48 protein-coding genes and 1 pseudogene (2 of these 49 running past the window's edge) are annotated in these 57,671 nt (G+C 53.3%); 17 read left to right on the top strand and 32 right to left on the bottom strand.

Annotated elements, in window-relative coordinates:
* The 3 genes from ACWKWM_RS20240 to ACWKWM_RS20230 form a co-directional block, all read right to left on the bottom strand.
* Positions 1 to 2,864: the 5' portion of a hypothetical protein gene (locus ACWKWM_RS20240; RefSeq protein ID WP_483847839.1), read on the bottom strand. It extends 1,549 nt beyond the left edge of the window; 2,864 of the gene's 4,413 nt are visible here — the first part of the coding sequence; its start codon is at positions 2,862 to 2,864; its stop codon lies off the left edge, out of view.
* 1,531 nt (positions 2,865 to 4,395) lie between these two features.
* Positions 4,396 to 6,114, bottom strand: a complete 1,719-nt coding sequence (locus ACWKWM_RS20235) for a UvrD-helicase domain-containing protein (protein WP_483847838.1) — start codon at positions 6,112 to 6,114, stop codon at positions 4,396 to 4,398.
* Complete coding sequence (locus ACWKWM_RS20230) at positions 6,111 to 8,006, bottom strand: ATP-dependent nuclease (RefSeq protein WP_483847837.1); 1,896 nt, start codon at positions 8,004 to 8,006, stop codon at positions 6,111 to 6,113. The genes ACWKWM_RS20235 and ACWKWM_RS20230 overlap by 4 nt, the downstream gene beginning before the upstream one ends.
* Positions 8,007 to 8,456: 450 nt before the next feature.
* Between ACWKWM_RS20230 and ACWKWM_RS20225 the strand changes: the two genes are divergently transcribed.
* The gene (locus ACWKWM_RS20225) at positions 8,457 to 9,131 is read left to right on the top strand and encodes a hypothetical protein (protein ID WP_483847836.1); all 675 of its coding nucleotides are present in this window, start codon (positions 8,457 to 8,459) and stop codon (positions 9,129 to 9,131) included.
* 496 nt (positions 9,132 to 9,627) lie between these two features.
* Here ACWKWM_RS20225 and ACWKWM_RS20220 read toward each other — a convergent pair whose 3' ends face one another.
* Both ACWKWM_RS20220 and ACWKWM_RS20215 read right to left on the bottom strand, forming a co-directional pair.
* Positions 9,628 to 10,893, bottom strand: coding sequence for an abortive infection family protein (locus ACWKWM_RS20220; RefSeq protein ID WP_483847835.1), 1,266 nt, complete (start codon positions 10,891 to 10,893; stop codon positions 9,628 to 9,630).
* A gap of 467 nt (positions 10,894 to 11,360) precedes the next feature.
* The gene (locus ACWKWM_RS20215; protein WP_483847834.1) at positions 11,361 to 12,353 is read right to left on the bottom strand and encodes a hypothetical protein; all 993 of its coding nucleotides are present in this window, start codon (positions 12,351 to 12,353) and stop codon (positions 11,361 to 11,363) included.
* 128 nt (positions 12,354 to 12,481) lie between these two features.
* On the opposite strand from ACWKWM_RS20215, the gene ACWKWM_RS20210 reads away from it, so the two are divergent.
* Positions 12,482 to 13,105, top strand: coding sequence for a hypothetical protein (locus ACWKWM_RS20210; RefSeq protein ID WP_483847833.1), 624 nt, complete (start codon positions 12,482 to 12,484; stop codon positions 13,103 to 13,105).
* Positions 13,106 to 13,208: 103 nt separating this feature from the next.
* Here ACWKWM_RS20210 and ACWKWM_RS20205 read toward each other — a convergent pair whose 3' ends face one another.
* The 3 genes from ACWKWM_RS20205 to ACWKWM_RS20195 are packed head-to-tail and all read right to left on the bottom strand — an operon-like array spanning position 13,209 to position 17,523.
* On the bottom strand, positions 13,209 to 14,558 hold the full coding sequence (locus ACWKWM_RS20205; RefSeq protein ID WP_483847832.1) for an AAA family ATPase: 1,350 nt from the start codon (positions 14,556 to 14,558) through the stop codon (positions 13,209 to 13,211).
* Positions 14,555 to 16,564 carry a transposase gene (locus ACWKWM_RS20200; RefSeq protein ID WP_483847831.1) on the bottom strand — a complete coding sequence of 670 codons (2,010 nt, stop codon included), beginning with the start codon at positions 16,562 to 16,564 and terminating at the stop codon, positions 14,555 to 14,557. Before ACWKWM_RS20200 ends, ACWKWM_RS20205 begins: the two co-directional genes overlap by 4 nt.
* Positions 16,561 to 17,523, bottom strand: a complete 963-nt coding sequence (locus tag ACWKWM_RS20195) for a PDDEXK family nuclease (protein WP_483847830.1) — start codon at positions 17,521 to 17,523, stop codon at positions 16,561 to 16,563. Before ACWKWM_RS20195 ends, ACWKWM_RS20200 begins: the two co-directional genes overlap by 4 nt.
* Positions 17,524 to 18,168: 645 nt before the next feature.
* On the opposite strand from ACWKWM_RS20195, the gene ACWKWM_RS20190 reads away from it, so the two are divergent.
* The 4 genes from ACWKWM_RS20190 (at position 18,169) to ACWKWM_RS20175 (ending at position 22,002) form a co-directional block, all read left to right on the top strand.
* A complete protein-coding gene (locus ACWKWM_RS20190; protein WP_483847865.1) occupies positions 18,169 to 19,779 on the top strand; it encodes a TnsD family Tn7-like transposition protein in 1,611 nt (536 codons plus the stop codon).
* 206 nt (positions 19,780 to 19,985) lie between these two features.
* Positions 19,986 to 20,498 (top strand): HAD domain-containing protein, encoded by a 513-nt coding sequence (locus ACWKWM_RS20185; RefSeq protein ID WP_483847829.1) that lies wholly within the window; start codon positions 19,986 to 19,988, stop codon positions 20,496 to 20,498.
* An 81-nt stretch (positions 20,499 to 20,579) separates the two neighbouring features.
* Positions 20,580 to 20,936 (top strand): helix-turn-helix domain-containing protein, encoded by a 357-nt coding sequence (locus tag ACWKWM_RS20180; RefSeq protein WP_483847828.1) that lies wholly within the window; start codon positions 20,580 to 20,582, stop codon positions 20,934 to 20,936.
* A 235-nt stretch (positions 20,937 to 21,171) separates the two neighbouring features.
* Positions 21,172 to 22,002, top strand: coding sequence for a hypothetical protein (locus tag ACWKWM_RS20175; protein ID WP_483847827.1), 831 nt, complete (start codon positions 21,172 to 21,174; stop codon positions 22,000 to 22,002).
* 268 nt (positions 22,003 to 22,270) lie between these two features.
* On the opposite strand, the gene ACWKWM_RS20170 is transcribed toward ACWKWM_RS20175, so the two are convergent.
* Complete coding sequence (locus tag ACWKWM_RS20170; protein ID WP_483847826.1) at positions 22,271 to 23,155, bottom strand: competence protein CoiA family protein; 885 nt, start codon at positions 23,153 to 23,155, stop codon at positions 22,271 to 22,273.
* A 138-nt stretch (positions 23,156 to 23,293) separates the two neighbouring features.
* Between ACWKWM_RS20170 and ACWKWM_RS20165 the strand changes: the two genes are divergently transcribed.
* From ACWKWM_RS20165 to ACWKWM_RS20145, 5 genes are all read left to right on the top strand, one after another.
* Positions 23,294 to 24,271, top strand: coding sequence for a hypothetical protein (locus ACWKWM_RS20165; RefSeq protein ID WP_483847825.1), 978 nt, complete (start codon positions 23,294 to 23,296; stop codon positions 24,269 to 24,271).
* 849 nt (positions 24,272 to 25,120) lie between these two features.
* A complete protein-coding gene (locus tag ACWKWM_RS20160) occupies positions 25,121 to 25,543 on the top strand; it encodes a TIR domain-containing protein (protein WP_483847824.1) in 423 nt (140 codons plus the stop codon).
* Positions 25,540 to 26,511: a caspase family protein gene (locus ACWKWM_RS20155; protein ID WP_483847823.1), complete on the top strand. Its 972-nt coding sequence runs from the start codon at positions 25,540 to 25,542 to the stop codon at positions 26,509 to 26,511. Before ACWKWM_RS20160 ends, ACWKWM_RS20155 begins: the two co-directional genes overlap by 4 nt.
* A 16-nt stretch (positions 26,512 to 26,527) precedes the next feature.
* Positions 26,528 to 27,052, top strand: coding sequence for a hypothetical protein (locus tag ACWKWM_RS20150; RefSeq protein WP_483847822.1), 525 nt, complete (start codon positions 26,528 to 26,530; stop codon positions 27,050 to 27,052).
* Positions 27,053 to 27,419: 367 nt separating this feature from the next.
* The gene (locus tag ACWKWM_RS20145) at positions 27,420 to 27,731 is read left to right on the top strand and encodes a hypothetical protein (RefSeq protein ID WP_483847821.1); all 312 of its coding nucleotides are present in this window, start codon (positions 27,420 to 27,422) and stop codon (positions 27,729 to 27,731) included.
* A gap of 84 nt (positions 27,732 to 27,815) precedes the next feature.
* On the opposite strand, the pseudogene ACWKWM_RS20140 reads toward ACWKWM_RS20145, so the two are convergent.
* Positions 27,816 to 28,777: pseudogene (locus ACWKWM_RS20140) on the bottom strand (tyrosine-type recombinase/integrase).
* A gap of 395 nt (positions 28,778 to 29,172) precedes the next feature.
* Here ACWKWM_RS20140 and ACWKWM_RS20135 point away from each other — a divergent pair.
* Both ACWKWM_RS20135 and ACWKWM_RS20130 read left to right on the top strand, forming a co-directional pair.
* Positions 29,173 to 30,795 (top strand): SIR2 family protein, encoded by a 1,623-nt coding sequence (locus ACWKWM_RS20135; protein ID WP_407693760.1) that lies wholly within the window; start codon positions 29,173 to 29,175, stop codon positions 30,793 to 30,795.
* Positions 30,788 to 31,246: a nucleoside 2-deoxyribosyltransferase gene (locus tag ACWKWM_RS20130; protein ID WP_483847820.1), complete on the top strand. Its 459-nt coding sequence runs from the start codon at positions 30,788 to 30,790 to the stop codon at positions 31,244 to 31,246. The genes ACWKWM_RS20135 and ACWKWM_RS20130 overlap by 8 nt, the downstream gene beginning before the upstream one ends.
* Before the next feature lie 389 nt (positions 31,247 to 31,635).
* On the opposite strand, the gene ACWKWM_RS20125 is transcribed toward ACWKWM_RS20130, so the two are convergent.
* The 22 genes from ACWKWM_RS20125 to rpmH all read right to left on the bottom strand — a co-directional run bounded on the left by ACWKWM_RS20125 (position 31,636) and on the right by rpmH (position 53,023).
* Positions 31,636 to 32,655: a TniQ family protein gene (locus ACWKWM_RS20125; RefSeq protein WP_483847819.1), complete on the bottom strand. Its 1,020-nt coding sequence runs from the start codon at positions 32,653 to 32,655 to the stop codon at positions 31,636 to 31,638.
* 145 nt (positions 32,656 to 32,800) lie between these two features.
* The gene (gene glmS / locus ACWKWM_RS20120) at positions 32,801 to 34,636 is read right to left on the bottom strand and encodes a glutamine--fructose-6-phosphate transaminase (isomerizing) (RefSeq protein ID WP_483847818.1); all 1,836 of its coding nucleotides are present in this window, start codon (positions 34,634 to 34,636) and stop codon (positions 32,801 to 32,803) included.
* A gap of 9 nt (positions 34,637 to 34,645) precedes the next feature.
* Positions 34,646 to 35,413 (bottom strand): DeoR/GlpR family DNA-binding transcription regulator, encoded by a 768-nt coding sequence (locus tag ACWKWM_RS20115; RefSeq protein WP_483847817.1) that lies wholly within the window; start codon positions 35,411 to 35,413, stop codon positions 34,646 to 34,648.
* Positions 35,414 to 35,597: 184 nt separating this feature from the next.
* Positions 35,598 to 36,965: a bifunctional UDP-N-acetylglucosamine diphosphorylase/glucosamine-1-phosphate N-acetyltransferase GlmU gene (glmU, locus tag ACWKWM_RS20110; RefSeq protein WP_483847816.1), complete on the bottom strand. Its 1,368-nt coding sequence runs from the start codon at positions 36,963 to 36,965 to the stop codon at positions 35,598 to 35,600.
* 123 nt (positions 36,966 to 37,088) lie between these two features.
* On the bottom strand, positions 37,089 to 37,514 hold the full coding sequence (locus tag ACWKWM_RS20105) for a F0F1 ATP synthase subunit epsilon (protein WP_043192055.1): 426 nt from the start codon (positions 37,512 to 37,514) through the stop codon (positions 37,089 to 37,091).
* A 45-nt stretch (positions 37,515 to 37,559) separates the two neighbouring features.
* Positions 37,560 to 38,936 carry a F0F1 ATP synthase subunit beta gene (gene atpD / locus ACWKWM_RS20100; protein WP_349801039.1) on the bottom strand — a complete coding sequence of 459 codons (1,377 nt, stop codon included), beginning with the start codon at positions 38,934 to 38,936 and terminating at the stop codon, positions 37,560 to 37,562.
* A gap of 27 nt (positions 38,937 to 38,963) precedes the next feature.
* Positions 38,964 to 39,824: a F0F1 ATP synthase subunit gamma gene (gene atpG / locus ACWKWM_RS20095; protein ID WP_483847815.1), complete on the bottom strand. Its 861-nt coding sequence runs from the start codon at positions 39,822 to 39,824 to the stop codon at positions 38,964 to 38,966.
* Between the two features lie 50 nt (positions 39,825 to 39,874).
* Complete coding sequence (gene atpA / locus ACWKWM_RS20090) at positions 39,875 to 41,419, bottom strand: F0F1 ATP synthase subunit alpha (RefSeq protein WP_483835264.1); 1,545 nt, start codon at positions 41,417 to 41,419, stop codon at positions 39,875 to 39,877.
* 21 nt (positions 41,420 to 41,440) lie between these two features.
* Positions 41,441 to 41,977: a F0F1 ATP synthase subunit delta gene (locus tag ACWKWM_RS20085; protein ID WP_483847814.1), complete on the bottom strand. Its 537-nt coding sequence runs from the start codon at positions 41,975 to 41,977 to the stop codon at positions 41,441 to 41,443.
* A gap of 12 nt (positions 41,978 to 41,989) precedes the next feature.
* Complete coding sequence (locus ACWKWM_RS20080) at positions 41,990 to 42,460, bottom strand: F0F1 ATP synthase subunit B (RefSeq protein ID WP_268798716.1); 471 nt, start codon at positions 42,458 to 42,460, stop codon at positions 41,990 to 41,992.
* A gap of 57 nt (positions 42,461 to 42,517) precedes the next feature.
* Positions 42,518 to 42,775 (bottom strand): F0F1 ATP synthase subunit C, encoded by a 258-nt coding sequence (atpE, locus tag ACWKWM_RS20075; protein WP_002555987.1) that lies wholly within the window; start codon positions 42,773 to 42,775, stop codon positions 42,518 to 42,520.
* 136 nt (positions 42,776 to 42,911) lie between these two features.
* On the bottom strand, positions 42,912 to 43,781 hold the full coding sequence (gene atpB / locus ACWKWM_RS20070) for a F0F1 ATP synthase subunit A (RefSeq protein WP_483847813.1): 870 nt from the start codon (positions 43,779 to 43,781) through the stop codon (positions 42,912 to 42,914).
* A gap of 16 nt (positions 43,782 to 43,797) precedes the next feature.
* A complete protein-coding gene (locus ACWKWM_RS20065; protein ID WP_483847812.1) occupies positions 43,798 to 44,205 on the bottom strand; it encodes a F0F1 ATP synthase subunit I in 408 nt (135 codons plus the stop codon).
* 146 nt (positions 44,206 to 44,351) lie between these two features.
* A complete protein-coding gene (locus ACWKWM_RS20060) occupies positions 44,352 to 45,224 on the bottom strand; it encodes a ParB/RepB/Spo0J family partition protein (RefSeq protein ID WP_483847811.1) in 873 nt (290 codons plus the stop codon).
* A 9-nt stretch (positions 45,225 to 45,233) separates the two neighbouring features.
* A complete protein-coding gene (locus tag ACWKWM_RS20055) occupies positions 45,234 to 46,025 on the bottom strand; it encodes a ParA family protein (RefSeq protein WP_483847810.1) in 792 nt (263 codons plus the stop codon).
* An 18-nt stretch (positions 46,026 to 46,043) separates the two neighbouring features.
* Positions 46,044 to 46,688, bottom strand: coding sequence for a 16S rRNA (guanine(527)-N(7))-methyltransferase RsmG (gene rsmG, locus ACWKWM_RS20050; RefSeq protein ID WP_483847809.1), 645 nt, complete (start codon positions 46,686 to 46,688; stop codon positions 46,044 to 46,046).
* On the bottom strand, positions 46,685 to 48,577 hold the full coding sequence (gene mnmG, locus ACWKWM_RS20045) for a tRNA uridine-5-carboxymethylaminomethyl(34) synthesis enzyme MnmG (protein ID WP_483847808.1): 1,893 nt from the start codon (positions 48,575 to 48,577) through the stop codon (positions 46,685 to 46,687). The genes rsmG and mnmG overlap by 4 nt, the downstream gene beginning before the upstream one ends.
* A 521-nt stretch (positions 48,578 to 49,098) precedes the next feature.
* Positions 49,099 to 50,469, bottom strand: coding sequence for a tRNA uridine-5-carboxymethylaminomethyl(34) synthesis GTPase MnmE (gene mnmE / locus ACWKWM_RS20040; RefSeq protein ID WP_483847807.1), 1,371 nt, complete (start codon positions 50,467 to 50,469; stop codon positions 49,099 to 49,101).
* Between the two features lie 78 nt (positions 50,470 to 50,547).
* Positions 50,548 to 52,230, bottom strand: a complete 1,683-nt coding sequence (yidC, locus tag ACWKWM_RS20035; RefSeq protein WP_483847806.1) for a membrane protein insertase YidC — start codon at positions 52,228 to 52,230, stop codon at positions 50,548 to 50,550.
* A gap of 2 nt (positions 52,231 to 52,232) precedes the next feature.
* Positions 52,233 to 52,478, bottom strand: coding sequence for a membrane protein insertion efficiency factor YidD (gene yidD, locus ACWKWM_RS20030; protein ID WP_483835272.1), 246 nt, complete (start codon positions 52,476 to 52,478; stop codon positions 52,233 to 52,235).
* Positions 52,471 to 52,872 carry a ribonuclease P protein component gene (rnpA, locus tag ACWKWM_RS20025; protein ID WP_483847805.1) on the bottom strand — a complete coding sequence of 134 codons (402 nt, stop codon included), beginning with the start codon at positions 52,870 to 52,872 and terminating at the stop codon, positions 52,471 to 52,473. Before rnpA ends, yidD begins: the two co-directional genes overlap by 8 nt.
* A 16-nt stretch (positions 52,873 to 52,888) precedes the next feature.
* Entirely contained in the window at positions 52,889 to 53,023 is a 135-nt protein-coding gene (rpmH, locus tag ACWKWM_RS20020) for a 50S ribosomal protein L34 (protein ID WP_002551315.1), read from the bottom strand.
* 585 nt (positions 53,024 to 53,608) lie between these two features.
* Here rpmH and dnaA point away from each other — a divergent pair.
* The 4 genes in view from dnaA to gyrB are tightly spaced (at most 38 nt apart) and all read left to right on the top strand, a layout consistent with a single transcriptional unit that may run on beyond the window.
* Positions 53,609 to 55,129, top strand: a complete 1,521-nt coding sequence (gene dnaA / locus ACWKWM_RS20015; protein ID WP_483847804.1) for a chromosomal replication initiator protein DnaA — start codon at positions 53,609 to 53,611, stop codon at positions 55,127 to 55,129.
* Positions 55,130 to 55,167: 38 nt separating this feature from the next.
* Complete coding sequence (dnaN, locus tag ACWKWM_RS20010; protein ID WP_483847803.1) at positions 55,168 to 56,271, top strand: DNA polymerase III subunit beta; 1,104 nt, start codon at positions 55,168 to 55,170, stop codon at positions 56,269 to 56,271.
* A 12-nt stretch (positions 56,272 to 56,283) separates the two neighbouring features.
* Positions 56,284 to 57,387, top strand: coding sequence for a DNA replication/repair protein RecF (recF, locus tag ACWKWM_RS20005; protein ID WP_483847802.1), 1,104 nt, complete (start codon positions 56,284 to 56,286; stop codon positions 57,385 to 57,387).
* Positions 57,388 to 57,391: 4 nt separating this feature from the next.
* On the top strand, positions 57,392 to 57,671 hold the 5' portion of the coding sequence (gyrB, locus tag ACWKWM_RS20000; RefSeq protein WP_483847801.1) for a DNA topoisomerase (ATP-hydrolyzing) subunit B. Its footprint extends 2,138 nt past the window's final position; only the first 280 of its 2,418 coding nucleotides appear in the window; the start codon lies at positions 57,392 to 57,394; the stop codon falls past the right edge of the window.

The raw sequence follows: 57,671 nt of genomic DNA, 5'->3' as shown, positions 1-57,671 counted from the left end.
CCGAAGCGGCGCGAAGAGAGCAGCCGTAATTCTGTATTAGGTGGTCGTGTACTTACTACCTTGCCTTGTTTATCTTCGCGAGTGACAGGCGAGCGTGAGAATGTACCGAATAGATCAACCGGCCGTCCCACCGTCACATCCAGCAGCTCTAGCTCAGTCAATGACCATTGGCTAAGCCAGCCAGAGTTCTTGCCAATTGATTGTGGGAGCGGCACTGCCACGTCGTTTAGTTGCACAGGCACGCCTGGCGCAAGCGCAACGCGCAGGCTTTTCGAGCACTCCAGCACGAGAACGCTATGTGGGTGCACAGTGCCGAGTGTAATTGTCGCGGAACCCTGGTCTGAAACATTTCCAAAAATTCCATCGTCGACCGGATGATCGTCGGTGTTGGGCCGCGGCATCCAATTGCGGGGTACTGCATTGAGTCCCTGAACGACAGGCTCAAGCTGGGGTGGAATATCTTCGCGCCAAGTGAACGTATATTCGAGGCAGAGCCGGATTGTGTCGAAAACTAGGTCAATCTCGATGCAGGCCTGCAGGGGTATTTCAATGTACTTGGGGTTGGCGATAGTGAGCTGCGCGCCTGCTGACACTGATAGGCACAATGAAAGTCCTCCGCCAACCAGTCGCGCACGCCCCCTGAGCTTGAACATTCCTTCAAGTTGTTCTGGTTTCCAAGAGAGCAAAGCTCTTGAATCGGCAGAGACGACGAGCTCGGCATAGACGCTGTCGCTGCCAGCTTTTAACTCAATCTTTGAGCGCATGCCTATATTCGCGGCGCGCGCCGCGTCGAGCCCAAACCAGTACTCCGCGCTCATAAGCCAATTCCCGTCGAGTTTAATCGCGCGTACTGCTACTGGTTTGCCAAGTTCTGGCGCCTTACCGAGCCATACAGAGAAGTCCAGGGGGCGATTGACATGAAACTCTCCGCCTCCATTGGCATCGACCTCAAACAAATCGCCGTTGTGCCACTCGGCTTCGAAATCAAGCCGAAGAAGCCCGGTGGTTGGGTATACCGCGAGCACGGCAGCTAACTTACCCTGGTTGGTCGCGTTCATTGGCGAACGCTCCTTGAGCATTTCACCAGTGGCCGTCACCACCAATGTCAGGTCCTCTATCGATAGCAAAAGTGCCCCGCGCGCGGAGAAAAGCCAGCCGTCGTCAGCAGTGCCAATGACGACCCCAAGTCCGATCGAATGGGCATTACGCTCAGGATGCCATTTGGACAGCGCGGAAAACCCCTGTGGAGTTTGCTGGAAGGCGTCGAAATAACGCCTCTGGCCCGTGTCTGGCAGTGTCAGCGCCATATTATGAGCCAGCAGACCCGACACGCCGTAGAGCGAAAGCCCGGTTGCGGCGATCGGTATGCCACCAGGGACAAGTTGCGCCTCGGCAGCAAGGAAAAGCGTAGTGACGTCGTCTCCGTTGACCCGCTCCGACGATGAAGCAAACACGACGTCTAATCTCATATCGAGCGACTCGACGTCTAGGTATCCGGTACCGCTGAGCGCGTTGCGCGTGTCATCCCAGGCGACGGTCGCGGCAAACGCATAGGCCCCGGGTGAGCAGGATTTGAGCCCGATTCCGTTGAAGCGGACTGCGATACGTCCCCCGCTATAGCGACGCACAACGAGACCTTCGACTGAGGCACCAGCCGGCAGCCCCTGTAGAACCTCAACCGCCGCTGAAATGTGTAGCTCAAGATCGTCTGGCGCACCTTCAGGCCGCTCGAGGCTGAAGGCCGTTACGGTTAGCTTGAGGAAAGTCCATTTGAGAACAAAAGGCTGCGTGGTCGCGATGCGTGCGCCTTCGGCGAGTCGCAGCCCCCCTGATGGTCCGATGCCTATTTCGTCGAACGCAAACGACGGCCAGCCGCCTTCAACACCGTCAATGTCTGGGGTGAGCTCACCCGACAACCAAAGCGTTCCGGCACCGCCCGCCCCATCTGCCTCAAGCCGGATGCTGTCAACGTCGAGCGAGAACATGCCGTCGAGCGGCATGTTGATAAAAGCCTCGCTGCTGCTGAGCGCGGCAATCATGCCCGCGGGGCCTACCGAGAAGTCGACTGCCACCCAGCCATCTTCGCCTCCTTTGGATAAAAATGAGCTGAGATCAAGGCGGCCTCCAAGATCGACTGAAACTAGCTGGCTTTGTTCGAGCGTCAATTCGGCACGCTCGAGCTCACACGTGAACTCATAGAGCGTCACTGGTAACGCGGGGCCGGCTAGTTTGGCAAAATTGCCGCTCAATCCATCTCGGCCGAACACGATATTCGTGCCGTCGAGCTGGAGCGGTGCGCCCGCCGAATCGGTAAACATGGGTAAGACCAGAGTGCCTGCGCGTACCGTCAGAAACGCTTCCGCGCTGTCGCCCACGCATATATCTTCAAGCGTGACTTCGATGTCGGTGCCACCAATGCGTGCTTGAGATAACGAAGCTTTACTGAAGGTGAGGAAATGGAAGCCGTCGCGATCGAATACCAATGTGCAACTAGTACTGATCGTCGCGCCGCTACCGTCGCTCGCACTCAGGATCGCGGGGTCGATCCGCAGAGTGATTTCAAGGTCCTCTAGTACAAGCGATGGTTCTGGTCCGCAGGTCATCTCACCCTTTGCAAAGGCGTCCTGGTTGAATGACAAGGAAAACTGATCTAAACCCGGGAGGTGAAGATCGATGATACTTGGAAAATTAAATTCGGCCCCAAGTACAAATCCGTTCGGGCCAAAATTGGTCCAAGCGTTGGCCACCATGATGTCGTCGAGAATGGGCGCAGCGCCAATCTCAAGAAAGTCGATGAGGGGGATATCGATGCGGTCAACGAAATCCACAAGGGGGCGAACTGCACGTACTGTGTCGATGGGCATGCTCACCTCAACTCGTTCGAGGTAGGAGACTGAGACTTGGCGAATTTAACTATAGTTGAAAATTATCTGATGTCATGGCCCCCAAACTCAGACATGACTTTTATTTTTTTCAGGTGTTCTGACGTCTGCCCTCCCCCAAACATGGGGGCTACTGTATCCATGCCACTGAATTTTAATCTTTATGGAAAGGCTGTTGTGTCGATGCTAATCACTAGCTGACCCACCCTGCCGATTGCAGTTGATCTGGGCGCTTTACTGATTTTCGACTAGGTGCTCCGTATCCTGCAGCAACTACGGTTGAACACAAGGTCCGTCTTCAGCCGGTGTGACAGCCGCCACTCGATGAACTATCGATCCTAGGGAACAATACTAATTATATTAAACTCTTGATTAGCCAGAATGGCTTGAGTTGAAGCGGGAGTTTTTGCTTAAAACTGAATGTGTCAGACGGTACAGATAAATACCTGAAAATTGCCGCTAGCGAAACTCGAAAGGGAACGCTATCAATTGACGCCGAGTCCTCCCCGGACTCGGGCACCGGGGTACACCTGACGTAATTAATTAAAGCGACGTACAAGAATACGCACGGCCAATGGCCTGGCTGTAATGCTCAATGCCTGTTACTCGAGCGTGGCGGACTTCGGCGCGTCACAGGATTGGGTGGCCGACCTTAAAGGAGCGCTCCGATTCGAAAAGATTACCGTTGTGTGTGACTGGCCGGCTGCGGAAGGTTGCTGGTTGCTTCAGCAACAGACTGGTCGCGCTGCTACGCAATGGAATCTCCTCGGTGCCCTCGGAACACCTGCACTGCCTCCACCTGCGCCCTGAAGAACACAGCCCGAACCAGATGCCTCAGCGCCCTTCGAACAACACAGACAAGACCGTGTGTTTTGACGCTCACGCCGAATTGACCCACTTGCTGACGCAAGACGGGCCCATCTCCAAATCCGCACAAATCCAGCAAAAGTTAACAATTCGCGAGGTATCAGACTGGGTCACTGATATCTCGGCAACTGGGGCAATTCTGCGCCGGCGCCAACAGACCTGCACGGCCGCTAGCGATTCGCCGCCGAGAATTTGTATCCCAATTGAAAAATAATGTTCCTCTGGTCGTGCAGGGGATGTACGGAGCTTCTGTCATCACTAAGCCGGGTTGCTCGGCATCGAACATTCCTGCTGAATTTGCTAGCGGATATCGCGATCCGAGATTTCAGTCACGCAGGCATCTATCTCTTCTGCTAGCTCTAGAAGGTGGTTCCTCAGTAACGGCAACGCTAGGAGCACCGTTACCGGACGCCGTCCCGCCATCGCTAGGTAAGCGTTCATCATTTGATCTGAATGGCTGATCAGGGCCGCGAGATGCTCCCCTCTCGGACCGGTTTTGCCGGCCATCCAATTCTTTGCGGTCTTCTCACTGACGTGTGTCCACCTCATTAAAACCTTAACCGCTTGGGCGGGGCCGTAGATCTTCCCCAGCGAGCAGTTCTTATCTAGATATCTGTCTATCTGAAAAATGTCACTTGACCCTGGGCTACTTGCGGGCAGGAATCTCTTCAAAACCAGCGGCAATCAGATTCGGGCGAAGTGCTTTCAAGCAAGTATGTGGCACGGCCAGCCAGAACAGGTTCCGCGCTCTGGTCACAGCGACATAGCCGATGCGACCTTCCTCGGTAAGGGTGCCGGCAAGCAAGGCGTCGACGTTCGGCTTTTTGGTTACGTACAGAACCGCACCGATAGACTCGCCCTTCACCTGGTGGATGGTTTCCACTCTAATCCCGGGGCCCCGATCTTTCTCCTCTACCGCACCAGTTAGGGGAAGATCCAATAACCCGGTTTTAGCCAGCTTGTTGCCCAGCCTGTCTGCGGCCTTCAACCCAAATTGCCCTTCGGTGGTCGAGAGAAGCTTTTTGAGATTGGTCACTAATTGGGGATGCCACTCGGTTTTAGCCAAAAGCGTAGATGAAGGTAGCCCGGCATCAGCGTCGCGGATGAACCCCCACAGCAGTCGTCTAAGCCCAAGCATCCATGCATCCTGCGGGGCACCCTGAAGGTGGGTGCTGAGGCCATGCGGTGGCTTATCCATCAAACCCACCACCGCTCGGCACACAAGCTTGAAGCAGTCTTGATAGCGGCCTTGCTGGTCTCGGACCAATGCTGCTTCGGTGAAAAGAGCGACCGTACCTTGACCTGGGGGAGCAGCTTTGCCAGATAGCACTGCCGCCCGGTCAGTCCCCCGGCTGAGTATCACCGCATCTTGATATTGCATGCCCAAGTCATCAATTTGTGCTTTGAACGATTCAAAAAGCTTAGGAAGCTCGGAGTCCTTGTACCCGACGAAATATGCCCCTCCGTTTTCAGGCTCCCGATCGGCTTCATCCTCGCGGCCACAGAGCGAATTGGCGATGGTGATGATTGGAGGCAGTGAGCGGTAATTGCGCGTGAGCTTGAAATCCTTCACCCCAGCACGGTTGTAATAAGTGCGCAGAAACGAACCGTCAGCTCCTGCGAAGCCGTAAATGCCCTGGTTCACGTCACCAATGAGCGAGACATGGACTCCAGCCTTGATGAGCAATTCCACGATAGCCTGATGCAAGGTGCCCAGGTCCTGGGACTCATCGACCAAAAGCTGCGGATAGCGGGCGGCAAGTGCGCGCAAGACTGCAGGTTGACCCACCAACGTTCGGTACACCCAGTACCGACCAAGCTCGTGCGTGTAGGCTCCAATGCGACCCAGGCGTTTGATCGTATCTGATGCTCTGACAGTATCGAGTTTCACCAAATCATCGTGGGTACCGGTGAAGAAGTAGAAGTTCCCATGCTCCAGGCCCACTTTGACGTCTTTGATGATGGTCGGACGTCCTTCCTCAGGCCAGTACCTAAAGTTGGCCAGGAACGGCTCTGTACCTGACACAAGGTACGCGGCTTGGTCTGAGGACATTGTCCGGTGAGCGTGGGGACGCAGCACATGCTGGGTGAAGAAACCGTCGAGCGTGTCCACCTCTACGCGCTTGCGGTTAGCGTCGTCTGGAAGGTCTGAAGCGAGCTGGGCATAGCCTTTGTTGAAGGTATTTACCGCAACATTCGAAAAAGACAAAAGGACAACCCGACCCCGACTATTTTCCATTTTTTGCCGGACGGCAATCAGCCGCCTGATCGCTGTGGCCGTCTTGCCGCTACCGGCGCAGGCCGTGACAGCGATAGGTCCAAGAGGCGCATTGATTATTTCCTTCTGCTCATCGGATAGCTTCATGGCTTGATCGATCCCTGACAGACATGCTCAATCGCCTTGCGAAGATAGTCAGGTACTTCACACATTGGCGTGCTGGAAATCTGTTCAGCCAAAGCCTGGGCAAACCGGCCCTTCTGCAGGTTACCGCTACTCGCTTTACGCTCGAACATACCGCAAAACAGCGCTTTCGCCTTCGCAGTGTTGTCTGGCTGAGCATCCACGATCTTGCGTAACGCTGCCGAAATGATCGGATGAGGGTCTGCCAAAGCCTTGAGCATCGGGTCGCGGTTCGCCTCAAGCAATGCAAGGTCGTATTCCAGCGTTTTCAAACCGTGGAACACTTTGACGAAAGCGTCTTCCGATTCCTTCATCTTGACGGTGTTGCTCGACAGCCTCACTTCGTCTCCCAGCGACGGGTAGACTTCTTTCCGCTTTAGCTTCTTCTTTTTCTTCGCAGGCTCAGCCAACGGATCATCCGCGTCAGGACCGTCGGCGACAGGGGCATCCGTTTCTTCGAGATAGGCTGCCTCGGCGAGAATGTCTTCGATGTCACCTGCATCCAGCGCACCTTCCGCAAGCTCGTTGACCTCTTCCTCCTCGAAAGGATCGGCGTCGGTTACGACGGCAACCGGGATCCGAAGTCCGTTTTCACCGAACATGGGTAGGAAAGAGTCGAAATTTAGCCCTTCGACACTGATCAGGCTGACCCCGAACTCTCGCAGGTCCAGCCCCATGAGCGTGGCCAGAGCATCCACGAGCATGAGCTCGGCGGCGCCTTCCACGAATATTACCCGGCGAGCAAAAAAAAGCTCGGCTCGCGTCACGTCCAGATAGCGCTCCAGCTTTTCGCGTTTGCCCTTACCGAACTTGATGTCGCGCGGGAAGAAGGTCTCTACGCCAGCATCGTTCTCAACCAAACACACCAGGGATTCGAGCTTGGAGTTGCTGGCAAAATTGGGGGAGTGGCTGGTGACGAACAGCTGAACCGCCTTTTCACCTTCACTCGTTGGCACGCCTGCAAGGTAGCGCAACAACACGCGCTGCAGGTGAGGATGCAAATGGGCTTCCGGCTCTTCAACAATCAAGCTGCGATACGCGGCGTCCGGATTCTTGGCCAGCTCGCTTAGCACTACCGCCATGAAAATCAGGTTGTTGAAACCCAGGCCATTCTGCTCAATCTCCATTGCTTGAGCCGTGAGGGAAAGCCGAGCAGATAACCGCTGAAAGTCCGTCGCGCTAAGCCCAACAGCGAGTGTCTGTGCCAATTGATCGCCCATCATCAGGCCGTGTCGGGACGAAATCGCGGTATGGGTGTTCTGGATCGCTTCGGTCTGTTGGAGCTTTTCGTCCAGTTCCTTCAGTGCTTGGTTAATCGCGTCACGGCCAGGTTCATCCGTGAGCATATGAAGCAGGTGTGCCAGCTGGCTGTTGCGGCTGGGTCGAAGTCCCTGAGCGGCATCCCGCAGGGGTTGGAGATAAACGCCCCTGAGGTTTTCCATCATGTCTGAGGTGAGGGTCACGTCCAGATGATCGCCACACCAACGCTTCACTCTGAAGCGTCCTGTCTGATCTGCGTCGGTATAGCGGACATGGATATGGGCTTCCATGGTCTTATCAGCAGCAGGCTTGAGAGCAGCGATAAAGTCCGCTTCATCATCGTGGCTTAAATCACGAAAGACAAAATGGAAGGAAATGTCGCCAGCCGGCTCGCCTTCAAGCGGACGATGCCGATCGGCGATATCAAGGCGGGGATACGGTTCGTCATGACCGGCGAGAAGCGTTCGAAGCGCATCCACTACAGCGCTTTTGCCAACATTGTTTGGACCTACCAGCACATTCAACCCAGGCTGAAATTTCAGCTTGGCGTCACGTAGCTTGCGGAAATTCTTAATAGTCAGCTCAGCGAGGTACATGAAAGTCTCCATCCTTGTTGTGCGGATGAAAGCCTATATGAGCTGAAGTGCGCAATAGGCTTCCTCTCTCCGACTTCCAAGGTCCGCTATTCATGAAGGCGATCGTGCCTTCAGGTGCGAAAAATGGATGCTACCCCACCTCGCCATGCCCCTCTTCCCACACCCTACACCCTACAGCACGGCGAGCACACTGAGTACGCCGAGTACATTCAGCACAACGGAGCACCGAAAAACAAAAGTAAAAATATAAAATTCAGCAAGTTATAAATATTTTCTGCGCGATATCACGCAATTCGATTACCTGAACTAGTCTCACATCAGGAATTTGAGTGGTCTGTATCGTTCATTCACGTGCATAGAAATGCGCGATATGAGCGTGTAATGACGGTTTGCCATCGTCAACAGATGCCCGGAAACTGGACCCAACAGAAAACGGATAAGGGCTGCACGATGGCCAACTCAAAACAGTCAGCAAAACGCCGCTTAACGATGGCGGAACGTGCTCAGCAACTGATGCTGGTCCACTTTCCCACCATTCCCGATGCGTTGAAATGGACACGAAAAACCCACGACGGCTTTAGCACGATTCCTCGAACCCTGCCCATTGCCATGCAGATTATTGACGCCGATTCGAAGGGGCAGCCTGCCGGGCACGTGCTGTTTTGTCTATGGGCGCGTATGCCCGATCATTCGGTCATAACGATCGAGAACCCAAGCACGTTTGCGGCTGAAGCCGGATTTCTCGGGGGGCGGGCCGTGGACACCTGGCGTCGCCGGATGAAGAAGCTCCGGGAGCTGAACTTCATCATGACCAAGCCAGGCGCATCCGGCGAATTTCACTACGTGATGCTCACCAATCCTAATGCTGCGGTCGAGTGGATGCGCAATCACGGCAAGGTTCAGGATGGCCTGTATAGCCGCTTCATGGAGCGACTTCCGGAGATCGGTGCCTATGGCGACATAGAAGCGCTCCACGCCTATTGGGCCGCGCTCAAAGAAGCAGAGAAGGCGGCTGTGGCTGCTGAAGTTGCTAAGCAGGCATCGAGCCCCTCCGTATTGGACGAGCCGGCCGCAGCTCCACCCACCAAACCCAAGCGGATCAGGAGGACGAATGCTAATGCTTAGGAGAGTACGGGGCGCCGAGTGCCAATCCACCCACCTCGGCGCCCTCAAAAATAAAGCCCTGGACAGCTGAGGGTCGAGTCTTGACTGGTCAGGGCTGTGGTGGTGCAACGCTTAGCTGATCGATACAACCTAGAGGAGGCCAAAAATGCAATTACTGAGGAGAAGAGTCGCGGGCGTCGAGTGCCAATCCACCCACCTCGGCGCCCTCAAAAATAAAGCCCTGAACCAGCTGAGGGTCGAGTCTTGACTGGTCAGGGCTGTGGTGGCGCAAGGTTAGGGGTGCTAGACCTCGCAAGGAGTCTAGCACCCCTTTATCTCTTTACGGCAGGGGTGCAGTGGTCAACTAATCTCAGACACTGCTTTAAGTTTTTCATCGGCCACAGCGGGCGTCAGCCCGCTGTTTGTTGATGGGGGTATCTGGAAGCGTCTGGCTGGAAGCGAGCCGGTCGGGGCTAATGCCCATCGGGTCCATCAAACGACTGCTCTGCCAAGCTCTTCACCTCTGCGGCTCGGAAGCTTCTCGGTATCGATGCGTTTCCGACACGAAATCGATAAATGACACTGCTGCGGCAACCGCAAGCCGAGCATGCCTGGGCTGCAGCCCGCGATGTTGGCCGTCCTTGCCATGTCCGGTACCGTACAAACCTCTCAACTGCGTGAGATTGCTGGTCAACTGAGTGAGGTTGCGGAGGATATTCTTGATGTTTTCAGCGCCCTTAGCTGATTCACTGACTCCGTCGGGAACCAACTGCAATGCTTTGGTAACCTTCTTTGTCAGATTGCCTAGGTCATCGGCCTTGGAGAACGGAATTTCTCGTTTCGTGAGAATGGACTTGCAGCAGCTTTCCACCAGTTCTTTGGCTGTCCCGATCGCCAATTCGGGGTCCGAATCGACTGCATATTCCAGACGTTCAATTTGCTTCGCCATCCATCCGGCGCTCAGCGCCTCTACAACAACTCTCGCTCGCATGACCGACCTGTTTGCGTTCGCTTCTGTCGAAGCGCTGCTTATCAACCGGTAGGAAAAGCGCGGGCGGCCGGCGATTTGCTGTTCCTGGTACAACTCCCAGCCCGCGTTCTGGAGTTGATCGTTGAAATGCTCAACGAGCTTAATCGCTTCTTCTCGCTGGGGGCGAACTACAGGGTGCACCGTTTCGCAGAGAAACCGAAGAAATGCCTCAGCGCTCCCATCGAAGAGGTTGAATCGGGAGTCGCTGAAGACCCAGTCATCCTCCCAGTCATCGTTGTTGTAGCGGTGTTGCCAAATGTCGCCGACGGCGTCTTTGTAGCGATTGTCCGTGGAAGGAAGGGTTTCGAGCTCATACAGGCGACTCAGAAACTCAACATCATTGAGCTCCCCATACCACTTTACGTTCTCTAGACGTAGCCCATCCGTGATGTTTTGTCGCACCGATTTCGGTAGGTTGGAAGACTTCCCGGAACGCCAATCCACCTGATACTCACGTGCAGGCACGATCAGCGCCGAGTACGCGTCGCTTTGCTCGTGCTCAGTTACCGTCCTTAGCGCGGTTGTGATCCTTTCCTGGAGCTGGACCCGTTTGACCCCGAGCTTGGCGTACTCCAAAGCAGGAATGATGAAGTGGATTTCCCAATAGTTGGTGCCGCCATTCCAGTTATCGTTGACTGTCAGTTCCGCATTCGCAGGATGACCGCGGACTACCTCCGCCGCCTCATCAGCACCCTCTGCGCGGAGAACCGCGTATACCGTCGCCAAAAGCGGCTCAATTTCGGTTTGCTCCATACGGCCCCCCAATCCAGATAACTGAGAGTCATCGTAGCTAGCAGGAAGGGCCATCTGCTATCAAAAAATAGATAGGTCGGTGAAAAGCTAAACCCGAGGCATGCCCGGCAACCAGGGGCATTCGCATACCTTTCATTTTTCAGCCCTTTCCCTACTGGTGGTCCTTATTCGCTGAACCTGCAAGCGTGCCTTTCGCTTCAGCTAACCCCGCTTACGAGATGTAGACCCTGAGGAACCGACTTTTTCATCATAATTGGTCAAAAGCTGCCCGTGCTTCTTGGTTATCCAAGCCGCAACATGTTGGATGATTTTGTCGGATGACAAACTCTCACAGTGGCAGGTACGCTCGGCGCTCTTCCCTAGGACAACTGGTATCGCCCATGCGAAACGCGCGGACTATCCAGTCAAAGCAGGAGCGCTTAGCCGTATCGACGGCTGTTGTCTCAGGGGCCGGGGGCCCCGGAGGATTACTGTGCGATCCGTATGGCTCCTGCGGAATACTTCAGTTTGAGCAGACTGTCGATTTTAGAAACGTATTTTTCGGGGGCCATGCCACAAGGCTCATCTCGAAGGCGGTGCACAGCGAGCACTGTTTCAGCGCGGATTTTTTCGCTGCTAGTTAGCTGAATGGTCATCTCAAGATTGGCGGGATCGAGAAATTCATTTATCAACCTGTCCTGGGACTGCAGTTCCCTCTCGATTACCTTCAGTTCCGCTAGCTGGTTGAATACTGCCTCAGCCTGGTCAACCTCAGCATTATTCAAACGAGCTTTAGAAGGGATTGCCTCAAGATCCCGCCGAAAATCGAGCAGGCGCTCCTGATACCGCAGCTGCTCCAACTGCAGCCAAACCCCTAAGCCCTTGAGTTTTCCAAAAGAATGAGGGTACCAGCGTCGCTCGTCATACAAATTTCCCTTCTCATCTTTCCCTTTCTTGGTGATCTGGTAATCCCAAAGAACTTCGAGCGCGCCGCTTTTCCATCGATCGTGCAGGATTTCTCCTAGACGGTTGGGAAAAGTTTGCATGACTCGGTTTATTCGATCTTGCAGCGCCCGATGGTTAATGTTCGCAGACCTAACCCGTTGGATGAACGCATCCCGCTGAGTAAGCAATTGCTCCACTTTATGGCGCCGGATACTTCGCTGCTCGGTGGCATTCAGCTGCTTAAATGCGCCCTTTACCTCCGCATCATCTAGCCCCAAATGGTTGAAAGCACAACAGTTTCCGATGAGTACCTTCGAGCTATCTCTTAGCTCAACGACATAACCGTGTTGATGTAGCTGAGAACAGCGCTTCCCTTTTTTTTGATATTGGCAGCTGGCTTCGAGCTGAATCAATCGATAGCGGCGCAGTGGATGGCTGTACTGCTCCTTGCATAGCGTGACGCTAGCGGAAATATCGAAGAGGGACAGGAGATCGGCAAGCGATCTAATTTCGACGATGCCATGGGAAAGAGCCATTCAGTCCTCATTAGTGCACACTTGGTAGAAGACTGTATATTACCTCAGTGATTGCAGATTGGCATCACTAAAGGCGAGTCATCGATGGACTATGGAGCTATGCAAGCAACCTTAGGTAAAGGAGCTATATGAGCCGCTTAACAGATGGGATGGAAGATGCGCGCATAGTGGTCAAACTGGCTAAGACGTTTACGATCAAGGCTTCAAAGCGCGCCCTTACCAGAGTACTGCTCATGACCACTGTGGGCATCGTGATATTAGGTAGCTACCTCGGCTACCTAACATATTTGCTAGGCGAATACCGGCACAGTTCAGACGAACATAACGCAACGTACGGTTATCTAGTCGCCGAGAATCAAGACAAGCGCACGATTGACTACATCGAACTCTGTATCGAGGCTACAAGAGATACTGACGCCAACCGCGATTACTACTGCAGTACGGCGTTGGATCTCTATAAGACTACCTTCAAGGACATGCCCGAAGGCACAGACGAAAATATCCAAAAGGCAGCGTTCGGTGCAATGAAGGCAGACGTCGCGGCTAGAATTCGCTCCATGGCTTTAGAACGTACCGTAGGCCAAACACCAGCTATGGATAGCGTGCTCAAATTCCTGCTGAGCATTGCAGGGATTGTGATCGCCGTTCTGGTAGCCGCAATCGGCATGACCGTGACTATAGTTTGGACGTGGCGTATTTCAAAAGCGCTGCTTGCCCCAGCCCAAGATACCCACCCGCCCGCATCACCTTAGAAAGGCCACCCAGGAATCACCATCGGCTTTTGAGCACGAGCTTACAGCTGGGCTAAAAGATCGGCGTGGCACAGGCTCGATGAGTGTCAGCAGGAAATTGTTCTCACTTCGGTTTTTTGGGCTTGGTAGGTGCCACGGTATCCATGTACTCAAAGAACGCGTTCCCTTGCTCCTCCGCATTCAGTTTGGTGACCGGAGCCCGAGGCCGTGGTTTGGCTCCCTGATGCGCGTCCACGCTGACTGCTTCTATCTCCTTCATCGCTGACCGCTCGCTTTCGGTCAGCGATGATTTAAAGACTTTGGCAATGACTTGATCGTGACGATTGTCACCAGTGAATTTCACTACGTTCGATTTGATCTCAATAGGTAAATCGAACGGGCACTGCAGATCCAGGTGTTTTTTCGTTTTACGACTGCTTAGCTCCAGGGACTGGAGTGTTTCGACCTCAATGGCGCTCACTGTGTAAGCCGCAGAACGGTATGCTCGTTTGAGGTCGAGAAGGTTTGCAGATTGTCGCCCAGCGTTGCGGCACTCAACGTATGCAAGTGCCAACAGCTGCACCGCTAGCCGCTTGATACCAAACGTACAACGGTACAACTCGGCGGCCAACTCACCTACATCGGCTTCTACGTATCCGTTGCTCACCCTGAGGCATTCAGCAACATAATTGTGCCAATCCGCACTCTCGGGCTCATCCGGCAACATGATCCGGGGGTTCGCAAGCAGGCGATGCTTATCCTCACTGTTCCTACGAAACAGCTTGTGACCCAAACTATAATTGGACACATAGATCATCGGGACGCCAATCCCGGCCATGGTCAACAGAATCTCAGTCACCATCGACGCCCCCGGGCCAGTGTTGATGTGTTGAGTTTCATCGAGCATTAGTAACGCAACGCCGTCTCTATTCGCCCTGCGACGGCTTGCCTCAAGCAACTGTGCGACAGTGAACCGTCCTGGCGGCGTATCGATACCAAAGAGGAAATCGACGAGTAAACCCTTTCCATTTGCCTTGCCTCGCCCGCTTGCATACCAGTGCGACACTAATGTTACGGAGCCTTCGAAAAAGTGCCATGAAAACTCTGCTGGCTGGGGCATAACTTTCTGAAGTGCAACAATGGTCTGGCTTTTTCCAACCCCTGCAAGCCCTGTGAGGCAAATCGGAGAGACCTCTACCTTGGGAGGGTTCATGATTCTCGAATTGTACTCAGGCTGGGTCGTGAATAGGTGCCGGCTGTGCACTGATGCTCTGCCAACCATTTCTCTGATAAAGGTCAGCGAAAACTCATTCGGGATGAAAATTTGTTTGAGGGTTGTTGTTAGCTGTTCAGAAGCAATCGCTGCATCCAAAGAATCCAGTGACGCTGCAGGCTCAGGCCTAACGGTAATCTTGGCGCGGAGATGCTCGACGTCCATAGATTCACTGAACCGGTTATAGATCACGTTGTTCATTTGCCTTTACCCATGACCTTGGCGTAGGCAGCTTTATCTCGCCGCGTAGCTTCGTTTTTCGGAGGTCGACCCTTTTTTCGCTTGCCACCGGACCAATCCCCTCCCGTTTCCTGTTTGTTCCTATCCCTGAAATGCTGTAGGGCTGCGGGGCTTTCGTCTTTATGTGCGGCATTGGCTTCGCGTCTCAATCGATCAATTTCCTGGAGATCTTTAAGAGATATGTCGATAGAGCCATCCAGAGTTCGTTGGGAAACTACAAAATCCAGCTCATAGAGCTCGCCGTGTACCTCAATCCATATGTGCCTGACGCACATAACGAGGGTATGGACGGTTGTGGATATCACGCCATTTTTCGCTACGCGATCAAATACGCCAGTGGCTACAAGTGCAGGCGATCTGTATTTGCGACCGTAAAAATACACAGCATCGTTTCGAATTACTGCAGGCCGCTCTGCTAAAAATTCTCTGACCGCCGTGCCCGCCGGCATACTGATAGCCGAATTTCGACCTCGGCTATCCCAGTAGTTAAAAATCGATAAGGGAGAGGGCTGAACCCCTGCCAGAATCAACTCTTCGTCCAAACGGCGGCTGGCATTGGAAGTATGGTTGTCAGCAAGCACCCGAAGAATTTCACGCTTGGCCATCTGCACGAAATTCAGTCCGCTATGAAAGTAAGTCGGCTGATCCAGTGTCTTCTTATCACGTGGATGGGACGACTCCACGGAAGCCTTCGACTGTCCCTGATAAACGGGCGTATTTTCAAACGAACCGAGCCAGTTGATCTCAGATTTTCCGCCGTACGTGCCACCGGGACCACGATCAAAAACGACTCCGCCTGAAAGGCCCTCGCTTGGCCATTCTTCAGGACTGATGGATAGTCCGAAGAGCTCACAGAACTTGACCTTGTTGGAGGCCATCGAGTAAAGACACATCCTGTATGCGTCCATATTTTCCTTGCCTTCAGCAAAGCCGATGCCTACCACCAGTCCTGAAAGGCCGCACACCGCACGAACCACACAGAAGCTATCAACCGCGCTCCCTTCTGACACACCCGATAGTTTCTCCGAAATGTAGTAGCCATCGAACTCGACGCGCTGGTTTACGTTGATCAACCGTTCGGCAAAGCTTCCCTGATCGCCAGAAATAGCCCGCGTCTTGTGCTCACCTCTGACCCCAACAGACCGTTGTTTCGGGCTGACCGATTGTTCTACGTGGTACCTGACTTGAGCTAAGGTGGGAAAAGGGTCGCCATTGGGATGAAAGTACTGGAACTTGCCTTTTATCTTTTTGGAGACACAGCCAAATTTGTTTGTGAGAATCGCCCCATATATCACTTCGGCGGTCTCGTAAGGAGACCTGTATGCGATGTACCCCGAAAGAATCTTTGCCTTCATGGCTTGATCACATCGATATCCGAAGTTCTTACCCTTTGGCGACGGCCGGCCAAGCCGGTGGACGTATGAAGGATCATCACGATTCCAGCCGCCTATACGATGAAGTGGCGGCATCAATGCCCACTTATCGTGACCGAATAAGATGTATGTGTAGAACCAGAGCCGCAGACGCGAAGCGTTTTGTTTGGGGTTATGATTTTTCGCGTGCGCGTTGATTACGGCGTCCGGGTTCTTACTGGCAAGAACCTCAGGGAGTCTCAGAATCAGATCGGAAATCGCGGCGAACCGACGATTCACCTTTTGGTCATAGCTCTCTTTAGCCGACACCCGGCGGCTCTCTCGGTCTTCTACGGAGATGCCGTTCACCTGTTCAAGCCATGGGGCAAATTTATCGGCTGTACTGTCCTCAAGTATCAGTCCGGCTTCCAGCGCTTCCTCGAACTCACTTCTCGTCAACGCGATCAGCTGAGATTTGAGATCCTTGCCCTTGCCGGCGAATTCGACCAGCCGTACTCGATTGTTGCTGCCATCGCTTTGTAGGAAGTAATAGTCCTTACCTTTCTCAAGGCACTTAAAACCCTCAGGCGCGATCAATGTCGCGCCCGTCATCATGATTTTTGCTCCTGGAACAACGCACCGAACACATTTAGCAGGTCGCCAGCATCTGTAGATAAGGGACGGTCAATGAGAATGGGCTTGAAGAAGTCGACGGCCAGCTTGCGCTCCCAAATATCTTGATAAATTTTCGCGATAAACTGATCGCGAGCGCCATGGCGACTCGCATATCTCTCCGCGACGTAAGCTAAGGGGGCACCGCCGTTGACAGCTTCAACAAGCTCGCCACTGAAATCGTCAAGCAGTCCGCAGTCAAGCGTCAGCGGAAGCCGGTGGCTCATGAAAAGTAGGTCCAAGTTAGCAATAACCGCTGACGGAAGCTCATCCAGAGAAACTTGAACTGTTCGAATGCCAGCGCTGGCGTAATAGCCATTCTCCAACTGGACCCGAAGCATTGCGTGAGTCCGATCTTTTTTCTGCTGTACTGGTGTTTTCGCGCTGGAATTTCTGCGCTCCTTAAACGCCTCTTTACGGTCCTTTACTGTCCAGTTGACGGCGTATGGCATGCCTGCATCACCCGTCAGGTAAAGCAACAAGTCGCCTTGATAGGGGAAGGGCATTTTTACCCGACGCCCATCAGACATGTCGACGGCAATTTCGTAGTGTTTGAAGCCGATCTCCTTCGCGATCTCTACCGTCCCCCTCAACGGAGTGGAGAATGTGCCTTTAGTCAGTGGGTGACCACGCAGAGGATGCGGCGCAGGGTGCTGCCACAACATTTTTTGCTCGTGGAGATCGAGCAAGTCGGGATGATAAAGAGCCAGCTGTGTAAACACCTTCTCAGGGGTCGATAACGCATGCACCTGGCGGCAGAGCTTGCGGCTGAAGAGTCGGCTAATACGTGAATTCTTCGGAGCTTCGCGTGGCACGGCCAATGTTGAAGGAACGTACGTATCTCCCCACTCAAACCAACGCTGACGGTTGATGATGAGGTCAAATTTCTGTTGCGGTGTCATGTGAGCAGTCCAATCTTAGGAGTCGTTACGAAGTCATCGGACTGGGGATAAAATCAATGACTTACGTGGACCCCTTGCCATTCGGGCAGGTTCATAAGCGCAGCGTTGTGGATAACGTGCGGTTTCTTGTGGATGAACGAAGCCGTGCGAGACTTGACGTCTCACAACTAGAAATAGAGAATGGAGTGGTCAGGCTCTCAAATCTGACTTATCCACAGGGGCTCAAGGTTGCACTTGAGCCCCTGCCTCATTACTGGCTTGTGCTTTCTATATTATTGATAAGCCATCTTTATTCCTTATTCCGTGGCAATGCGTCGAATGAGCTGCCTGCACGCACCGAGAGTTTTATCTGGGCGCTTTTTTAAGCGAAACATATTAGCGCCAGCAAGTGCGGCGTGACAACCATTAGCGCTCAGGCTCTCTCAGTCTCCTCTTTAAGCTGTCGAATACACACTCTCGCGGAAATTGCAAACGTTACGATAGAGCATATTTGGCCTAACCTTTGCACGATTACTCTAGAGTAACTTTTCCTGAACTTTTTGCGAAATGAATCGGTTATAACCAAAGGTAGGCATAGCAACTTATTGAAGTTTAACGCATGCAAAATGTTAGCTACTATCAGTGTCTACCCTGTGGGTCGAAGCGATGGTTATGCCTTGTGGAACAGATCCCAATGCGACTCTTTTCTGGCTAAAGGACGAGACCTTTTATAGCCTCTGTAGCCGTCAGCATGCCTTTTTAGGCCACATAGACACCGGTACCACATTGGCTTGGCTCTACGGCTCAAGCCGATGTGCGATCACTCATGATTTCCCTGGAAATCTGATAGCTCTGAAAGACCACCTTAGGTCCTGCTGGGGGGATCCACCCTCCATCATCCATGAGCACACGATACTTCCGCTGTTTCGTCCCTTTCAGTCACATGCCCGGATCCAGGCTGTCGTGGAGGCAATGGAAAGCCCATCGATTGGGTCCATCAAATTTCAGCTTGGATTGCTGACTGGTCGATTTGGAGCAGAGCACCCCTTGAAAGCGTGCACTTCGTGCATGGCAGAAGATCGGATTGCACACGGAGTTGCGTACTGGCATCTATCCCACCAGTTCCCGGGGGTTATTCTGTGCCCCGCCCACGGCTTACTGCTGAGTGAAAGCGCGTTGAATCGTCAGTGGTCAGGGCGATTCAGATGGGTACTTCCTGATGAAGAGTGGCTGCAGCCGAGCAAATCTCCAGTGCCTACAAACCGCGTAATCGCTCACTTTGGCTCAGCGGTATTAGAGCTTGTAGCTTTCGGGCGATCTGTCCAATTCGATCCCTCCACTATGTGTGGTGTTTACAGGACCGCGCTTAGCCAGCTAGGGACTTCCCGCACAGGACAAAGAGACGCTGCTGCATCTTTCGTAGAGCATACTTCTCGACTGCAAATTTATCCGCCACTCACCTCTCTTCCCACCACATTCACTAACGCAGCCGCCTTCATTGCTCAGATGACGCGAAAGCCTCGTGGTCACCAGCACCCTTTGAAGCACTTAACATTCATTACTTGGCTGTTCGGCCACCTCGAAAGGTTCATCCAAGCTTATGAGTGTGTGGCTAATCAACCTACGGAGCCGGACAGGTCTGTAGCCCAAAGGAATGACAGCACCTCCTCGATTTTGGATTCGAAGTGGGTCCCGCCCGCTAATCAGTACATCAATCGTAAGCCGAAGAAGCTTAAGCCCCCCATTCGAGACACCATTATTAAACTGTTGCGCGACGGCGAGCATAAGGAGCCGATCTGCTCGCGATTTAATGTCACCATCTGTACTGTCAACCGCATCCTTCGTTCGGAACCTGGGCTACTGGAGTTGTGGGCTCAGAAACAAAGAGATTTCAAGATCGCGGCACACCGCACAGAATGGACCCGTGCCGCTGCAGAAAATCCTGAACTCTGCACGAAGAAATTAAGGGAAATGTCTCCAAAAACTTACGCTTGGTTATATCGAAATGATCGGGCTTGGTTCATTAGCCAAAAAGAGAGACTACCGAGCGGACGTTGCGGCAACAGCTCAAATGTAGATTGGGACCAGCGTGATCGCTTACTTCTTACTCTAGTTGAATCCAAACTAGTTGCTGCATATGGAACTATCGAAAACTCAAATATAAAAAGGCGAGATATCTATAAGCTGGTGCCTTCATTATTCCGTTCGCTCGAGACGTATGAGCACTATCCACGGACGCGAGCCTTGGTGGCAAAAATCGCCTCCGGCCCTTCATGATGGCACCGATTACTCAAGGCGTTCGGCAAGCGTGCTATCGCACAGTGCGGCGAAATATTGCTTTCGGGTTTAGGCGGGGAGATGCCGCCAACTGCTTAGGGGCGCTCCTACGTGACCAGGCAGCACAGTTCTACGGAGCTATTCGAAGCCCTTACTGGGCGTAGAGATGCTTGAACACTCAAGCACTAAAAATGTAGAGAAATCCTATGCTGAAGCCTAAACAACATGTCCTTTTTCTAGACTTTGACGGCGTACTCCACCCTGACGCTGTGTACCTCTCACGCCATGGACCAACCCTTCGCACTGAGGGTCAACTGTTTATGTGGGCACCTAACCTAGAGAGGATTCTGGAACAGTTTCCGACCGTCTCGCTGGTTTTGAGCACCAGCTGGGTACGGCACCTCGGCTTTAAGCGAGCAACGAAATATCTTCCCGCTTCTCTGAGCTCGCGCGTGGTTGGGGCTACCTGGCACAGCACCATGGCAAAAGAATGGGCTGATGATGATAAATGGGACGGTCGGACCAGGTATGACCAAATCAGCCGTTATGCATCACGATCTAACCTGACCAGGTGGATTTCGGTGGATGATGATCCAGAAGGTTGGTCACAAGCAGCCAGAGAACGTCTTGTCGTCTGCGATTCGATGAGGGGGCTCGGAGAGCTCGCAACCTTATGCATGCTTGAAGAGCGATTGACGGAAATGGTAGCTGGAACGTAAACGAATGAGCTGGCAGCTAAGGTACGAAATCACATACTTTGGACGCTTAAATCGCTTGCTAGGTACAGGAAATTAGACGTTATGCTTATTCGAAGTATGTCGGATGCTGCCGTTGGTGAGGCTATTGGGCACCGGCTGCAGGAATTAAGGTTACATCGAAATATGAGCTTTCTTGAGTTGAGCACTGAAACAGGTATTTCACGACAAACGCTCCACTCCTTGCTGCACCAAGGCAAAGGCACCTTAGCCACGGTAATAGCTGTGATGCGAGCACTGGATGACTTGGAGAGCTTGGCGTCTTTGGTTGCAGCGGTGCCATTGAGTCCTGTTCAGCTACTAAAGCTTCAAGGTGAGCAACGTAAGCGAGCAACTGGTGCTCGAAAGAAAACTCATCACCAGCCCAAAACATCTATTTCACCAGAAGACCTCGATTGGTAGCCAAGTTCCTAGGAAGATATGCGGCGGTGTTGCTGATGAATGTTGCCGTATAGGCTTGCCAATGGACAGCTATCGGCTAAAAGCCGCCGGTTAGAACGGGTTCGTATATCATCGGCACAGCCGCCTTCTTGACTCTCGCCGCCGGCAACCCAGCAAAGGCAGTTGGAGTCACTTTTCAAAACAAGTAGGCTCAGACAACAAGCATTTACCTACCCGCCTGCATTTTGGAGTCCTCATGGATGACAGCTATGAAATCGGCCACAGATTGATTGTTGTGGTCCCCGATAAAACCGCCGAAGCAATGCGCCAAGCGCAGACGGTACCAACAGCGCCTGAAGAAACTTTCGCAACAAAAATTGCGAGATCCGTATTCTCTATGTACGCGGAACCATTCGCTATCACTCTTGGCAAACAAGCGGTAGTACTCATAAAAACGATCATGGAGGCGCTGGATAAAGGCGCTGATCTCACCACGCTAAGCTATTCGGAAACTAAAAAGCTGAAACTCATCTTCCCGCCAGGACACCCTCGAGAAAATGTTGTTTACGCCCAGCACCCTGCAAACCCATCGGTTTACTACACCGCGAGTTCGTTCCATCGTCAGGCGTTCGAGCATAAGTTCGCGGAAGTTGTAACCCTCCTATCGAGCCTCGGAGCAAATGAGATCATGGTTGAACATGTCAGCGGGTGGGATCAGGATTTTTCAGCAGGCCTTGGTATAACAACCCCGTCTCAAGAATCTGCTTCGGTAGGTGCCGGAAAAAACGGCGCTGAAAGCTCTTCAGTACTATTTGATGCAAAACTGGAAGGACATGACACCCCGTCAATCCCGGAGAATCTTACCTGGTACCCTCATGAAGCGCTTTGGCAAGCAGTTGCTACCGCTCGGGTAAACAATGGGCTAAAGAATTTCAATCTGTCACTCACGTACTCCGATGATTACGGTTTGAATGCTGGTTTCAAAGCCACCATCAAGGGGACAGGATTGGATCTGGGAGGCAAATTCGAAGAGCACCAATCTACCGTTTGGAAGATAACGGGTAGCTTCGGTCCTGCGAGCGTGTAGAGAGGGCTAGACGTCTGACTCGATGTGCAAGTAAACGCATCTATCGTTTTTTTTTAATCGGCTGGAGCGCTGCTCTTGGCCGATTACAACCCCTAGCGACAAGCAACTATTGGCCGATTTCTGCCTGTCGCCACCGTCAGCTAAGGGTCGACAGCCGTCTATCGCGACAGGCGACACGCCCCTTAGGAGATGGCATTAGTCATTCGCGGAGGGACAACGGGCGGATCTAGAAACCATGGGCCATTCCGCTCGAGTACTGGGAAGAAGCTCAACTACTCTCGTCCATTTTTCCAAGTCGTGCCAGCACATCGTCCCTTGTGGAAGGTGGGTATATCCAATTTTTGTATTTTGAGTTGTATTCTCCCCCGAGTTGGTTTCGCCAGAGTTTGAGTAATTCCGCAACCTGGGGATTGAATGACCAAGAGCGCACGGCAATCGAACCGCTAGGCAGCGTTCTAGCGGACACCCGCATTCCCATGATGACGAAACGATGCTCAGACAGCTTCGGGGTCGGCTCAAGGACTGATAGTGCCGCCGTAGGTGAGCCTACCTGCCATGTTTGGATAGGCGGTAATTCATTTGCCGGGGATTGGGGGTACAGCCAGGTTTTGTGCTCGATACGCTGAAGTATGTAGCATTTCACGGACTCTGACGGGATGGCGTGTGCGCTGTGCAGCAACTCGCGTAGATCCAGTTCAATTGTCGTAATGCCGGCTTTTTTTATCAGCAGCCATTTTTCTTCCTCGACGAATGAGGTCACGGCAACTTCGATGAATAGCTGTGTGCCGTCTTTGAGATGGGCCACAAGATCAGGTTGAAAGCCTGGCTGCGGCACCTCCGCTTCAACCCTTTCAAAATCCCACCAGCTGCTGGTGTCTTCACTTGTGGGGTAAACGCCAGGCATCGGTGGCAGTTGCAGTCCGAGGGCATCTCGAATCACCTCCTTGGCGTAGAGGTGCAGCAGGGTTTCACGCTGAATGAAGCAACTCGCCTTAAAGGAATAGTGGGCGAAGTGGTGTTCGCGAATCAGTCCCTTACGAGCGATAACTTGCTCGCCGCAGCTAACGCAGGTGCAATCACAAGCAAGACCTCGCGAGGCTTTTCCGATGTCAATCAGGCGGGCGCTCTGGTCAATGGCAACAAACATGGTCATGGTGGACTCCGCTGGTATAAAGACGGCTCCAAGAGTCCTGATTTCTGCAGGGTAAAACGTCCCCCTAACCCTATATAAAGGGTTGCATGGGGTATGGATAGGATCGAGAGCCTTGTATTTTGGGCGTGAGGAGCTGGTGTGCAGGAAGTGATGCGTTGCCTTCAAACAGAGCTGAATGATTCGCCTGCCGATATCAAGGCACATAGAATTCTTCAGTTCATGGTGCAAGCTAAGCTCGCTGCGCTTGAGCAGGGTAGGAGTGAGCAGCAGGTGTTCTCTCGCCAAGGGTTGCTACTACACGTAGAAGGCGAGCTGAAGGGGCAAACGTTGACCCCGGCCACCTGGCTTCAGGCGGGTTTGTTGGAGCGGTTTTTGGCATCGCGTGAGGCTGCCCTTGTGACCCGTCTGCGGCAGTTAGGCTTAGAGCAGATGCCGATTATCCGTACCAATGAGGGTAAAGGTGGAAAAGGTATTGAGCGATCTTATTGGCTAGACGTTGAGCCATTGCCGGATGAAGGGGGAGATGGGAAAACTACATTGCCCTCTGCCTGCATCGAGTATCAGCGAACTCAGCCCGGCGTGGTAAAACCCTCTTGGCTCATTCGGCAAATCTTTCGCGACGGTGAGCTGAAAAACCGGAGTTGGCGAGGCGCGGTATTGTTGACAGTGATTTTGCTCGGCGTCGCAGTATCGGCGATATGGTTTTTTGCGGGTATGTGGGGAGTGTCGAATATCGACCAAGCCCTGACGTTACGGCAGATAGGAGGTACAGCATTCTTCGGGCTCTGCCTTTGGCTTATCTGGACTAGTTTCTACCGCCCTTGGATACGATTGGTCGATGACAGGGTTGTAAAGGCGCCTGCTGCCCTGCTGTCTTTCTGGGAAGACTCCGCCGAGCTAGAAATGCACCGAGACAGCAAAAAGCATCAATGGACGCGTTTTGTACGTTTCAGTGGAGACTGTCCGCTGTGCAGCGGTAAAGTTCTGCTAATGCCAGGCAAACCCGAGCAAAAGGTCCCCCTGGTAGGTCGTTGCAGTGAAAGCCCGTACGTACATGTATACAGCTTTGATCGTGCACGGCTAATGGGCGTCTATCTCGGACCGCGCGAAGACTGATCGATTCGGGCATTAGAGCCTCGCAATGCGCCTATGCAGGAACCTCTGCCCGCCACTATGGGCTCTTCTGGGTCGACTTCAGATTTATGGAAGGACAAGCATGAGCCTCGTGGATACCCAAACCTCGCATTGAATGGTGTTATGAATCGACAATGGCTCCAATCGGCCAGAAGCAGCCAGTCAGTTCGACCGCTAACCGCGCCGGCCACCTGTGTGGGTGGTGGTGTCTACATGGCTCGCCTCGTTGCCGAGAAACACGATCTGGCAATGGAGCAGCTAAGGAGACATTGCCTAGTTGCTGGAAAGAGCTGGACGCGCAACGCGAGCTAATCCCTCTCCACCTACTCATCTATCGCTGGGCAAGGAGTGAATAGCTTCGCCTCAGCCGAAGGTAAACGAAACGGGCTGCCGTTAAAGGACTGCCGCGTTTTGCCGATCGAGATTTACGTTGAATTGTAAATGCGCCGTACAAGCGCTGAGTACCTGTGGCTTCCCGACGTCCGAAAAAAAACGCCAAATGCCGCCTGGTCATAAATTTTGTGTGGTCTAGCGCAGGTGATACCGGAGACCGAGTACCAATCTCCTTGAGTCAACAGACATTGGGATATGGGGTGATGTGGAGAGGAGGAGCGCTGTGGCATTACCTGCGCACTGGCTGAGAATAGTTTTTTAATCGGCATGGAGCGTACGGTCCCTTTCCTCTTGAGCAGCCCAAAAATTCGCGGCAGCGAGCAGCCAAAGAAACGCCATCAGAATCATAAGGTTGAATGAAACTTGAAACTGAGTGTTGGCAAAGTTTCACCCTGGATGCACAATCAGCACCCGCCTATAGTTTGAAGGATCAATGAAATGGCAGAGCCGCGTGCATTCATCAGTTTTGATGTTGATCATAACAGCGACGAAAAAGTATTGTTCGCCGGCCAAGCGTGGCACTCCAAGACCCCATTCGCTCACGAGGATTGGTCTGCGAAAAGCCCGATGCCCCAGTCCCAGTGGGAAGCAATGGTTAAGGAGAAAATTAATAAGACGCACCTGCTGATAGTACTAGTCGGAAAGCATATGGCGACCGCTACAGGTGTTGTTAAAGAAATTGAGATGGCCCGCTCACAAAATGTTCCATACTTTGGGGTATATGTGGCTGGTGCAGATTCCACTAGTACCTTGCCAACTGGTCTTAATAGGAATCGCGTAATTAGCTGGACTTGGGAAGGGATTGCAAACGCTGTGACACAGATGATGGGAGAGGGGAAGAATGCAGAGAAAAAATTATGAAGAAGGCGCTCGTGGTTGGTATCAATTACTATGAGAATCTGAAGAAGTTGCATGGTTGTGTGAATGATGCATATAAAGTCAATCAAGTCCTTGAACGTCACATGAACGGCGAGTTGAATTTTGACGTAAAGCATATTACTGCCATAGACTCAGATACTGCAATTTCACGCAAGCAGCTGAAGAACTATATTGAGATGCTGTTTGAGGACGATTCTCAAATTGCACTATTTTACTTTGCGGGTCACGGCTTTATAGAGGACTCTGCTGGTTACCTGATAACCTCTGAATGCCAAGATGGGGACGATGGACTGCCTCTACAGGACGTTCTTGACCTAGCAAATGCATCCAAGGCGAAAAATAAGATTATCATCTTGGATAGCTGTCATTCGGGTGTTGCAGGCAACAACAAATCGCTCGGAGACAAGGCAATATTAACCGAGGGGATGACCATTCTAACGGCATCTACGAAGGACCAATATGCGGAAGAGTCGGCGGGGTCCGGCGTATTCACTTCTTTGTTGGTTGACGCTTTAAATGGAGGGGCTGCGAATCTCCTTGGTGATATCACCCCTGGTAGTATTTATGCACACATAGATCAGTCGCTCAGCCTCTGGGAGCAACGTCCTGTTTTTAAAACTAATGTGAAGGCCTTCACCTCGCTGCGCAAAGTCTCACCACCGATTCAGCTTTATGAGCTAAGGCAACTTACTCAGCTTTTCGAAACAGCAAACACCGAATTGGCTCTCGATCCAAGCTTTGAGCCCCAACCGCCGGCTCCTAATCATGGAATCGAACCTGATCCTGATAATACGCGAAAGTTTGCTGTCCTGCAAAAACTGAATCGCTTGAACTTAGTTAGACCTGTGGGGGAAGAGCATATGTACTTCGCGGCGATGAACTCCAAGTCATGCAAGCTCACAGTGCTCGGTGAGCATTACTGGAACTTGGTCAACCTTAAACGGATTTGAGCTAAGGGCTTCAAGATTGAATGACCAAAAAATATTCGAGTATTATGAAAAAGTGTACTTTCACGAGCTTGCTAGAAAAGAACAGATTTTTTCTCGCTTGAGCATACCTTTGGCTACAATAATTGCTATTGCCGGTTTTTACTCTGTGATTCTGGGAGGGGATAGGGCCGTTCTCGGTTACACTCCGAAATTGGTCTTTTTCCTGCTCCTCACGGTTTCGGTAGGGTTTTTGGCAGCTGGCGTGTACTTTTTCATGAATGCTTTGCTCGGAAGGGTAGATCAAAACATGCCTGAGCCCAACGTGATCGAGCAGTATCGAGTTGATCTGTTAGCCTACTATAACGATGAGTCTAGGCCCGGAGATCGCGTGGCATTGGAAATGCAAAAATATTTTAATGAAAAATACATGCTTTGTTCCACCATCTGCACCAATAATAATGATCGTAAAACCTACTGCTTGTATTATTGCAACTATGCTCTTATTGCTGCCGCGCTTGTGGCTGCTCTGGCGTACGCCGTGATCACTATCCCAAAACTTTAGGAGCCTGTAATGTCTCAAAAGCCCCCTCCACCGCCGCCGCCTCCAACTCGTTCCGTTAGGGGCGATGTGCGTCCGCCTTCGCCTCCTCCAGCACCTACCCCACCAGCACCTAAGCCTAGAAATCAAAAATAAAACTAGCCCGGTGCTTGCCGGGCATGCTTATCTAGTTTCGTTTTTTATTACTCGTTTCGCGAGCTTTTTTGGGGCTGTGGACTGAGTTTTGGACCGAACCTTTGTTTCTATTGGCTTGCTAATGCCCCGGAGGTAAGGGTACGTCGAACACTTGGCGGCCAAGGGACCAAACTTGCACAGCACTGTTTAAGGTGGTTGGGTAAATCTACCGGACTTCGGCTAAAAAGGGCGACATATGACCATTCGCGAACAAGACCAGATTGACGTCCTTCTTCAAGGGCTGCTCGAACCATTATCCGCGCTTGAGCACGAACGATGGTCACACTGGCAGCGATATATGCATGGCAAAGGGGTCAAACAGGATGATGGGAGTCTTGTTATCCCGGCTGATCTAGTTGAGCGCTGGGAGCGTCAGATGGCGACTGTATATTCAGAGCTTAGCGAAAAAGAGAAGGAAGGTGATCGGGAGCAGGTCAGGAAATATCTTCCGCTCTTGGCCGCATCGCTAAGTTCGCCAGATGATGCAGGACGTCCAGACCACAGCTGAGTGCTCCCCATGCACTATTGGATAAAATAAACCGCTGCTCCCAAAGCCGTAGACTGCGTTAGAAGTCTATCCAATGCCTCTCCTTTAATATTTCACCTTGTAGGTCGGCGAATCCTCAGGTCGGTTGTCACGCCGATCGTAGATCTTGGTTGTGCTGATATTGGCATGACCCAACCTGGCCTGGACCTTGGCGATGTCGGCCTCACGCTCCAGGGCGTTGGTGGCCGCAGTGGCCCTTAGTCCGTGCGCCCCCAAACCGTCGACCTTAATCCCAGCCTTCCTCGCGTAGGCCGCCACCACTGTGTAGATGCCGTTTGCCGTAATGCCGGCACCGGTCACCTTGCCGCGCAACGGAATGAAGAGCGGCACCTTCCTGTCCGCCCGATGATGCCCTGAGCTTTCCAGGTACTGGTGAATACGCCCGGCCGCCACGGGGTTCAACGGCAGGTAGCGCACCTTGCCGCCTTTGCCATGCACCTTGAGGTGTTGGATCCCGCTACGATTCTGAATGTCGCTCACCTGCAGCAGCGCCGCTTCTTCGCGGCGCAGCCCTTGATAAAGAAGAACAGCCAATATCGCCCGGTCGCGCACCCCTTAAGGGTCGTTTCATCCGGGGCTTCGAGCAGCGCTTTGGCCTAGTGATCGCCTAATGCTGGCGTCTTGCCTTCGTTGCTTTCAATCTTCGGTCGTTTTACTCCGTGCACTGGATTGCCGCCGGCGATTGAATTGCTCTCCAGAATATGATCAAACAGGCTGGCCATTGCGGCTAATTTGCGCCGGATCGTGGCTCCGGCCAAGCCGCGATGCTCGAGTTGAGCACGCCAGGCCAAAACATGTGATCGGGTCACCACGCGAAACTCATCTGCCGAGGCCAACCCGACAAACCCACAGAAGTCTTCCAGATCATTATGGTAGGCACGTCGTGTTCGAGGGTTATCCAAGTTGGCAAACCACTCGACCGCGGCCGGAACTTGGGCCAGTTTCTGAAATTCGACCGAGGCGAGCCGGCGCTGATCATTCTGCAGGACTTTCGTCAGTTCCTGCATATCATCTCCATTCCTTGGATCGTTCGTGATCATTCGCCAGCTGCCTAGTAACAAAAGCAACGTGAAACGCGTCTGCCGCCTTCGAAACCGATGAGCTGCAGTAATTGGTGACAACCTATTTTATGGCCAGTGATGGACGGCTACCCACACTCTCTTGACCGTTTTTCACTGCTATGGCCGATTGGCGCCCGTCACGACCGGCTGCTTTCGACCCAAAGCTGCAGGTCGCGACAGGCAGAAATCGATCCGTGACTTCCGTTCGTTGGAGGGTTGGAACCGGCTCATCGCTCCCTTGTGCAATCTCTGCAGTCAAATCGTCTGAATGCCCAGTGAAACACGCTATCATCCCTACTAAATCGAGCTCATTCAGAAATGCCCCCACCCTGGATGTCTACATGACGCATCATTTTAAGTCTGAAGCTGTAAAATCTGCATGGAAATATGTCTGCCAGCTTCGCTCGCAGCTTGCAAAGAATAAGGCAAGCCTGGTGTTAGGTGCTGGAGTATCACGTGACCTGAACCTTCCTATGTGGGAAGTTTTGGTCGGACGGATGAAGGCCTCCATGGCAAGTCGAGCTCCTGAAGTACATGGCGTAAACGACGCAGCTGGAAAGGCAGCGTTGGTGCTTTTTGAGATATTCAGCTCTTACAAAAAATACGACCTCGCTCAAGAGGGGCGCTACACAAACGATGCGATTGTTGAAAAGAAAATTCTTTCCGACTGGCGTGAATTAATCCACAAAGCCTTATATCAAGATATAAATCCTGACGGACGACGCGCGACGATAGATGCACACCCATACTTTAAGGAAGTTATTGAATTTGCAAAACATTCTGAATTGACCGTCACATACAATTTTGATGACTTTTTAGAATTTGGCCTTTCATGCGCAGATCTGAATCCCACTAAGCATGAGCGACCGTATCAGACTGTATGGTCACATCATACTCAGTTCACAAAAGACAAATGTGTGATATATCATCCGAATGGATTTTTGCCATTTGACCACAACAAGTTTCAGAGTGAAAATCTGATTTTTTCGGACGGAGCATTTGCGGATCAGTTGCTTGATGGCATTGGGGGAGGCTTATCTACACTTCTCCATGTTCTTACGAAGAAGACGAGCATTCTAGTTGGGCACTCGCTGACTGACTCCACCCTGCTTCATCTTCTTAGAAAAGCAGCTTCTGTCAGTCCGGGAAATTATAATTATTTCATCAGATTCACAAACGAAGAGCTTGACCCTCAGAATAAAACTGCAATATTTGAAGCTAATTTCAATAACTACAACCTTGTGACCTTGTTCTTCGACGGCGCCGATATTCAAGAATTTTTACGGGCCATCACTATGCCCGAGGTGGAATTTATCCAAGAGTCTGATTTTTTGGGCCTTCAAACTAAATATGTTTATTACGTCGTAGGTTCCATTGGGATCGGGAAATCCACCGTGATTAGCCAATTTGGGAGCTTAGTTACGCTCGACGAATGGTTTGATGAAAGGCCGCCGGAGATGGCCCGCTCTCCTGACGATCTTAGCACGAGCAAGACAATCACCATCGATGACTGGACTAACGAGCAGTTTGGGAAGAAAAATAACTACTTGGATAGGAAAAAAGTTGGAGTTTTTCTAGTCGATAGATCTCCCTTAGATCCTTTGAGCTTCGTCGTCGGCGTACCTGAAAATGATCGCGCTAAATCAATGCTTAGTCATGGAATTCGGCCAGGGTTTTCAAAAAAGAAAATCGTCCCTGGCGAAATTATCCATATGATTGGAGATGTCAATGAGATATGGTCGCGTTTAATTACAAAACGGAAAGAAAGCAGCTGGCCGCCTGCTAAAATTCATGCGCTGCAGGAAAAGAGTTTGGCGATTTATGAAGGCTTGCAGCCTAAGAAAATACATTCAACTCAAAGAAAGGAGGTTGACGTTGTACGTGACGTTGCAAAAGTAATCTTTTCTTGCGGTTATTCTCCGTCAGATTTGGATCAGCGTATGAGTGATATCGCGAATGCTTAAAAAATCTACAATTTACCTCGCTGCACCGCTTTTTAATGAGGCAGAGTTGGCATATAACAAATCGCTCAAAGCCAGACTTCAGTCTCACTTTGACATATTTCTGCCTCAAGAGGATGGGTTACTGCTACGTGAGTTAGTAGCAAACGGTACATCGGCGGCGCTAGCCGAAAGGATGGTTTTCGACGCCGACATAGCTGCCATGAAGGAGTCAAATCTTATTGTGGCTGTCCTAAATGGTGCTCACATCGATGAGGGAGTCGCATTCGAACTTGGTTTTTCCTTCGCGCTTGGAAAACGATGCGTGGGGCTGAAGAGTGATATTAGGCAATCGTTGCCCACAGGCAATAATCCGATGATAAATCAAAGCTGCGAGAGAATCTTCAACTCTACGGATGCTCTTGTTTCTTGGCTTATCGCTACCTACGCCAAAAAGCACAACTTTAGCATTTAATTTAGCCCTGGTCTCTATGGGGTGATCTCAGAAGGTAAAAACCAGTGGCATTCTTATGAGGTCTGTTGCGGATATTCGGTCTCCTATTTGCCGATGTCTGATCTCGACGGGCTGCTTCTGGCCGACTGCTGCCATTTGAAAAAAGCTATATCAAGCTTGACCTGCCTGTCGCTTAGAGTTCTGCAGATTGCAATTCAGCGCACCATTCATGGGTCGATCGAATGAACTCAGTTGTGAGCGGCGTTGACTAGCGTAGGGTGAGACCTTACCCCCTCTAAAGGGTTGTACAAATCTCCAGGTCACCTGCCACCGCTGTTCAAACGTTGCAGTAAACACGAGTCGACCTGTCGATGTTTTAGCTCACCAAGCTGTCAGCCACAAACTTTTCGCTAGGAACAAAACCACTTTCCTACCCCCGTAGAAGTGCTTTCTTCGATAAAGCTGATTGAGCTTTTGCTCCTAAATGCAAATGTCGACCAAAGGGACTCTACCGGGCGTCTTGCACGTTCTCTTGAATTGATCTCCGTTATGAATTCTTCGAAGCTGGTGTAGACGGCAACAAGGGCTCTGACAAGGTCTTGATGAGACAGTAGGCCAGCTCGAAATCTACTGGCTTGGCTCACTTTTGGCGCCAGTTGGTAGAGCCACCAATACTCATCGGTGTCCTCCATATGCTTTTTTGCCCAGCTCAATGATATAGAGCCAAGCTTCTCGGACAGTACAACCGTTGCAATATCCCATGGTATATAAAATCTGTAGGCCAGCAAACCATCTAAAAACAGCGACTTCCTAAGCTCGTAGGAGCTGGTACTACGTTCCGAGATGATATCGCTGATACTTTTGCCTGAGCAGCCCAACCATAAAACATCTAACAGATGACCTGAAAGCGATCGTGATGCTTGCCCCATTTCCTTTCGCGAGGCACCTGGCCAAATGAAGGATGCGTTATATCCTGAGGTGAAGGGTTTTTCGCAGTGCGGACATGACGCAATTAGCTTTACGTTGTGCCGACTGCAGACATTGACATCAAACTGATGCTTGCGTCGCCAGTACGCGAAACCGATGTTTTTAATATCTTCTTTGCAACATTCCGGACAATATTTATAGTGTGTTAAATCTAATTTATCTGAGCGGCTTCTGGAAACGTACATATCATTAGAGTACGTGATGTCTGATTCTTCCTTTAAAGTCCCATTTAGTGCATAACTAGTATGGTTATGGAGAAGCCGGTTAAAGCCGTGGCAGCCAGGCCATCTCAAAGCGGACGCTACGATTTTAAGCGTCAAATTATCTATGGCTTTCGGTATGAGAGCCTTAATTTTTGAAAATTTTTGACTTTCACCGTTCAGATGAACGATTCGCTGCATGAAGGAATGCACCGCCTCGTCGTATAGAATTTTGGGGATCATAAGGGCGTATTGACCGCGAAACTGAAAAGAGGATGGAGAGCTGCAGCAGTTCATCGGGCGGGGTGGCCAAGGAACTTGCGACAGCTTTAATTCACAAGCGACAGTTTTAATTCACAAAAACCAGATAAACTCAACTGTGGATAACTTACTCTACAGTCACTGACTTGGCTAAATTGCGCGGCTGGTCTACGTCAGTACCTTTCAGCACGGCAACGTAATACGACAAAAGCTGCAATGGGATGGTGTACAGCACCGGCGCCAAGGCATCGATGATGTGCGGCATGGAAATGACATGTGTGCCTTCCCCGTTATGCATACCCGCCTGTTCATCGGCGAAAACAATCAACTCTCCACCTCTCGCGCGCACTTCCTGCAGGTTGGATTTGAGTTTTTCCAGCAGCTCGTTGTTCGGAGCAACCGTGACGACGGGCATGTCGCTGTCGACCAACGCCAACGGCCCGTGTTTCAGCTCGCCCGCTGGGTAGGCTTCGGCGTGGATGTAGGAAATTTCCTTGAGCTTCAACGCACCCTCCATCGCCACCGGGAACTGCGCGCCACGGCCCAGGAACAGGGTGTGGTTCTTCTCAGCGAACAGCTCGGCGACCTTCTCAATAGTGCTGTCCATGGCCAGCGCTTCACCCAGGCGAGTAGGCAGACGACGTAATTCTTCGACCAATTCGGCCTCAACGCCTTCACCTAATGTGCCTTTGACCTGACCCAGCGACAGGGTCAACAGTAACAAGCCCACCAGTTGCGTGGTGAAAGCCTTGGTCGAGGCGACGCCGATTTCCGGGCCCGCCTGGGTCAGCAACGTCAGGTCGGACTCGCGCACCAAGGAACTGATGCCCACGTTGCAAATCGCCAGGCTAGCCAGGAAGCCTAGCTCTTTGGCGTTGCGCAGAGCGGCGAGGGTGTCGGCCGTTTCGCCGGACTGCGAAATGGAGACGAACAGCGTGTCGGGTTGCACAACCACTTTGCGGTAACGGAACTCGCTGGCGACTTCTACCTGACACGGGATCCCGGCCAGCCCTTCCAGCCAATAACGCGCGACCATGCCGGCGTGATAGCTGGTACCGCACGCGACGATTTGCACGTTGCGCACTTTGGCAAAAAGTTCGGCCGCTTGAGGGCCGAACGCCTGGACCAGCACCTGTTCCTGGCCCAGACGGCCCTCGAGCGTGCGCTGCACGACTTTTGGTTGCTCGTGAATTTCCTTGAGCATGAAATGGCGGAACTCACCCTTGTCGGCGGCTTCTGCCCCTTCTCGGTGTTGCACAGTTTCGCGAACAACCGGCGTGCCTTCGGCATCCCAGATTTGTACGTTATCCCGCCGAATCTCGGCGATATCGCCCTCTTCCAGATACACGAAACGGTCCGTTACCTGACGCAATGCCAATTGATCGGAAGCGAGGAAGTTTTCTCCCAGGCCAAGTCCAACCACCAGCGGGCTACCGCTACGAGCGGCGAGCAGACGGTCAGGTTGTTTGGCGCTGATCACCGACAGACCGTAGGCACCATGAAGCTCTTTGACGGTAGCCTTGAGGGCGACGGTCAGATCCGGCGTGTCCTGAAGTTTATGGTGCAGCAGGTGGACGATGACTTCGGTGTCGGTGTCCGAGGTGAACACGTAGCCCAGGCCTTTGAGGCGCTCGCGCAGAACTTCGTGGTTCTCGATGATGCCGTTGTGAACGACCGCCAGCTCATCGTTGGAAAAATGCGGATGGGCATTGCGTTCGGTCGGCGCGCCGTGGGTCGCCCACCGTGTATGGGCAATGCCCAGACGGCCTACCAGTGGTTCCCCCGCCAAGGCTTGTTCCAATTCGTTGACTTTGCCCACACGGCGGCGGCGCTCGAGCACACCGGCGCTAGTAAACAGCGCCACACCGGCACTGTCGTAGCCGCGGTATTCAAGGCGCTTGAGGCCTTCGAGCAGGATGGCAGTGACATTACGTTCAGCGACAGCGCCGACAATTCCACACATGGTCTTCTCCTAGGAAACAGCGGCGCATATCAGCGTGATGCCGCGGGCCTGAATTTGCTCGCGTGCCGCTTGGGGCAGGCGATCATCGGTAATGAGGGTATGGACGCTGCTCCACGGCAGCTCCAGATTGGGAATCTTGCGACCGACCTTGTCGGCCTCGACCATCACGATCACTTCACGGGCAACCTCAGCCATGACTCGGCTCAGGCCCAGCAACTCGTTGAAAGTAGTCGTACCGCGTGCCAGATCGATGCCGTCGGCACCGATGAACAGCTGATCGAAATCATAGGAGCGCAGCACTTGTTCGGCGACCTGCCCCTGAAAGGACTCGGAGTGCGGGTCCCAAGTGCCGCCGGTCATAAGTAATACCGGCTCGTGCTCCAGTTCACCCAGAGCGTTGGCCACGTGCAGGGAATTGGTCATGACCACCAGACCTGGTTGCAGCCCAAGTTGGGGAATCATGGCGGCGGTGGTGCTGCCACTGTCGATGATGATTCGTGCGTGTTCTCGGATGCGTCCGACAGCGGCCCGAGCGATGGCTTGCTTGTATCGCGAGACTGGCTGGCTGAGATCGCCAATCAACTCCTGAGGCATGCTGATCGCGCCACCGTAACGGCGCAACAGCAGGCCATTGGTCTCAAGAGCAGCGAGATCCTTTCGAACTGTCACTTCGGAAGTTTCGAAACGCTTGGCCAACTCGTCGACACTCACCTCGCCCTGCTCATTCAGCAAAGCGAGGATGTTGTGACGGCGTTGAGGAGTATTACGCTTCGACATGACGACCTCAAGTTTCGTTTCGAAAGATAACGAAGCCAATCAAAACCGATCGAAAGATAAACGTCAAGCGGCGGAGCGCAAATTTTGATGATCTGTAGGAGCTGACTGGTTCGCGAGAGGGCACGAGGGAGGTTAAGAGTCTCGCGAACAAGTTGGCTCCTACATGAGGGGGTTGTGGATAACTTCAGTCTTTTTTGATTTTGACGGGTCGTTTCCAGCCATCAATGTTGCGTTGGCGCGCGCGAGCAACCGCCAACTGGTCAGTGGCGACGTTTTGAGTGATGGTAGAGCCGGCAGCCGTAGTCACGCCGGAAGATATATCCACAGGTGCAACCAAGGAGTTGTTGGAGCCGATGAATACGTCTTCACCCATCGTGGTTTTGTGCTTGTTCGCGCCATCGTAATTGCAGGTAATCGTGCCCGCACCGATGTTTGTCCTGGCGCCAATCACCGCGTCGCCCAGATAGGTCAAGTGACCGGCTTTTGCGCCTTCTCCTAGGTGAGCGTTTTTAAGCTCGACAAAGTTACCCACATGCGCCCACGCCTCAAGCACCGTGCCTGGACGCAAGCGTGCGAAGGGTCCGGCGTCTGCGCCCTCGCCGACAATTGCGCCATCAAGATGACTGTTTGCCTTGATCACGGCGCCTTTGCGCAGTGTGCTGTCTTTGATCACGCAGTTCGGCCCGATGATCACATCGTCCTCAATCACGACGCGGCCTTCCAGAATGACATTGATATCGATCGTGACATCCCGGCCGACAATGACTTCGCCACGGACATCGAAGCGCGCAGGGTCACGAAGGGTGACGCCCAGTGCCATGAGGCGCCGCCCTTCACGCAGCTGATAATGGCGCTCTAGTTCTGCAAGCTGCTTGCGATCATTGGCGCCCTGCACTTCCATGGCGTCCAGCGGCTGCTCGGTGGCGACCACCAAGCCATCACTGACCGCCATGGCGATAACGTCGGTTAGGTAATACTCGCCCTGAACATTGTTGTTCGACAGGCGACTCAACCATTCCCCGAGACGCTTGCCAGGGACAGCAAGGATGCCGGTGTTGCCTTCTTGTATGGCACGCTGAGCGTCGGTCGCGTCTTTGTGTTCGACAATGGCGCTGACGCGGCCGTGGTCGTCGCGGACGATCCGGCCGTAACCGGTTGGGTCGTCGAGAGTGACGGTCAACAAACCAAGCTGTTCGGCGTCGACCGACTTGAGCAGCCGTTGCAGGGTCTGCACTTCAATCAGCGGTACATCGCCATAAAGGATCAATACCGTATCTGCAGTGAGTGCGGGCACTGCTTGGGCGACGGCGTGGCCTGTGCCCAATTGTTTGTCCTGCAGGACAAAATTCAAATCATCGGCTGCCAACTGCTCGCGCACCGCCTCAGCACCGTGACCGATGACCACGTGAATGCTTTGCGGATTGAGCTGACGAGCACTGTGGATAACATGGCCAAGCATGGAATTGCCTGCCACGGGGTGAAGCACCTTGGGCAATGCCGAACGCATGCGGGTGCCTTGGCCAGCGGCGAGAATTACGATATCGAGAGACATGACAGACATTCCAACCGGGCGAGCCGCGCGCCGGATATAGATCCGGATCGGGCTGATTTTGAAAAAAGAAAAAGGGTAGCCGAGGCTACCCTTTTTCTCAATCGCGCTTCAAAGCCGACGACGTTAGCCGCCGAACTTCTTGCGAATTTGCTGAACGGTGCGCAGCTGGGCTGCGGCCTCGGCCAGACGTGCAGCAGCAGATCCGTAGTCGAAGTCTGCGCCTTTCTCGTTCAGGGCTTTCTCAGCCGCCTTAACGGCTTCCTGAGCTGAGGCTTCGTCCAGATCAGCAGCGCGTTGCACAGTATCGGCAAGCACTTTGACCATGTTCGGTTGAACCTCAAGGAAACCACCGGAGATGTAAAACACCTCGGCTTCTCCACCCTGCTTGATCAGACGGATCGGACCTGGCTTCAGATCAGTGATCAGCGGCGCGTGACCTGGAGCGATACCGATATCACCCAGGTTACCGTGCGCAATCACCATCTCGACCAGACCGGAGAAGATTTCCCCTTCCGCACTGACGATGTCGCAATGGACTGTCATAGCCATTTGCCTGCCTCAACCTGATTAGCGCCCGTCACCGGGCGCCGGGGGTTACAGTTTCTTGGCTTTCTCGATCGCTTCTTCGATGCCGCCGACCATGTAGAACGCTTGTTCTGGCAGGTGGTCGTAGTCACCGTTGAGGATGCCTTTGAAGCCAGCAATGGTGTCTTTCAGGGAAACGTATTTACCCGAAGCACCGGTGAAGACTTCAGCCACGAAGAACGGCTGCGACAGGAAGCGCTGAATCTTACGAGCGCGGGATACCAACTGCTTGTCGGTTTCCGACAGCTCGTCCATACCCAGGATCGCAATGATGTCTTTCAGCTCTTTGTAGCGCTGCAGCACGTACTGAACGCCGCGAGCGGTGTCGTAGTGCTCTTGGCCAATCACGTTCGGATCCAGCTGACGCGAAGTCGAGTCCAGTGGATCGACCGCTGGGTAGATACCCAGGGAAGCGATGTCACGAGACAGTACGACGGTGGCGTCCAAGTGGGCGAAGGTGGTCGCTGGCGATGGGTCAGTCAAGTCATCCGCAGGTACGTATACCGCTTGGATCGAAGTGATCGAACCTTCTTTGGTCGAAGTGATGCGCTCTTGCAGTACGCCCATCTCTTCAGCCAGGGTTGGCTGGTAACCTACTGCCGAAGGCATACGGCCCAGCAGTGCGGATACTTCAGTACCGGCCAGTGTGTAACGGTAGATGTTGTCGACGAACAGCAGAACGTCGTTACCTTCGTCACGGAACTTCTCGGCCATGGTCAGGCCGGTCAATGCTACGCGCAGACGGTTACCCGGCGGCTCGTTCATCTGACCGTAAACCAGTGCCACTTTGTCCAGAACGTTGGAGTCCTTCATCTCGTGGTAGAAGTCGTTACCCTCACGAGTACGCTCACCCACACCGGCGAACACGGAATAACCGCTGTGCTCGATGGCGATGTTACGGATCAGTTCCATCATGTTTACGGTCTTGCCGACACCGGCACCACCGAACAGACCAACTTTACCGCCTTTGGCAAACGGGCAGACCAGGTCGATAACCTTGATGCCGGTTTCCAGCAGGTCGTTGCCGCCCGCCTGTTCAGCGAACGAAGGCGCTGGACGGTGAATGCCCCAACGTTCTTCAGTCTCGATAGGGCCGGCTTCGTCGATCGGGTTACCGAGGACGTCCATGATACGGCCCAGGGTCGCTTTACCGACCGGTACCGAAATGGCTGCGCCGCTGTCGATAACGTCAAGACCGCGCTTCAAGCCTTCGGTCGAACCCATTGCAATGGTACGAACCACGCCGTCGCCCAGCTGCTGCTGAACTTCCAGAGTGGTTTCCGCGCCTTGTACCTTCAGCGCGTTGTAGATGCTCGGTACGCTATCGCGTGGGAATTCCACGTCGATCACGGCGCCGATGATTTGAACGATACGTCCGCTACTCATTAGCTGGTTCCTCTGAATTTTGAACCGTTAAACCGCGGCAGCGCCGCCGACGATTTCCGAGATCTCTTGGGTGATCGCTGCCTGACGCGCCTTGTTGTAGATCAGCTGCAAATCGCTGATCAAATCACCGGCGTTGTCTGTGGCGTTCTTCATCGCGATCATCCGCGCGGCCTGTTCAGCTGCGTTGTTCTCGACCACCGCCTGATAAACCTGCGACTCCACGTAACGTACCATCAAGCCGTCCAGCAGCTCTTTGGCGTCGGGTTCGTACAGGTAATCCCAGTGGTGCTTGAGTTCTTGATCCTGGGTTGCGACCAACGGAATCAACTGCTCGACCGTTGGTTGCTGGGTCATGGTGTTGATGAACTTGTTGGATACCACGGACAGGCGATCAATACGGCCATCCAAGTAGGCATCCAGCATCACCTTGACGCTGCCGATCAAATCGTTGATCGACGGCTCTTCGCCCAAGTGGCTGATCGCAGCGACGACGTTACCGCCGAAGTTGCGGAAAAACGCCGCACCTTTGCTGCCGACCACGCACAGATCGATCTCTACGCCGTTTTCACGGTTCTTCGCCATGTCCTTGACCAAAGCCTTGAACAGGTTGGTATTCAAGCCACCACACAGACCACGGTCACTGCTCACCACGACGTAACCGACACGCTTTACTGGGCGGTCGATCATGAACGGGTGGCGGTATTCCGGGTTAGCGTTGGCGAGATGACCAATCACCTGGCGGATACGCTCCGCGTAAGGACGGCTAGCTGCCATGCGCATTTGAGCCTTGCGCATTTTGCTGACCGCCACTTTTTCCATGGCGCTGGTGATCTTTTGCGTGCTTTTGATGCTCGCAATCTTACTGCGAATCTCTTTTGCGCCTGCCATGTAACACCTATCAGGTTAGCAAGCGGGGGCCTCTCGACCCCCGCTGCGGCTTACCAGGTTTGGGTGGCCTTGAACTTCTCGATGCCGGCTTTGAGGCCAGAATCGATTTCGTCGTTGAAGTCACCCTTCACGTTGATCTTCGCCATCAAATCGGCGTGATCGCGGTTGAAGTAAGCAATCAGCGCTTGTTCAAAGCTGCCAATTTTGGCGATTTCGACGTCAGTCAGGAACCCACGCTCAGCGGCATACAGCGACAGCGACATGTCAGCGATCGACATTGGCGCGTATTGCTTCTGCTTCATCAGCTCGGTAACGCGCTGACCATGTTCAAGTTGCTTGCGGGTCGCCTCGTCCAGGTCAGAAGCGAACTGGGCAAATGCAGCCAATTCACGGTACTGAGCCAGAGCGGTACGGATACCACCGGAGAGCTTCTTGATGATCTTGGTCTGAGCAGCACCACCTACACGGGATACCGAAACACCGGCATTCACTGCCGGACGGATGCCGGAGTTGAACATGGCCGATTCCAGGAAGATCTGACCATCGGTGATCGAGATCACATTGGTCGGAACGAACGCGGAAACGTCGCCAGCCTGGGTTTCGATGATCGGCAGTGCAGTCAGAGAACCGGTTTTGCCAGTTACCGCGCCGTTGGTGAACTTCTCTACGTATTCTTCCGAAACGCGAGATGCACGCTCCAGCAGACGGGAGTGGAGATAGAACACGTCGCCTGGGTAAGCTTCACGGCCTGGTGGGCGGCGCAGCAGCAGGGAAATCTGGCGGTAAGCCACTGCTTGCTTGGACAGATCGTCATAAACGATCAGTGCGTCTTCACCGCGGTCGCGGAAGTATTCGCCCATGGTGCAGCCGGAGTACGGAGCCAGAAACTGCAGCGCTGGAGACTCGGAAGCACTGGCAGCCACGATGATCGTGTTAGCCAGGGCGCCGTTCTCTTCCAGCTTGCGAACCACGTTGGCGATGGTCGATTGCTTCTGACCAATCGCTACGTAGACGCAGAAGATTCCGCTGTTCTTCTGGTTGATGATCGCGTCGATCGCCAGAGCGGTTTTACCGATCTGACGGTCGCCGATGATCAGCTCACGCTGGCCACGGCCGACAGGGATCATGGCGTCGACAGCCTTGTAGCCAGTCTGTACAGGCTGGTCTACCGACTTACGCCAGATAACGCCCGGTGCGACTTTTTCTACAGCGTCGGTCTCGGTGTTGTTCAGCGGACCTTTGCCATCGACAGGATTACCCAGTGCGTCGACAACGCGACCCAGCAGTTCCTTACCAACCGGAACCTCCAGGATGCGGCCTGTGCACTTGGCGCTCATGCCTTCAGCCAGAGATTGGTAGGAGCCCAGTACAACAGCGCCTACAGAATCTTGCTCAAGGTTGAGAGCCATACCGAAGACGCCGCCCGGAAACTCGATCATTTCGCCGTACATTACGTCGGCGAGACCGTGAATCCGCACAATACCGTCAGACACGCTGACGACAGTGCCTTCGTTACGGGCTTGGGAAGTCACATCGAGCTTGTCGATACGACCCTTGATGATTTCACTTATTTCGGAAGGATTGAGTTGCTGCATTGCTCTGCTGCCCCTTCAAACTCAAGATTTCAATGCTTCGGCTAGTTGCGCGAGTTTGCCGCGAACTGAGCCATCGATAACCAGGTCGCCGGCGCGGATGATGACACCACCTATCAGGGTGGCATCCTCCGCAGCATGCAGGCGCACTTCCCGGCCGAGCCGTGCACTGAGAACCTTGGCGAGTTTGTCTTGCTGTTCTTGGTTCAATGCAAAAGCACTGGTCACATCCACATCTACCGACTTTTCCTGCTCAGCCTTGTACAGGTCGAACAGCTCGGAGATCTCCGGCAAAAGCGGGAGACGGTCGTTTTCTGCAACGACCTGGATGAAATTCTGTGCCTTGGCATCGAACTTGTCGCCGCACACTTCAATAAAAGTGGCGGCCTTGTCTGCGCTCGTCAGTCGCGGGGCCTTGAGCATGCGCTGCATTGTGTCGTCTTGCGACACTGCAGCAGCCAGGCCGAGCATCGCTGACCAATTGGCCAGTTGCTGGTGCGCCTGTGCATGCTCGAAGGCTGCCTTAGCGTAAGGTCGGGCCAACGTGGTCAGTTCTGCCATGATCGCCCTCGCTTAAATTTCTGCAGCCAGTTTGTTAACCAGCTCCGCGTGCGCGTTTTGATCGATTGTGGCACCCAGGATCTTCTCTGCGCCATTGACTGCCAAGCTACCCAACTGGGCGCGCAGCGCGTCTTTGACACCGTTCAGTTCCTGTTCGATCTCGGCCTGAGCCTGAGCCTTGATACGGTCAGCTTCAACGCGTGCCTGTTCCCGGGCTTCGTCGACAATCTGAGTACCGCGTTTCTTGGCCTGCTCAATGATTTCAGCTGCCTGAGCTTTCGCTTCGCGCAGTTGTTGACCCGCTTTATCTTGGGCCAACTCCAGGTCGCGAGCTGCTCGGCTGGCAGCGTCCAATCCATCCGCAATCTTCTTCTGACGTTCGTGCAAAGCCGCGATGACCGGAGGCCATACGAACTTCATGCAAAACAGTACAAAAATGAAGAACGCAACGGACTGGCCAATCAGGGTTGCATTAATGTTCACGCCAACACCTCGCTAGTTCGTTGTCCATCACACCAATCAACTCGAAAATTCGAGTGATTAGCCAGCGAGCTGACCAACGAAGGGGTTCGCGAAGGTGAAGAACAGAGCGATACCGACACCGATCATGGTTACGGCGTCGAGCAGACCAGCCACGATGAACATTTTAACTTGCAGCATTGGAACCATTTCTGGTTGACGCGCTGCGCCTTCCAGGAATTTACCGCCCAGCAAGCCGAAGCCGATTGCAGTACCCAGTGCGCCCAGGCCGATCAGCAGTGCAACAGCGATAGCAGTTAGACCAACTACAGTTTCCATCTTTCCTCCCGACTTTTACGTCGTATTGGTTAGGTTTTTTAGATTAAAGCGGTAAAGCAAAATCGTTTCTTACATCAAGCCCTCGCGGGCATCCCCTCACGCAAGCAAGGGGATCATCAGACGCGCAAGGCGAGTCTTAATGGTTATCTTCGTGAGCCATCGAAAGGTAGACGATGGTCAGCATCATGAAGATGAACGCTTGCAGGGTGATGATCAGGATGTGGAATACAGCCCACGCCCATTGCAGGACCACGCCCAGGCCGCTAAGCCAGAGCAGACCACTGCCGAACATGACCGCGATAAGGATGAACACCAGTTCACCAGCGTACATGTTGCCGAAAAGACGCAAAGCCAGAGAAACCGGTTTGGCAATCAGAGTCACGAATTCAAGCAGGAAGTTCACAGGAATCAATAGCGCCTGGACAAGAATGTTCTTGCTGCCAAACGGATGCAGGGTCAGTTCGCCGATGAAACCGCCGATACCCTTGATCTTGATGCTGTAGAAAATGATGAGCGCGAAAACAGAAAGCGCCATGCCGATCGTCGCGTTAGGGTCGGTGGTCGACACTGCGCGGAAAGGAATGTGCTGGTCACCGGAAATCATGATGGCTAGCTGAGGAATCCAGTCGACCGGGATCAGGTCGATGGCGTTCATCAGGAAGACCCAGACGAAAATCGTCAATGCCAGCGGTGCAATAACTGCGCTGCGACCGTGGAAGCTGTCTTTGACGCTGCCGTCGACGAACTCGACCATCACTTCAACGAAGTTTTGCAGAGCACCTGGCTGTCCAGAAGTAGCCTTTTTGGCGACCATGCGGAAAATCAGGACAAAAATCAGACCCAAGGCAACCGACCAACCCAACGTATCGAGGTGGAAAGCCCAAAAGCCCATTTCTTTTGCTTCTGCTGCGGAATGGGCGAAGCCCCAACTGCCGTCAGGCAAATGACCGTAGGTCAAGTTCTGCAAGTGGTGCTGGATATAGCCCGAAGCTGTTTGCTCTGCCATGGTTGCCTCAAACGCCCTAAGGTCTCAAAAGTCTTGTTTTCATAAGCAGGGGTGCGAACCAACTGACCAATTGGGTCAATATGAACACGCCGAAGACTGCCAACGGCGCCAACGGCTTCACTCCTGCAAAGGTCAGTGCAAATAGCACTGCCGTAAAAATCAGTTTGCCCGCCTCGCCGGCATAAAAGGACCGCACGATGGCTTGCGCTGCTCTAGCTCCGGTAAACCGAAATGCCTTGTGAGCGAAATACAAATTGGGCAGCCACGCTATCAGGCCTCCGCATAGCCCTGAATATCCAGCTACGACCCCATGCCACTGCCATAGCGCCAAAGCAGCCAACAGCAGAACAACACCTTGGGCCAGTAGTACCGGAAATACCGCCAGGCGATGGAATGGCAACCTGTTTGGTGTGCGTGTTTCCATCACTACTGCTCCTCGAGCGTCGCCGGCCAAAATCAATAACTTGGCATAATTTGTGCCGACAAAATGCGCGCAGAGTATAGGGGCGGTTAAGTCCCTATTCAACTGCCGGGTAGTGATTTCCGACTACACGCTACAGGGCAATTGTTTCAGCGGATGTGAGCGAGGACACCTTGCAACTCATCCAGTGAGTTATATCGAATGACTAGCTGGCCTTTTCCTTTCTGACCATGGCGAATCTGCACCGCAGAGCCTAGCCGCTCGGCCAGACGCTGCTCCAGACGACTGATGTCAGGATCGGGTTTCGCCGGTGCTGCAGCTTCCTGTTTTCCACTCAACCATTGCCGGACAAGTGCCTCGGTCTGGCGAACAGTCAGCCCACGTGCGACAACATGTCGCGCCCCTTCAACCTGCTGTTCTTCAGGCAAACCCAGCAACGCGCGCGCGTGGCCCATCTCCAGGTCGCCGTGCGAAAGCATCGTCTTGATCACCTCGGGCAGCGCAATCAAGCGTAGCAGGTTGGCCACGCTCACCCGGGATTTACCCACCGCTTCGGCGACTTGTTGCTGGGTCAGCTGGAATTCTTGTTGCAAACGCTGGAGCGCCACGGCCTCCTCAATCGGGTTGAGATCTTCGCGCTGGATGTTCTCGATCAGCGCCATGGCGATGGCGGTTTCATCTGGCACATCGCGCACCATAGCTGGGATGGTCTCGATCCCCACTTGCTGACTGGCACGCCAGCGACGCTCGCCGGCAATGATTTCAAAGCGATTTTCGGCGATAGGCCGTACTACGATCGGCTGCATGACACCTTGAGCCTTGATCGACAGCGCCAACTCTTCGAGCGCCTGAGGATCCATGTCACGACGCGGCTGGTATTTGCCACGCTGAATCAGATCCAGAGGGATGTGCTGCAATTCGCGCTGGTCGGCCTTGGTAGCCTGCTCTTCCAGGGAACTGACGGTTGGACTGCTCAGAAGCGCATCCAGCCCACGTCCGAGTCCTCGTTTCTTGACGGCCATGGGAATTCCTTAAGTGGGCTGAGCTGTGCGTGTATTACGACGTTGGCGGCGAACCATCTCGCCTGCAAGTGCCAGGTAAGCCAACGCGCCTCGAGAGGACTTGTCGTACGCCAGCGCGGGCATACCAAAGCTCGGTGCCTCGGCCAGACGAATATTGCGCGGGATCACGGTGTCGTAAAGTTGCTCGCCAAAGTGCTCTTTGAGCTGGGCAGATACGTCGTTGATCAAGCTCAGCCGCGGATCGTACATGGTGCGCAAAAGGCCTTCGATCTTAAGTTGCGGGTTCAACAGTTCGGCGATTCGCTTGATGTTATCCACAAGGTCGCTCAGCCCCTCGAGCGCAAAATACTCACACTGCATGGGGATGATCACACCATCTGCCGCCACCAATGCATTGAGCGTCAGCATCGAAAGCGAAGGCGGACAATCAATGAGGATGTAGTCGTAATTCTCACGAATAGGCGCTAACGCAGTGCGCAGGCGACTTTCCTTCATCTGCATTTCCAGCAGCACCACTTCTGCAGCGGTCAGGTCACGGTTGGCGGGTAGCAGTTGATAGCCGCCGTGCTCGGAAAAATGCATGGCTTGGCCAAGATCACACTCTCCGATCAGCACGTCATAAATTGAGTTCTCGAGCGCGTGTTTATCCACACCGCTGCCCATCGTGGCATTGCCTTGAGGATCGAGATCGATCAACAGCACTCGGCGCTTGGTAGCGACCAGCGAGGCTGCGAGATTGATGCAGGTGGTGGTTTTGCCCACACCACCTTTTTGGTTCGCAATCGCGAATACCTTAGCCATTCTTGCGTGTGTTCCCTGTCAAGCCGTGCGGCGCAGTATCAGCAGATGGCGTTGCCCTTGGCAACCCGGAACGGCCAAGGCCTGCGCACTGTCGAGGCGGAAGTCTGCCGGCAATGCTACCAGTTCATTGGCGGGATGCAGACCCTTCATCGCGAGCCAGTGCGTTTGATCGTCGCCCATGTGACGTGTCCACTGCGTGAAGTCTTCGAGACTGCTGAAAGCCCGAGAGATGATCCCGTTGAACGGCTGCTGCGGCTCAAAGGCTTCAGCACGGCTGTGGATAACTTTAAGATTGTCGAGCTTGAGCTCAAGTTTGACCTGAGTCAGAAAACGAGTTTTCTTGCCATTGCTGTCGAGCACAGTGACCTTGGTACCTGGAAACAGAATAGCCATCGGAATACCAGGCATCCCGCCACCGCTGCCTACATCGAGCCAGCGCTCACCTTCGATGAAAGACATGATGCTCAAGCTGTCGAGCAGATGACGCGACACCATCTCGTCCGGGTCGCGCACCGCAGTCAGGTTGTAGGCCTTGTTCCATTTGATCAGCAAGGCCAGATACGCCAACAGTTGGTGGCGCTGGCTATCTGTGAGCTCAACGCCCAACTCGCGAGCGCCGAGGGTCAATTCTTCAGCGTGTTGCGGGGTGACCATAGAACTCAAGCGCTTTGCTCCAACTGACGGCCCGCGCCGCGTTTTTTCAAATGAATCATCAGCAACGATATGGCGGCAGGCGTCACACCAGGGATGCGCGATGCCTGGCCCAGAGTTTCTGGACGAGTTATCCCCAGCTTGCTTTGAATTTCTTTCGACAGACCAGAGATGTTGGTGTAATCGATGTCCGCCGGCAATTTAGTGTTTTCGCTGGCGCGAAGCCTTGCGATTTCGTCTTGCTGGCGATCGATATAACCGGCGTATTTGGTCTTGATCTCAACCTGCTCGGCCACTTGTGGATCGGCGCAACCTTCGCCTGTCAGGGAGATGAGACTGGCGTAGTCCACTTCCGGACGAGTCAAAAGATTGAGCAGGTTGTATTCATGAGTCAACGGCGTGCCGAAATGCGCAGAGACCGAGTCACCTTGCGGTGTTCCTGGACGAATCCAAGTGGATTTCAAGCGCTGTTCTTCGCGCTCGATACTATCGCGCTTGGTACAGAACGCAGCCCAGCGGGCGTCATCGACGAGCCCCAGCTCCCGGCCTTTCTCGGTCAAGCGAAGATCGGCGTTGTCTTCACGCAGGATCAATCTGTACTCAGCCCGTGAAGTGAACATGCGGTACGGCTCTTGGGTGCCGAGCGTGATCAAGTCGTCGACCAACACCCCGATGTACGCTTCGTCGCGGCGCGGGCACCAGCTTTCTTTGCCCTGTGCACGCAGCGCTGCGTTGGCACCGGCGAGCAAACCTTGCGCACCCGCCTCTTCGTAACCCGTGGTGCCGTTGATTTGTCCTGCGAAAAACAACCCGCCAATCACTTTGGTTTCGAGGCTGTATTTCAGATCACGCGGATCGAAATAGTCGTACTCGATGGCGTAGCCGGGACGCACGATGTGGGCATTCTCCATGCCCCGAATAGAGCGAACGATCTGCAGTTGTACATCGAACGGCAGCGATGTCGAGATGCCATTCGGGTACAGCTCATGAGTGTTCAGGCCTTCCGGTTCTATGAAGACCTGATGGCTTTCCTTGTCGGCAAAGCGATGAATCTTGTCTTCGATCGACGGGCAATAGCGCGGGCCGACGCCTTCAATCACACCGGAGTACATCGGAGAACGGTCGAGATTGGCCGCAATGATTTCGTGAGTGCGAGCGTTGGTATGGGTTATCCAGCAGCTGACCTGCGCCGGGTGCTGGTCCTTGGTACCCATGAACGACATCACTGGAATCGGAGTATCACCTGGTTGCTCGGTCATGACCGAAAAATCCACGGACCGACCGTCAATACGCGGTGGGGTACCGGTTTTCAGGCGGCCGACGCGTAAAGGCAGTTCCCGCAGACGCTGTGCCAACGCAATCGATGGTGGATCTCCAGCGCGTCCACCCGAATAGTTCTGCATTCCGATGTGGATAAGTCCGCCCAGGAACGTGCCGGTGGTCAATACAACGGAGTCCGCGAGAAACCGCAGACCCATTTGAGTGACTACACCCCGCACTTCGCCCTGCTCCACGATTAGGTCATCGCAGGCTTGCTGAAATATCCACAGGTTTGGCTGGTTTTCAATGATTTCGCGAATAGCTGCTTTGTAAAGGACACGGTCAGCCTGGGCACGAGTAGCGCGCACCGCTGGGCCTTTACGACTGTTCAAAACACGGAATTGGATGCCGCCCCTATCGGTAGCAACGGCCATCGCCCCGCCGAGCGCATCAATTTCTTTAACCAGATGACTCTTGCCAATGCCGCCAATTGCGGGGTTACAACTCATTTGGCCCAAGGTTTCCACGTTATGCGTTAGCAGCAGGGTTTTAGAGCCCATGCGTGCAGACGCCAGTGCTGCCTCAGTACCGGCATGACCGCCACCGATGACGATCACTTCAAAACGGGAAGGGAAATCCACCACGCACCTCGTGCCTGTTTTCTGGGGGAATTGGAATTGGCGGCAAGTATAGGGACTTCACCCCCTTGAAGGAACCTTTTGCGCAAAATTTAACCAGCTGTGGATAGAAGGTGGTTATAAAAATTAAAAAGAAAGAAATTTATAAGATCTTTGTTTTTATGTTTATTTATACACAGCGTCATTTCTGTGGATAGATCTCTATCAGCCCCTATATACAGCGTGTACAGAGATTCAAAAGTCTGTGATTATCCACGAATGAGCCCGTTGGATAAGCACCTTGAGCCTGTGGACTAAATGGCTACTTATGCACAGCCGGCTTTATACCCCCGTTAGAACCTCAATTATCAACTGGGCTTAGGCGGGCTTATACACAGGGCTTAATTTTCAGAATTCGCAAAAAATGGCTTCGGGGGCAAGCAAATCTTGCTTTTGAAAGGGCTTGAGCTGGGAGTTTTGGTTGGAGAAAGAGGCGAAGCGCAGGGGCTTACCGTAAGGGTGAGCCCGTTTGGAGGAGGTGTTGGCTATTTGCCGATGCAGAAACTGGAGAAAATCCGGCCCAGCAAGTCATCGGAACTGAACGCGCCGGTGATCTCACCGAGCGCCTGTTGCGCCTGGCGAAGGTCTTCGGCCAACAATTCGCCTGCACCCGCCAGAGTCAGTTGTGAACGACCGTGATCGAGTGAGATGCTGGCGCGCTGCAATGCATCCAGGTGCCGCCTGCGGGCGCTGAAGCTGCTTTCCGAGGTCTGCTGGAAACCCATGCATGCCTTCAGATGATCGCGTAGCAGTTCCAGCCCTTCACCACCGGCTTTGGCACTGAGATTAATCGTGACATGGCCGTCGGCGTTAACCTCCAACATGATTGGATCGGCGCTCAAGTCGGCTTTGTTTTTGATCAGCGTTACCTTGGCTGGGTCTGGACGCTCCTGCAGGAACTCTGGCCAAAGCGCGAATGGATCGTTTGCTTCGGGCGCTGTTGCGTCAATCACTAGCAGAATTCGATCAGCCTCGGTAATAGCCTTGAGTGCGCGCTCTACACCAATCTTCTCGACGTGATCCACTGTCTCACGCAACCCGGCAGTGTCGACCACATGAAGAGGCATACCATCAATGTGGATATGTTCGCGCAGTACATCACGCGTTGTGCCTGCGATCTCGGTAACAATGGCGGCTTCACGCCCGGCAAGGGCGTTCAACAGGCTGGATTTACCGGCGTTGGGGCGTCCGGCAATGACGACAGTCATACCGTCGCGCAGCAGTGCACCCTGATTGGCTTCACCCACCACCGTGGATAAGTGCCCGCGCACGTCATCGAGCATGCTCAAAACATGGCCATCGGCCAAGAAGTCAATTTCTTCCTCAGGGAAATCGATTGCTGCTTCAACGTAGATCCGCAGACTGATTAGTTTCTCAGTCAGGTTATGTACACGAGTCGAGAATGCGCCCTGCAGAGAACGCAGCGCGTTACGTGCTGCCTGTGCAGAGCTGGCCTCGATTAAGTCTGCAATTGCTTCAGCCTGGGCCAGGTCCAGCTTGTCGTTAAGGAACGCTCGCTCGCTGAATTCGCCAGCTCGGGCAAGTCTGCAACCCAGTTGTACACAGCGCTGCAATATCATGTCCAGAACCACTGGGCCCCCGTGGCCTTGCATCTCGAACACATCCTCCCCGGTGAATGAGTTGGGACCAGGGAAATAAACGGCGATCCCCTCATCGATCGCGTCACCGTTTTCGTCCTGAAACGCGCCGAAATGTGCATAACGAGGCTGCGGGTTCTTACCGACGATCGCTTGTGCTGCACTCAACGCCAGCGGACCGGAAATGCGCACAATGCCAACCCCACCTCTTCCCTGCGCAGTGGCAATAGCGGCGATGGTTTCACGAGGGACGTTCATGACACTGCTCCTGAAGAAACGACAGATAGCAAAACGCCCCACGAGGGGGCGTCCTGAATAACTTATTCACAGATTAGATCAAGCTTCGGCCTTCTTGGCCTTAGCTTCGATGCCACGTGTGATGTACCACTGCTGCGTGATGGACAGGGTATTGTTGACTACCCAATACAGAACCAGACCCGCAGGGAACCACAAGAAGAAGAACGTGAAGATGATTGGCATCAGCTTCATTACCTTGGCTTGCATCGGATCCGGAGGCGTCGGGTTCAACCGCTGCTGGATGAACATGGTAGCGCCCATGATGATCGGCAGAATGAAGAACGGATCCTTGATGGACAAATCAGTTATCCACAGCAGCCATGGAGCCTGACGCATTTCAACGCTTTCCAGCAGGACCCAGTACAACGACAGGAATACCGGCATCTGTACAAGAATTGGAAGGCATCCACCCAGCGGGTTGATCTTCTCTTTCTTGTACAGCTCCATCATCGACTGCGAAAGCTTCTGACGATCATCGCCGTGTTGTTCTTTCAAAATAGCGAGCTTGGGAGCTACGGCTCGCATACGCGCCATAGAACGATAGCTTGCAGCCGACAGTGGGAAGAAAAGCCCTTTGATCAGCATCGTCAGGAAGATGATCGACCAGCCCCAGTTACCCACAATGCTGTGGATATGTTGCAAGAGCCAGAAAATAGGCTGGGCGATGAACCAGAGAATGCCGTAATCGACCGTCAGTTCCAGGCCTGGGGACAACTCTTTGAGCACTGCCTGGCTTTTCGGGCCTGCATAAAGCGTAGTGTTTGTTTCGACTTTGGCGCCCGGAGCGATGTTCAGTGCAGGGCCGGTGAAGCCAATGATGTAATTGCCTTGGCTGTCTTTGCGCGTGGTGACGGTGTTGCTATCGCCGTGATTCGGGATCCAGGCTGTAACGAAATAGTGCTGCAGCCAGGCGACCCAACCACCTTGAACCGTTTCCTTGACCGAACCTTTATCGATGTCTTTCATCGACACCTTTTTGTAAGGCTCTGAAGCAGTCCACATAGCGGCGCCCAGATACGTCGCGGTGCCAGTGGCTGTGGATGACGAAGGGTCGGAGCTGGCGTCACGCTTCAACTGTGCAAACAGATTGCCGTTCCAAGGCTGAGCGCTCTGGTTATCAATCAGGTAGCTAACAGTCAGGTCATACAGGCCGCGCTTGAATGTAAAGCGCTTGATGTAGTTGACCCCGGCATCACTGAATTTGAGATCCACGACCAAGTCATTCTGACCATCAACCAGTTGATAACTTTTCTGTGCACTCACGTACACCGGACGTCCGGTTGAGCGAGCATCCGGACCGTTGGCCCCTGTCAGACCGCTTTGGGCCAGAAAGGTACGTTCGCCACCATTATCAAAAAGCTGGAACGGAACGTCCGGATGGTCTTGACGACGAGGGTAAAGCGGCAACCGAAGCTGCACGACGTCACCACCAACAGGATCGATTTCCAGATTCAGGACGTCTGTTTTGACTTGAATCAGATCCTTACTTGCCACCACTGGAGTTTCAGCAGGAGCAGCAACTTCACCCGTTGCGCTTGGGACATCGGCATTTGCTGATGCGGCTATGCCAGGCGGGGTATCCGGTAGCGCGGATGTATTTGTGTTGGCGGCAACATTCTGAGTCGGCAGGGCAGCCTGGCCATAGTCCTGGTTCCATTTCAGGACCATGACGTAGGACACGATTGCCAGGGCGACGATCAGGATCGTGCGTTTAATATCCATGATTACTCGGCCATCGAAGAGGAACGGGAGGTGGGATCTGTTGGAACCGGGTCATAACCACCGGGATTCCAAGGATGACAGCGACCTAAGCGACGTAAGGTCAGCCAGCCACCGCGTAACAAGCCATGATTTTCAATGGCTTCGTACGCGTAGCAGGAGCAACTGGGGTAGAAACGACAGTGACTGGCCATCAGAGGACTAATGGCATAACGGTAAAACTGGATCGGTACGAGCGCCAGTTTACGCATTAGGACTGTCTACCCCTACGGTTTCGGTAATGGCTTCTGAAGCAGGCCGGCTACGCGCCAGACGTTTCCAGAGCTTGCCGAAATGCTGAATCAATTCGGGGTTTTCAATGTCACCCAAGCCTTTTCGCGCGACTACCACGATGTCCCAACCGACCAAATTGTCTTGGTGTTGGCGAAACGATTCGCGCATCAGGCGTTTTAAACGATTGCGCTCAACCGAGAGCTTTACGCTCTTTTTCCCGATCACTAACCCCAGACGGGGGTGATCAAGATCGTTGCTGCGCACAAGGAGCAGGAGATTTTTCCCCGGAACCTTGCCGGTGGGGGAGTCAAAGACTGCCTTGAAATGCCGGGGTGTCAGCAAACGCTTTTCCCGACTGAAGTCCTGACTCACCACCTGTGCCGATTAATCAAACTGCCAGACGCTTACGGCCTTTGGCGCGACGACGCGACAAGACTGCACGGCCGTTCTTGGTGGCCATACGTGCACGGAAACCGTGGGTGCGGGCGCGCTTGATAGTGCTGGGTTGGAAAGTACGTTTCATGGCGTGTTACCTGGTTCGTCCACAACGGGCCGGAATGGCCCCCGTTTTAAGAGACCGGGGATTCTAGTGAAAGCGTGCCCTCAGGTCAATTTCCAACCAACGTTTCGTGCATTTAGTTCCTCGGCTGCAAATTGCTCCATTTATGGCCCGACTCCCAGATCCCAACCGAGTCTAGATATAGAAATAAAGAAGGAGAGTATTTAAAGCTCTTTTATAGAGCTTATAGAAGCTATAGGAGCACATATCTGTGGATAGAATCATGCAGGCCACGTATCTCAGCGTGTACAGAGCGTAGAAAGGTTGTAGAAAAGCGGTGGTGTAACTGTGCCGCGCCGTCGGAAAAGCTGTGTGTGGAATCCTGTTTTATCCACAGGCACGTTATCCACAGATTTTAGGTCATACTTATGCAGTGGGCTGAGTAGCAGTTATCCACAGAGCTTATGCACATGCCATTTGTCGGCTTTCTGTGCATGAAACGCCTGTTTGTCGTGCAGTCTTATCAACCTACATGTGGATAAGTACGTTGCTGATCGCTACAATGGCCGCTTGTTTTTGCCTCATCGGCTTTTGACTTAGGGGATGTCCGTGTCAGTGGAACTTTGGCAACGGTGCGTAGAGCTATTACGTGACGAGCTGCCTGCCCAGCAATTCAACACCTGGATCCGTCCGCTTCAGGTTGAAGCCGAAGGCGACGAGTTGCGTGTCTATGCCCCAAACCGGTTTGTGCTCGATTGGGTTAACGAAAAGTATCTCAGCCGATTGCTTGAGCTTCTCGGTGAGCATGGTCAAGGTCTGGCTCCTGCCCTTTCCTTATTAATAGGCAGCAAGCGAAGCTCCGCGCCACGTGCGGCGCCCAATGCTCCTTTGGCGGCCGCGGCTTCCCAGGCTGTTCACGCCAGCGGTAATGTGGCTATTTCCTCCCAGCCTGCGATCAGAGCAGCTGCACAAGCTCCTGTTCAAAATTCGCTCAGTGTTGATGACGAGCCTTCTCGGGCAAGCTTTGATCCAATGGCCGGGGCCAGCTCACAGCAGGCGCCTGCCCGGGCAGAGCAGCGTAATGTGCAGGTTGAAGGTGCGCTTAAGCACACCAGCTATTTGAATCGCACATTCACGTTCGAAAATTTCGTTGAGGGCAAATCCAACCAGCTGGCTCGGGCAGCTGCCTGGCAGGTAGCGGATAACCCAAAGCACGGTTACAACCCGCTGTTTTTGTATGGCGGTGTCGGCTTGGGTAAAACGCATTTAATGCACGCTGTGGGTAACCATCTTCTAAAGAAGAATCCGAACGCTAAAGTGGTTTATCTGCACTCGGAGCGATTCGTTGCGGACATGGTGAAAGCGCTTCAGCTGAATGCGATCAATGAATTCAAGCGGTTCTATCGCTCGGTCGATGCACTTCTTATCGATGACATTCAGTTTTTTGCCCGCAAAGAGCGTTCGCAGGAAGAGTTTTTTCATACCTTTAACGCATTGCTCGAAGGTGGCCAGCAAGTCATCCTCACCAGTGATCGTTACCCGAAAGAAATTGAAGGCTTGGAAGAGCGTCTTAAATCCCGTTTTGGTTGGGGGTTGACCGTTGCGGTCGAACCGCCTGAACTTGAAACGCGTGTAGCCATTTTGATGAAGAAGGCCGATCAGGCGAAGGTCGATTTGCCTCACGATGCGGCTTTCTTTATCGCACAGCGAATTCGTTCCAACGTCCGTGAGCTCGAGGGCGCACTCAAACGAGTCATAGCGCACTCCCACTTCATGGGCCGGGATATTACGATCGAGTTGATCCGCGAATCGCTCAAGGATCTCCTGGCGCTGCAAGACAAGCTGGTGAGTGTGGATAACATTCAACGCACGGTTGCTGAATACTACAAAATCAAGATATCTGACCTGTTGTCCAAACGTCGTTCCAGGTCTGTCGCTCGACCGCGCCAAGTGGCCATGGCATTGTCCAAGGAGCTTACTAACCACAGTTTGCCGGAGATCGGTGACGTGTTTGGCGGCCGCGACCACACAACGGTTCTGCATGCTTGCCGCAAGATCAATGAGCTCAAAGAATCCGACGCGGATATTCGCGAGGACTACAAGAACCTGCTGCGTACACTGACCACTTAATGATGCCAAAGCAGATTATCAAGGCAAGGGACTAGACCATGCATTTCACCATTCAACGCGAAGCCCTGTTGAAACCCCTGCAACTGGTCGCAGGCGTTGTAGAACGCCGCCAGACCTTGCCGGTTCTGTCGAACGTTCTTCTGGTTGTCGAGGGTCAGCAACTGTCCCTGACAGGAACAGACCTGGAGGTTGAACTGGTAGGTCGCGTTCAGCTCGAGGAAGCTGCTGAACCAGGCGAGATCACTGTGCCCGCCCGCAAGTTGATGGATATTTGCAAGAGCTTGCCCAATGATGCTTTGATCGATATCAAACTGGATGAGCAAAAGCTGATCGTCAAGGCCGGGCGAAGTCGCTTCACCTTGTCGACGCTGCCAGCCAATGACTTCCCGACTGTGGAAGAAGGTCCGGGCTCGTTCACGTTCAATCTGGTTCAAAGCAAGCTGCGTCGGTTGATTGAGCGCACCAGCTTTGCAATGGCGCAACAGGACGTTCGTTACTATCTCAACGGCATGTTGCTTGAGGTCCAGTCCGGTATCCTGCGGGCAGTGGCGACTGATGGTCACCGTCTTGCAATGTGTTCAATGGCGGCAGAGATCGAACAGGCCGATCGTCATCAGGTCATCGTGCCACGCAAGGGTATTCTCGAGCTTGCGCGCCTGCTGACTGAGCAAGACGGCATCGTCAGCATTGTGTTGGGCCAGCATCACATTCGCGCCACCACAGGTGAATTTACCTTCACCTCAAAATTGGTCGACGGCAAATTTCCGGATTACGAGCGTGTCTTGCCAAAAGGTGGGGATAAGTTGGTGGTGGGTGATCGACAGGCATTGCGCGAAGCATTCAGTCGAACTGCAATTCTTTCGAACGAAAAGTACCGCGGTATCCGTCTACAGCTTGCCAGCGGCCAACTGAAAATTCAGGCGAACAACCCTGAACAAGAAGAAGCGGAAGAGGAAATCGGCGTCGAATACGACGGAGGGGCGCTCGAGATCGGTTTCAATGTGAGCTACTTGCTCGACGTCTTAGGCGTAATGACTACCGAACAAGTTCGTTTGATTCTTTCCGATTCCAATAGCAGCGCATTGGTACAAGAGTCCGGTAATGATGACTCAGCCTATGTCGTAATGCCGATGCGCCTGTAACAGCAGAAGCTAATGTCTCTCAGCCGCGTCTCGGTCACCGGGGTGCGCAATTTGCAACCGGTGACCTTCTCCCCTTCCCCTCGTATCAACATTCTGTATGGCGCCAATGGCAGCGGGAAAACCAGCGTCCTTGAAGCCATACATCTTTTGGGTCTTGCCCGCTCGTTTCGGAGCGTAAGGCTTCTGCCTGTCATCCAATATGAACAACCAGCATGTACGGTTTTTGGTCAGGTCGAATTAGCCGAAGGTGGCCATAGCAGCCTGGGCATCTCTCGCGACCGGCAAGGCGAATTCCAGATTCGCATCGACGGCCAGAACGCCAAGAGTGCCGCACAGCTCGCCGAAACCCTTCCCCTGCAGTTAATCAATCCAGACAGTTTTCGATTGCTTGAGGGGGCTCCGAAGATTCGACGCCAATTTTTGGATTGGGGAGTGTTCCACGTGGAACCTCGATTTTTGGGGACTTGGCAGCGACTTCAGAAGGCCCTGCGGCAGCGTAACTCGTGGTTGCGACATGGTACACTTGACGTCGCTTCGCAAGCGGCATGGGACAGGGAACTGTGTCTGGCAAGTGATGAAATTGATGAATATCGACGTGCGTATATCAAGGCCTTAAAGCCTGTCTTCGAGCAAACTTTGAGCGAGCTGGTGCAGCTTGAAGGTTTGAGCCTGAGTTACTACCGCGGATGGGATAAAGAGAAGGAGCTAAGCGCGGTGCTTGCTACCTCTCTTCACCGCGATCAGCAGATGGGTCATACGCAGGCGGGACCACAGAGAGCCGATTTAAGATTACGGCTGGGTGGTCACAACGCTGCCGATATCTTGTCTCGTGGTCAGCAAAAATTAGTCGTGTGCGCGCTGCGCATCGCCCAAGGCCATTTGGTAGGCCAGGCTCGTCGAGGTCAATGCATATACCTCGTCGATGATTTGCCATCCGAACTCGACGAGAATCATCGCAACGCACTATGCCGATTGCTAGAAGACTTACACTGCCAGGTTTTCATTACCTGTGTAGATCAAGAATTTTTGAGGGAAGGCTGGCAGACGGAAACGCCAGTTGCATTGTTCCACGTGGAACAAGGCTGTATCACCCAGACCCACGATCATCGGGAGTGAATGCATGAGCGAAAATCAAACGTACGACTCCTCCAGCATCAAGGTGCTGAAAGGGCTAGACGCCGTACGCAAGCGTCCCGGTATGTACATCGGCGATACCGACGATGGCAGCGGTCTCCACCACATGGTTTTCGAGGTGGTCGATAACTCGATCGACGAAGCATTGGCTGGCCATTGCGACGACATCAGTATCATTATCCACCCGGACGAATCTATTACCGTGCGTGATAACGGCCGCGGTATTCCGGTCGATGTTCACAAAGAAGAAGGCGTTTCTGCTGCAG

The sequence above is a fragment of the Pseudomonas rosaeacicularis genome, from assembly GCF_057128745.1.
The sequence above is the reverse complement of the archived record's forward strand: the minus strand, read 5'-3'. Positions and strand labels throughout refer to the sequence as shown.

Coding starts and splice junctions, on each gene's coding strand:
- ACWKWM_RS20235 (WP_483847838.1), bottom strand. CDS start 6,114: ATGAAGCTATCCGATGAGCAGAAGGAAATAATCAATGCGCCTCTTGGA.
- ACWKWM_RS20230 (WP_483847837.1), bottom strand. CDS start 8,006: ATGTACCTCGCTGAGCTGACTATTAAGAATTTCCGCAAGCTACGTGAC.
- ACWKWM_RS20225 (WP_483847836.1), top strand. CDS start 8,457: ATGGCCAACTCAAAACAGTCAGCAAAACGCCGCTTAACGATGGCGGAA.
- ACWKWM_RS20220 (WP_483847835.1), bottom strand. CDS start 10,893: ATGGAGCAAACCGAAATTGAGCCGCTTTTGGCGACGGTATACGCGGTT.
- ACWKWM_RS20215 (WP_483847834.1), bottom strand. CDS start 12,353: ATGGCTCTTTCCCATGGCATCGTCGAAATTAGATCGCTTGCCGATCTC.
- ACWKWM_RS20210 (WP_483847833.1), top strand. CDS start 12,482: ATGAGCCGCTTAACAGATGGGATGGAAGATGCGCGCATAGTGGTCAAA.
- ACWKWM_RS20205 (WP_483847832.1), bottom strand. CDS start 14,558: ATGAACAACGTGATCTATAACCGGTTCAGTGAATCTATGGACGTCGAG.
- ACWKWM_RS20200 (WP_483847831.1), bottom strand. CDS start 16,564: ATGATGACGGGCGCGACATTGATCGCGCCTGAGGGTTTTAAGTGCCTT.
- ACWKWM_RS20195 (WP_483847830.1), bottom strand. CDS start 17,523: ATGACACCGCAACAGAAATTTGACCTCATCATCAACCGTCAGCGTTGG.
- ACWKWM_RS20190 (WP_483847865.1), top strand. CDS start 18,169: ATGGTTATGCCTTGTGGAACAGATCCCAATGCGACTCTTTTCTGGCTA.
- ACWKWM_RS20185 (WP_483847829.1), top strand. CDS start 19,986: ATGCTGAAGCCTAAACAACATGTCCTTTTTCTAGACTTTGACGGCGTA.
- ACWKWM_RS20180 (WP_483847828.1), top strand. CDS start 20,580: ATGCTTATTCGAAGTATGTCGGATGCTGCCGTTGGTGAGGCTATTGGG.
- ACWKWM_RS20175 (WP_483847827.1), top strand. CDS start 21,172: ATGGATGACAGCTATGAAATCGGCCACAGATTGATTGTTGTGGTCCCC.
- ACWKWM_RS20170 (WP_483847826.1), bottom strand. CDS start 23,155: ATGACCATGTTTGTTGCCATTGACCAGAGCGCCCGCCTGATTGACATC.
- ACWKWM_RS20160 (WP_483847824.1), top strand. CDS start 25,121: ATGGCAGAGCCGCGTGCATTCATCAGTTTTGATGTTGATCATAACAGC.
- ACWKWM_RS20155 (WP_483847823.1), top strand. CDS start 25,540: ATGAAGAAGGCGCTCGTGGTTGGTATCAATTACTATGAGAATCTGAAG.
- ACWKWM_RS20145 (WP_483847821.1), top strand. CDS start 27,420: ATGACCATTCGCGAACAAGACCAGATTGACGTCCTTCTTCAAGGGCTG.
- ACWKWM_RS20135 (WP_407693760.1), top strand. CDS start 29,173: ATGACGCATCATTTTAAGTCTGAAGCTGTAAAATCTGCATGGAAATAT.
- ACWKWM_RS20130 (WP_483847820.1), top strand. CDS start 30,788: ATGCTTAAAAAATCTACAATTTACCTCGCTGCACCGCTTTTTAATGAG.
- ACWKWM_RS20125 (WP_483847819.1), bottom strand. CDS start 32,655: ATGATCCCCAAAATTCTATACGACGAGGCGGTGCATTCCTTCATGCAG.
- glmS (WP_483847818.1), bottom strand. CDS start 34,636: ATGTGTGGAATTGTCGGCGCTGTCGCTGAACGTAATGTCACTGCCATC.
- ACWKWM_RS20115 (WP_483847817.1), bottom strand. CDS start 35,413: ATGTCGAAGCGTAATACTCCTCAACGCCGTCACAACATCCTCGCTTTG.
- glmU (WP_483847816.1), bottom strand. CDS start 36,965: ATGTCTCTCGATATCGTAATTCTCGCCGCTGGCCAAGGCACCCGCATG.
- ACWKWM_RS20105 (WP_043192055.1), bottom strand. CDS start 37,514: ATGGCTATGACAGTCCATTGCGACATCGTCAGTGCGGAAGGGGAAATC.
- atpD (WP_349801039.1), bottom strand. CDS start 38,936: ATGAGTAGCGGACGTATCGTTCAAATCATCGGCGCCGTGATCGACGTG.
- atpG (WP_483847815.1), bottom strand. CDS start 39,824: ATGGCAGGCGCAAAAGAGATTCGCAGTAAGATTGCGAGCATCAAAAGC.
- atpA (WP_483835264.1), bottom strand. CDS start 41,419: ATGCAGCAACTCAATCCTTCCGAAATAAGTGAAATCATCAAGGGTCGT.
- ACWKWM_RS20085 (WP_483847814.1), bottom strand. CDS start 41,977: ATGGCAGAACTGACCACGTTGGCCCGACCTTACGCTAAGGCAGCCTTC.
- atpE (WP_002555987.1), bottom strand. CDS start 42,775: ATGGAAACTGTAGTTGGTCTAACTGCTATCGCTGTTGCACTGCTGATC.
- atpB (WP_483847813.1), bottom strand. CDS start 43,781: ATGGCAGAGCAAACAGCTTCGGGCTATATCCAGCACCACTTGCAGAAC.
- ACWKWM_RS20065 (WP_483847812.1), bottom strand. CDS start 44,205: ATGGAAACACGCACACCAAACAGGTTGCCATTCCATCGCCTGGCGGTA.
- ACWKWM_RS20060 (WP_483847811.1), bottom strand. CDS start 45,224: ATGGCCGTCAAGAAACGAGGACTCGGACGTGGGCTGGATGCGCTTCTG.
- ACWKWM_RS20055 (WP_483847810.1), bottom strand. CDS start 46,025: ATGGCTAAGGTATTCGCGATTGCGAACCAAAAAGGTGGTGTGGGCAAA.
- mnmE (WP_483847807.1), bottom strand. CDS start 50,469: ATGAACGTCCCTCGTGAAACCATCGCCGCTATTGCCACTGCGCAGGGA.
- yidC (WP_483847806.1), bottom strand. CDS start 52,230: ATGGATATTAAACGCACGATCCTGATCGTCGCCCTGGCAATCGTGTCC.
- yidD (WP_483835272.1), bottom strand. CDS start 52,478: ATGCGTAAACTGGCGCTCGTACCGATCCAGTTTTACCGTTATGCCATT.
- rpmH (WP_002551315.1), bottom strand. CDS start 53,023: ATGAAACGTACTTTCCAACCCAGCACTATCAAGCGCGCCCGCACCCAC.
- dnaN (WP_483847803.1), top strand. CDS start 55,168: ATGCATTTCACCATTCAACGCGAAGCCCTGTTGAAACCCCTGCAACTG.
- recF (WP_483847802.1), top strand. CDS start 56,284: ATGTCTCTCAGCCGCGTCTCGGTCACCGGGGTGCGCAATTTGCAACCG.